This is a genomic window from Vreelandella arcis (genome assembly GCF_900103865.1).
Taxonomy (GTDB): Bacteria; Pseudomonadota; Gammaproteobacteria; order Pseudomonadales; family Halomonadaceae; genus Vreelandella; species Vreelandella arcis.
Map to the genome: position 1 here is coordinate 1 of NZ_FNII01000022.1, position 50,146 is coordinate 50,146.

The window sequence follows — 50,146 nt, forward strand, 5'->3', positions numbered from 1 at the left end:
AAAAGTAGCCGATGTAAGTCGAACCAGTAGGTATTTAACGGTGTTACAGCCTGAGTGCGGTACTGGCTGAGGTGCTATGAGAAATCCAGGCTAGGATCCCTCAGGGAGAGTGGGGTACGCCCGAAAACCTCAAAGGCCCCGTCGTATTCTTAGCATCCCAAGCCGCTGGTTACATCAACGGCCACATCCTCTGTGTCGACGGAGGCTGGATGGCATCATAATAGGGATGCGTTTGAAATATGCGCCATGATCAGCTGTGGATTGAGTTTGGAGCGCACTTCCCACTTCTCAGCCTAGCTGCCAGTTGTCTAATGTGCCCTGGTTGTTCTCATAATTAATCGTCAGCTGGCAAAATCCTCCCTGGGTTCATCAGCCCCTTGGGGTCGAAGAGTGCCTTAACGCCGCTGACCAGTTCACGCTCAATTGGTGATAAGCGCGCTAAGTAGGGCGCTTGTTTGGTGCGGCCAATGCCGTGTTCGGCACTGATGCTGCCGTGAAAATCGTCGAGCACCTCAAAAAGCCGCGCTTCCAAGTCGTGCAGGTGGGCTTTCTTATCGCTGTCCGCCATTGCAGTAGGCGGCAGAATATTGAAGTGAAGGTTGCCGTCGCCCACATGCCCGTAGGCAATAATCTCGCACTCAGGTGAAGCAGCCATCACCACCTCACTGGCTTGGGTCACGAAGTCGGGAATCGTTGAGATGGGCACCGAAATATCGGTACGCAGGTGCTCGCCGCGCTGCCGCTGGCCTTCCAGCATGCTTTCGCGGAACTGCCACAGCTGGGCGGACTGGGTGTCGCTGGACGCCAGGGCGCCATCCAGCACCAGCTCGCGCTCCATGCCATTTTCCAGCAGCTGTTCCAGCATTGAACCTAGGTCCACCGGCCCCGTTGCGGCAACCTCCATTAGTACGTACCAGGGGTAGGCGCTGTCCATCGGGTCGCGCAGCTCGGGGGTCGCTTCCATGGCCAACTCGACACAGCGGCGGGGGATCAGCTCGAAGGCGGTCAGCAAATCGCTGCACTCCCGGCGTGCCAAACCATAGAGGTCGATGACCGCCTGAACGGAGGGCAAGCCGAGCAGCGCGGTACGGCTTTGGGTTGGGCGCGGCGAGAGTTTGAGCACCGCGCCGGTGACAATGCCGAGAGTTCCTTCGCTGCCTAAAAACAGCTGCTGCAGGTCGTAACCGCGGTTGTCTTTATGCAGGGCATCAAGGCCCTCCCAGACGCGCCCGTCGGGGAGTACCACTTCTAGGCCTAACACGAGTTCGCGCATCATGCCGTAGCGCAGCACATTAAGCCCGCCTGCATTGGTGGCGATATTGCCCCCAATTTGGCAACTGCCTTGCGCCCCCAATGAGAGTGGGAAGTCGCAATCATGCTCGGCAGCCGCCAGCTTGACGTTCTCAAGGATGCAGCCAGCATCGACCGTGACGGTGAAGTTGACCGGATCGATGGCACGCACGCTATTCAAGCGCTCAAGACTGATCACCAGTTCCTGACCGTTCGCGGCGGGTAAGGCGCCTGCCACCAAGCCGCTATGACCACCCTGGGGCGTCATCGCGATCCCATGTTCGTAGCATCGCTTGGCTACTTCGGCGACTTCTGCAGTCGTTGCTGGGCGTGCCACGGCAATTGGCATGCCCAGCGTATCGCCCGCCCAATCGCTGACATAGCGTGCCATGGCGTCTGGTTCGCGAACTAAGCCACGCTCGCCGAGCAGGCTGGTTAACTCATTGAGAAAGGTAGTGGTGTCACTCATTAAGTCTCTTCCTGCCAGGCAGCACCCTCCGGGAAGCGGTGCTGCGCCTGGGATTCTGCGTGCATGGCAATACTGTAACCCGGCGCCTCGGGTACCTGGTAGCGACCTCGCTTGATGATGACCGGGTCGATAAAGTGCTCGTGAAGATGGTCCACGTACTCCAATACCCGTCCCTCGAGGCTGCCGGAGACCGCGATGTAGTCGAACAGCGAGATGTGCTGGGTGTACTCGCATAGCCCGACGCCGCCGCCGTGGGGGCAAATCGGTACGCCGAACTTGGCGGCCATCAGCGTCACTAAAATCACTTCGTTAAGCCCGCCCAAACGCGCCGCATCCAACTGGCAGTAGTCGATGGCATCCGCCTGGAAGAACTGCTTGAACATCACTTTATTGTGGCAGTGCTCGCCGGTGGCGACGCCGATAGGCGCCACGCGGTGGCGGATTTCGGCGTGGCCGAGGATGTCGTCAGGGCTGGTCGGCTCTTCGATCCACAGCGGGTCGAATTCCGCCAGTCGGCGCATTTTGGTGACGGTCTCATCGACCTCCCACACCTGGTTGGCGTCCATCATCAGCACGTTGTCCCAGCCGATCTCTTCACGCAGTAGCGCCGCGCGGTGAGCATCCTCTTCGGTGTCACCGCCGATCTTCTGCTTGAAGTGCGTCCAGCCTTCGGCCAGCGCTTCCCGCGCCAGGCTACGGACTTTCTCGTCGCTGTAGCCCAGCCAGCCTGCTGACGTGGTGTAGCCGGGGTAGCCGTCACGGCGCATCTCGGCTTCCCGATCCGCTTTGCCGGCAGACTGGCGGCGCAGCAGACAGATCGCTTCTTCCGGCGTTAGCGCATCGGTGACGAAGCGGAAGTCGAGGCAGCGCACCAGTTGCTCCGGGGTCATATCCACCAGCAGTTTCCACACTGGCTTGCCTTCGTTTTTCGCCCACATATCCCACACGGCGTTAACGATGGCGGCGGTGGCGAGGTGAATGGCGCCTTTATCAGGGCCGATCCAGCGTAGCTGGCTGTCGCCGGTGATCTCTCGCCAGAAATGGCCCATGTTGTCGGTCATCGAGGAAAGCGTGCGGCCCTCGATCAGCGGCGCCAGCGACTGGATGGCGGTGACCACGATCTCGTTGCCGCGGCCAATGGTGAAGGTGAGGCCGTGGCCTTCAGGGCTGCCGTCATTGGTGTGCAGGATGACGTAGGCGGCGGAGTAGTCCGGCGCGGCATTCATGGCATCCGAGCCGTCCAGCGAGCGCGAAGTGGGGAAGCGGATATCCTGGATCTCAACGCGGTTTATGGTTGTCATTGTGCTCTCCTGGGCAGTGTTTTGAATGGTTTAAAGGCTAGCGGCGGGCCAGATGGCGCATCAGCTCGCGAATACCGTAGATCCAGGGCGGCAATTGATCGCTTCTGCCCACCGGGTTGACCAGGGCGCCGAGCGCTGGCGTCGCAATAGTGACGCGGTCACCCAGGTGGTGGGTGAAGCCCTGACCTTCGCCGTCGCGATCCTGAATCGGCGAGAACATGGTGCCCAGAAACAGCATGAAGCCGTCCGGGTATTGGTGGTGGTCGCCGATGGTCTGGTGTACCAGGTTCAGCGGGTCGCGGCTGATCTCGCGCATATCGCTCTCCCCCTGGAGCAGGAAGTCGTCGTCCTCGCCTTCGATGCGTAGCGATACCTGGCAGCTGCGCACGCTGTCGATATTGAAGTGGTCATCGAACAGCCGGATGAAGGGACCAATGGAGCAGGAGGCGTTGTTGTCTTTTGCCTTGCCGAGGAGCAGAGCGCTACGCCCTTCCACGTCGCGCAGGTTGACGTCGTTACCCAGGGTGGCGCCGCGCACCTGGCCGCGGCTGTCCACCGCCAGGACGATTTCCGGCTCGGGGTTATTCCACTGCGAGGACGGGTGCAGACCCACCGGGGTGCCGAAGCCCACCGATGACAGCGGCTGGGCCTTGGTAAATACCTCTGCATCGGGGCCGATGCCGACCTCCATATACTGGGACCAGCCGCCGCGCGCCTGCAGGGCTTTTTTAAGCGACATCGCCTCGTCAGAGCCCGGCTTGATTTTAGAAAGATCTTTGCCGATCAGCGCCTGCAAGTCGTCGCGCAGCTCGGCCGCCTTGGCCGAATCGCCGCCTGCTTGCTCCTCGATTACCCGTTCCAGCAGGCTGACGGCAAAGGTGACGCCGCAGGCTTTAACGGCCTGCACATCGCAAGGGGCTAGCAGGTAGGGCGCTTGCGGCTCGGGCCGCTGAGAGTTCGCCAGTAGCGACTCAATGCTGCCGAGATTGGGGCCTTTTGCATTCCGCACTACCTCCAGTACATCGTCGCGCTCCAGCAGATCGGCCATGGTCGGGCCAAACTCGGTAATGTCGACCACCTGGCCGTTTTGCACGCTAACCAGTACGGGCCCGGGGTGGGTGCCCTCCAGCCATACGCGGCCAACCAGCAGCGCGTTATCCAGGTCATGGGGAAGAGCGTCATTAAGGGACAGTGGTTGCATAGGCACCTCTTTTTATAGTGAGAAGTTTTGTAGGGAGAAACGACTGGCGGTTAGTGAACCATCGCCTATCATGTTATGGATGTCGTGTTGTATGACAGGTATGCCAGTTTAGTGCTCACTTTAGCGCACCCTTCTATTGAGGGTCGATAGGTAAATCTTTCTAATCGAAGGTGGTTTCGCAGAGCTTGGGCCTTTTAAAACAAAAAAGCGTTAAGGAGAATTTCATGTTAGACGAGTGGAAAGGAAAGCGAGTGCTGATTACCGGCGCCAGCCGAGGAATCGGCGCGGCGGTCGCCAAGCAGTTGGGTGTCTTGGGCGCCCATGTGGCGGTGCACTATCACAGCAGCGAAGCACCCGCCGAAGCGGTTGCTAGCGCTATTCGCGACGCAGGCGGAGACGCTTTTACGCTTAAAGCGGACGTTAGCCATTCGAGTGAAACCCAGCAGCTTGTTGACGAGGCCGCTGAGCGCCTGGGCGGTTTAGATATGTTAATCAATAACGCCGGTGACATGTTGGGGCGGGTTGGCTTAGAAGCGATGGACGATGACCAGTACGACCGGGTAATGGATCTCAATGTGCGGTCGGTGGTCATGGCCAGTCGGGCGGCATTGCCGCATTTTCGCCGTGCCGGTGGCGGGAATATTATTCACACCACCTCGATTGCTGCACGCAATGGCGGTGGGGGTGGTGCGGGTCTATATGCCTCCGCGAAAGGCTTTGTAAGTACGGTGACGCGCAATATGGCCAAGGAGCTGGCGAGCGATAATATCCGCGTTAATGCTGTTGCGCCTGGAACGATTGCGACTGACTTTCATGAGCGCCACTCCAGCGAAGCGCATCTGGACGCTGCTCGGGCGTCGATTCCCATGGGGCGCTTGGGCACGGCGGAAGAGTGTGTCGGTGCCTATGTTTTTCTTGGCACTGACGCATTGAGTGGCTATGTCACTGGCCAGATCATTGAGGTCAACGGCGGGCAGTTAATGCCATGAGTATGTCGCAGACCGGTAAGGATTCGAATCAGTGCTATGACATTGTTATCACCATGGGCGACCCTGCCGGCATTGGCCCGGAGATTATTTGTCGCGCGTTGAATGCAATGTCTGCCGCTGAGCGTGCCACGGCCATGGTTGTCGGCGATCCGGCCATTTATCGCCGGGCGGCGGCGAGCATTGGCGCCGCCCTGGAGTTTGTGCCGTTTGAGCAGGTAACGAAGGGTGATGACTGCGTGGCCGTTGCCGTCGTGGAGGGGCCTCCGGGGGTCGAAATTCCCGATGGTCACATCAGCGCTGGTGCGGGGGATATGGCGTTTCGCTGCGTCCAGAAGGCTGTAGAGCTGGTGCAGGCGGGGCGCGTGCGGGTGATTGTCACCGCGCCGCTGAATAAGGCGGCCTTGCATGAAGCTGGTCACTACTACGATGGCCATACCGGCATGCTGGCATCGCTGACCGGTGCGCCCTCGTCGTTCATGCTGTTGGCATCGGAAACGCTTTCGACACTGCATGTCTCGACCCATGTGTCGCTACGCGAGGCGATTGACCGCGTCACTCCCGAACGCATCATCGACACCGTTGAGGCAGGGCATGCGCACCTGGTGGCGCTTGGCATGCGTGAGCCGCGTATTGCGGTGGCCGGGCTCAATCCCCACTGCGGCGAAGGCGGGATTTTCGGCGATGAAGATAGCCGCTGTATCGCCCCGGCGGTGGAGCGCTTACGCGAGCGCGGTTTCGATGTGAGCGGCCCCATCTCCGCCGACACGGTGTTTTATCGTGCCTCGCAAGGCGAGTTTGATTTGGTGATTGCCCAGTATCACGATCAGGGCCATATCCCCGTCAAGCTGATTGCTTTTGATACCACGGTGAATGTCAGCCTCGGCTTACCGTTACAGCGCACCTCGGTGGATCACGGCACTGCCTTCGATATTGCCTGGCAGGGTAAAGCCGACGCCACCAACATGGGATCAGCGATTGCTTATGCCCGGCGGTTAGCCAGTGGAACGAACCCGTGAGCGTCTGCCGAGTGGCGGTGATCGCCGACGATTTATCCGGCGCGCTGGATGCCACCGCGCCCTTTGCCTCGCGTGGGGCGGACGCCCGGGTGGTCATTGGTTTGGAGGTTTTAGCGGCGACCCTTGAGGCATGGCAAGGCCAGTGGCCGGAGGTCATCGCCGTGAATACCGAATCCCGCCATTTGCAGGCTGAGGGAGCAGCGTTACGAGTGAGCGAAGCGGCTCGGTTGTTGAAGCAAGCAGCCCCGCAGCAATGGTTTAAAAAAGTGGATTCGACGCTGCGTGGCCAAGTAGTCGCAGAGTGTCGAGCTCTGCGAGAAGCGCTTGGTACTCCTTTGCTGCTGGTGCCTGCGGTTCCGGCTCAGGGGCGAATAGTGCGCGATGCCAAAGTATGGGTGGATGGCATCCCGCTGGCTGACACCGCCTATCAACAGGATGCACGTTCGGCGCCGCTGGTCGGCCCCATCGATCGGGCATTTGCCGCCAGCGGTATGCCCCTACATCGCTATTGCCTCGGGCGGGAGGCGCCCCTTCCTCAGGAGGACTGCGTTGCCGATGCCGAGAGCGACGAAGAACTCTACGCGCTTTATGACGAAGTACTTAAAGAGTCATACAGTCGAGCCATGGCGGGCGCAGCAGGGTTGGCCACGGCTATCGCTCAGCGCTGCTTTGGGTCTTCTGGGGCTCACACACGCTCACTACACAATGTGAGCACAGTGTTATATGCCGTCGGATCCAGGAGCCCCCGCGCTGCCGAGCAGCTCCAGCAGTTGTGCCAGCGCGTGCCCGATTTGGTTGTTGTTGAAGCGTGCAGAGAGCCGTCTGCTGCCCCCTGTGCTAGGCCTGGTAATCGCCACGCTTTGAGTGCCTGTGTGGTCGTGCCTGGCACAAGTGAGACAGAGCGCACTGCGAGCCAGGTAGCTGAGGCGATGGCTGCCTCTGTGGCCGACATTATGAGTTACTGGCGGGGCGATGAGGCGTGCTTACAGTTTTTGACCGGCGGCGACATCGCCATGGCGGTGCTCTCACGGCAGGGCGTGCGATACATCACGGTTGAATCCGAGTGGTCGCCTGGGGTGGCTCTGGGGTATTTGGATGGCGATCCTCGGCGGCGGGTGATGACAAAAGCAGGGGGCTTTGGCGATCCGCAATTGCTAGTGCGCTTGCATCACCAGTTCAGACCAATCAGGCCACCAAAGGGGCGCGGTAAGAACGAATGAAAATCCTTATCTGGATCGTTGCGCGATGGCAGGCGACCAGCTAGGTTTGAATCTAGTGGTATGATACGTATACAGCTAGACGATAAGTTACGTTAATTGCCACCGCTTAAATAATAATTTGCAGCAAATTCACAATAACCAACAACAAGTCCAAAGGTTGTGAGGAGTACACGATGACCCACAAACGCCACCACCGTCCTATCCCCTACCTGCTGACGGCCACGCTTATCGCTGGCGGTCTCTCAGTGACCGGGGCCGTGCATGCCCAAGAAGAACTTAATTTTGCCCACGTCTACGAAACTTCCGAGCCCTACCACGAGTGGGCGCTGTGGGCGGCCGATGAAATCGAGGAGCGTACCGACGGGCGCTATTCGATCAATGTCCACGCGGCATCGTCACTGGGCAAGGAGTCGGACATCAACGAAGGCCTGCAGCTTGGCACGGTTGATCTAATCTATACCGGCAACCAGTTCGCCGGTCGTTTCTACGGCCCGGTGGGCATCGCCGGTGCGCCCTATATGTTCCGCGACTTCGATCATTGGCAGGCCTACGCTGACAGTGAGCTGTTCGATGAAATCGCCCAGGGCTACCAGGATGAAACCGGTAACGTGCCGTTGGCCATGAATTACTACGGACGTCGCCATGTGACCTCCAACGAACCGATCAATACGCCCGAGGACATGCAAGACCTTAAAATCCGTACGCCCAATGCGCCGATGTACATGATGTTCCCGAACGCGGTGGGTGCCAACCCCACACCGATTGCCTTCGCCGAGGTCTATTTGGCGCTACAGCAAGGTGTGGTGGATGCCCAAGAGAACCCGCTGCCGACCATCCGCGCCAAGGCGTTTCATGAGGTGCAGGACTATATCAACCTCACCGGTCACATCACCGACTCTCTGATCACCATCGCCGGTGGCCCGCTGTGGAATCGGCTCTCTGAAGAAGACCGCGAGATTTTCCGTGAGGTCTATACCGAAGCCGGTGAGCGTATCACCCAGGATATCCTGGCCTCCGAGGAAGAGCTGGTGGCCTGGTTCGAGGAGCAGGGCGTGACCGTCAACGAAGTGGATATTGAACCCTTCCGCGAGGCGACGATTCCTGCGCATAACGGCGAAGCCGCTACCTGGGATCAGGAGACTTACGATCGTCTCCAGGCCATTGGGCAGTGATGTCCCACGATCTGATCGTTCCAGGTTAGCTAGTCCCCAAGATAGCGACTTGCCTGGAGCGGACCTTTCGTCAACCAAGACTCGCCCTCCCCTTAGTCATAGGGGAGGGCGAAGGGGGAGCCTTCCGTGAGCCAAAACGATCCTGCTGACGAGATCAGCTTCGCAGGTCTCGACGATGACGCTTTCGATATTCATGACTACAGCATGGAAGATTTCCTGACGCTGGGGATCTTCTGGCTGCTGGCACTGGATGTCTTTCTACAGTTTTTCAGTCGCTATGTGCTCGGCAACTCCATCGCCTGGACCGAGGAGATGGCGCGCTACCTGTTGGTATTAGTAGGCTTTATGGGTAGCACCATGGCCGTACGCAAGGGATCCCATATCGCCGTGGAATTCTTCTATCGCTATATGTCGGGCTGGCTGGGGCGTTTCATGTCAACGCTGGTGGATTTGATCAATATCGCCTTCTTCGCCTCCATGTCCTGGATCACCTTCAAACTGGCCGACCGCACCAGTGCGATGATGGTCTCGGTGGATATCCCCAAGAGCTGGCTCTACTACCTGGTAATGATGGGCTTCATCATGATGCTGGTGAGAGGTGTTCAGGTGGCGATACGTCACTGGCGCTCGGGAACCAGTGAGCTGCTCGATACCCAATAACAACACGCCAACACGGTACTCTCTCGGAGATCACTCCCATGCCCAAGCTTCTGGCTATGCAGCGCGGTGCTGCGATGGTGCCGCCGGTGTTCGCTGCAGTGGCGATACTCGGCTGCATCGCGCTAGCCGTCACCCAGCACTATTTACTGTTCTTGTTTGCGGCACTGTTTACACTGTTGGTGATGGGCGTGCCCATCGCGATCAGCCTTGCCGGTTCCTGTCTGCTCTATGTGCTGCTGACCGGCAGGGTGCCCGATGTCGTGGTGATGCACCGCATGATCAACGGCGTCGACAGCTTCCCGCTGTTGGCCATCCCGTTTTTTATCCTCGCCGGTAACCTGATGAATAACGGCGGCATTACCTCGCGGATCTTTGATTTCGCCAAGGCCCTGATGGGCTGGATGCGTGGCGGCCTGGGTCACGTCAACGTGGGGGCCAGCATCGTCTTCTCGGGGATGTCCGGTGCGGCGGTGGCCGATGCCGGGGGGCTGGGGACTATCGAGATCAAGGCGATGAAGGACGCCGGTTACGACGAGGAGTTCTCGGTCGGTATCACCGCGGCGTCCTCGACCATTGGCCCGATCATTCCGCCGAGCCTGCCGATGGTGATATACGGCGTGATGGCATCTGTCTCAGTCGGTCAGCTGTTTGTCGCAGGGTTAGTGCCGGGTCTGCTGATGGGGCTGGTGCTGATGGCCATGATCACGATCATCTCAAGGCGGCGCGGTTACACCCGAGATGCGGTGTTCTCACTCCCAGTACTCGGCTATACCTTCAAGCGTGCCTTCCTGTCGCTTTTGACGCCGGTCATTATCGTCGGCGGCATCATGAGCGGTGCCTTCACCCCCACCGAGGCCGCCATCGCGGCGGTGGTATACGCGCTGGTGCTGGGTGTCGTGGTCTACCGTACCCTGACCTGGCGCCGCTTGCTCAAGGTCAGCATGGAAACCATCGAGACCACGGCGGTGATCCTGCTGATCGTTGCCGGCGCCTCGATATTTGCCTGGATCCTGACCAGTAACCAGGTCACTCAGCACGTGGTGACTCTGCTCGGGCCATTCGCCGACAATCCCATCGCCACGTTAATCATTATCAACCTGGTGCTAATCCTGGTGGGCTGCTTCATGGAGACTATTGCGGCGATCACCATACTGGTGCCGGTGTTGTTACCCGTGGCGATCACCGCGGGTGTCGATCCAGTTCATTTTGGCGTGATCATGGTGCTCAACCTGATGATCGGTTTGCTCACGCCGCCAGTGGGCATGGTGCTTTATGTGTTGTCGCGGGTTTCCGGCATCTCTTTCGAGAAATGCATGCGCGGCACGCTGCCGTTTTTAGTACCGCTGGTCATCGCGCTGTTGATGGTCACCTTTATCCCGGCCATCTCACTGTGGCTACCGACCCTGATCTACCGTTGATAGGAGCGATCAATTTATGGCTGACCCCCAGCAGGATTTCCGGGTTGCCCGTGAGGATTTGGAACGCTTCATGGGCGAGGCACTTGCCGCAGCTGGCGCTGACCCCGCCTCGGCAGCGGCGGCAACCCGTGCACTGGTCACCGCCTCACGGATGGGCACCGACAGCCACGGCCTACGCCTGTTGCCCCACTATTTGCAGGCACTCAAAGGCGGGCGCATTAAAGGTGCACCTAACATGCACTTTCACCAGCGCTTAGCGGCAACGGGTTTTTTAGATGCGGATGATGGGTTGGGGCATCTGGCGGGTTACACCGCCATGGAGCACGCCGTAAAGATGGCAGATGAAGTGGGCTTGGGGGCTGTCGCCGTGGGTAACTCATCGCACTTCGGGGCAGCAGGGTGTTATGCGCTGGCGGCAGCGGAGCGCGGTTACCTGGGAATGGCCTTCTGTAACTCGGATCCCTTTGTGCTGCTGCATGATGGCGCCAAGCCCTTTCACGGCACTAACCCCATCGCCTTTGCGGCACCTGTTGAGGGCGAATCGCCTTACCTGCTGGATATGGCGACCAGTTCGGTTCCTTGGAATCGCGTGCAGCAGTACGGCGCCATAGGCCGCGAGTTACCGGATCAGGTAGCCGCCGATGCCGCAGGGCAGGTAAGTCGTAACCCCTGCGATGTGGCGGCCTTATTGCCGCTGGGTGGCAGTGACTTTGGCTTTAAGGGCGCAGGGTTGGGCGGCATGGTGGAGATACTGAGTTCGACGCTATCGGGTATGCTTCACGGTTTTAAGCTGCTACCCATGGGCGGGCCGGATATGTCGACGCCCCGAGGCGTAGGGCATTTCTTTCTCGTTATGAAGCCGGATGCATTTGTGGAAGAAGGTACCTTTGCGCGCGGACTGGCCGACTATCTCGCCGACTTGCGTGCCCAGCCCGCCGCTGAGGGTGCCGAAGTGCTGGCGCCGGGTGATCGGGAGTGGCGCTGCCAAGCCAAGCGAGACGCAGAAGGCATCCCGCTGGATTCCGCCAATCAGTTAGCCTATGCCGAGATCGCTACCCAGTACCGAATAACGCCGTTATCTCAACTCGATTGAAGGCTTGGTTGAAGGATAATGGTGAGAAATGCAGTAAAATGGCGGTGAATTCCAGGTTAACCAGGGGTGACTGCCTATGAGCAGATACCGGATCGAGCGTAAAACGCTGTCCGAACAGGTCGCTGAGCAGCTCGAGGCGGAGATTCTCGAGGGGCGGCTGAGTGAAAATGATCAATTGCCTTCAGAAAGAGATTTGATGGAGCAGTTTGGTGTCGGCAGACCAGCCGTGCGTGAAGCGCTGTTTCACCTGCAGCAGCTGGGGCTAATCGCTATCAACAGTGGTACGCGCGCCAGGGTTATTCGGCCCACTGCCGAGGCGGTCATGGCGAGACTTTCCGGGGTCACCCGGCAACTGCTTTCCAAGCCCGATGGCCAACAGTACTTCCAGGAAGCGCGGGCCATGTTCGAGATATCACTGGCTCGCTATGCCGCGTGCAATGCCAGTGAAGAGGATCTAGCCAAGTTACGCGACGCTTTGGCAGATAATCGCGATGCCATCGGGGATGAAGCACGCTTCAAGCGCTCCGATAACGACTTTCATGGGGTGTTGGCAAGCATCGGGCAAAACCCGATCTTTGACGCCATCCATGTGGCGCTGTCGGAATGGCTGGACGACCGACGTGCCCAGGTGCTGCAACAGAAGGACGAGGATAAGGCGGCCACCGCCGCGCATACTGAAATCATCGAGGCCATTGAGTCGCGTGATCCGGACGCAGCCGAAGCGGCCATGCGCCGTCATTTAGACCGTCACTATGGCACCTACATGCAGCTCAAGCAGCGCCTATCACCGGCCCCCGATTAACCTGACCCACCAGGGCACCGCCAAGCGAGCTTTGAAAGCATAACACCACGGCTCGCTTAAATGCGGGTCGTGGCGTTGAAGCTGTCGTACTGGGATACTAAAGTGAAACTCCACGCTTCCAGGGAATAAAGTCGTACTGAGCAAGCTCCACCGCACGGGGCCTAAAACGCCCGGACGCCGTTTCGATGCACATCTCGAGCAAGCGGTCGGCCAGCTCGCCAATCTCTACCTCACCGCGAATGATCGGCCCGGCATCGAAGTCGATGACGTCGCTCATGCGCCTGGCAAGCGAGCTGTTGCTGGCGATTTTGAGCACCGGCGTGACCGGGTTGCCGGTCGGCGTACCCAGCCCCGTCGTGAACATGATCAGATTGGCACCGGAACCGGCCAGTGCTGTGGTCGATTCCACGTCATTGCCCGGAGAGCATAGAAGGCTCAGCCCCGCGCGTGTCTGGGGCTCGGTGTAGTCGAGTACGTCGACGACCGGGCTGTCACCGCCTTTCTTGGCCGCGCCGGCGGATTTCATGGCATCGGTAATCAGGCCGTCACGGATGTTGCCAGGCGACGGGTTCATCGAGAAATCGGCGCCCACCAGCGCCGCATGGCGCTGATAGGCCTCCATCAGTTCACTGAAACGCTGAGCCACTGCATCGTCACTGCAGCGGGCGATCAGCTCGTGTTCCACGCCACATAGTTCCGGAAACTCGCTCAGGATGCCGCTGCCGCCCAGTGCCACCAGGCGGTCGATCACTGCGCCAACCAGCGGATTGGCGGAAAGCCCGGAAAAACCGTCCGAGCCGCCGCATTCCACGCCGATGCTGAGCTTCGACAGCGGCGCGGGCGCGCGCTCGACCTGATTGGCCGTGGCCAGCCCATCGAAGATGGTGGTCAGGGATTCGCGTATCAGCGCCTGCTCGCTGAGACTTGCCTGCTGCTCGAGATAGTGCACCGGGCGCAGTCCCTTGGGGTCGCGCGCCTGAATGGCGGCCTTGATCATGTCGATCTGCGCCTTCTGGCAGCCAAGGCTCAGCACCGTCGCGCCGGCCACGTTGGGATGGCAGATATAGCCGGCAAGTAACTGGCAGAGCGCTTGCGCATCGCCATCCGTGCCGCCGCAACCGAGGGTGTGGGTCAGGAAGCGCACCCCATCGACATTGGGAAACAGTTGTTCCCGGGGCGGCGGCGAGGGCTCGCCGGCATCGCCATGCAGCAGTTCGCGGGCCAACTGCTTGTAGTCGCGGAAGGGATCCTCGCCGAGTGCATCGGCGACGCACTGTCGCAGCACTTCGATATTGCGGTTCTCACAAAACACCAACGGAACGACCAGCCAGACGTTGGCAGTGCCGACCTGCCCATCCGGGCGGTGGTAGCCATCGAAGGTGGCGCCCTGAAAATGCGCGACGTCCGGTGCCTGCCAGCTACCGCGTTTCGCCTGAGGCGTGGAGCTTGAGGTGCTGTGCTCGATGTTTTCGGTAGTGATGGCGGCACCCCGCGCGATGGGGCGGGTGGCGCGCCCCACGGTGACCCCGTACATGATCACGCTGTCGCCGGGTTCAAGGGCCGCGAGGGTGAACTTGTGCTTGTGGCGAATCGCCTCGGTGAGGGTGAGGTGCTGGCCGTTGTCGGTGACCTCGCTGCCAGCGGGCAAGTCTTTCAGGGCAACGAGAACATTATCGGCGGCATGTACACGCAGGGTGCCCAACTGGCCGCTGTCACTGGCGATGGTCTGGCTCATGACGTAGCTCCACTGGCGCCACATACCCTGATACGACGAATACACAGCAGCGCTTCTCCCTTGCGGCAGCTCGGGGGCTCGCGCTGTTCCCGGGTCATGTGGCCTGGTTCGGCACATACGATCGTTCGCATCTCAGTCTCCTGGCTCAGCGCTGCTGGTCGGCTACAACGGTCTGGTGTTGCTCACCGAGGCCTTGGATACCCAGGCGCATGCGTTGGCCGGGCTTGAGGTAGACCGGCGGTTGTTGGCCCATGCCGACCCCAGGCGGTGTGCCGGTGGAGATGACATCGCCCGGTTGCAGGCTCATGAAGCGGCTCAGGTAGCTGATCAGAAACGGAACCTGGTAGACCATGGTGCGGGTGTTGCCGTCTTGGTAGCGCTTACCATCCACCTCGAGCCACATGTCGAGCTGATGGGGGTCTGCCACCTCGTCGGGGGTAACCAGCCATGGGCCCAGAGGGCCGAAAGTATCGCAGCCTTTGCCTTTGTCCCAGGTGCCGCTGCGTTCCAGTTGGAACGCGCGCTCGGAGACATCGTTGACCACACAGAAACCGGCAACGTGCTGCATGGCATCGGCTTCGTCGATGTAGCGACCGGCTTTGCCGATCACCACGCCGAGTTCTACTTCCCAGTCAGTTTTCTCGGAATCGCGGGGAATGATCACCTCATCATTCGGGCCGCAGATGGCGCTGGTCCATTTGTTGAAGATTACCGGCTCCGGGGGAACCTGCGCGCCGGTCTCGGCGGCGTGGTCGGAGTAGTTCAGGCCAATACAGATGAACTTACCCACGCCTGCCACGCAAGGGGCGATGCGAGTGTCGGCAGGCACTTCGGGAAGGCTTGCCGCATCAAGTGCCGCCAGGCCTTCGAGGGTGCGTCGGTCAAGATACTCGCCGGCCAGATCGGTGACATGGGCCGACAGGTCGCGGATCACCCCATTGTCATCCAGCAGGCCGGGCTTTTCATGGCCGCGCGGGCCGAAGCGTAACAGTTTCATCGGTCGGTTCCTTGGTTGTCTCGTGGTTCGACGTTTATGGGATCAGATAAGCCAGCCACCATCGATGATCTGGGCGGTACCGGTGGTGTAGGCGGACTCATCGGCGGCCAGATAGGTAGCAAGAGCCGCAATTTCTTCCGGGCTGCCCAGTCGCCCCTGGGGCTGGCGGGCGATGAATTCGGCGTAGACATCGTCTTCCTTGCGCCCCTGTCGCTTGGCTTGTTCGCCGATGCGCTGGCGCAGCGAGGGCGAGTCCACCGTGCCGGGACAGATGGCGTTGCAGCGGATTCCCTGCCCGATATAGTCGGCGGCCACCGACTTGGTTAGGCCGAGTACCGCGGCTTTAGTGGTGCCGTAGGCGCAGCGGTTGGGTACGCCTTTGAGGCTCGATGCCACCGAGGCCATGTTGATGATGCTGCCGCCGCCATTGTCGAGCATGGCCGGCAGCAAGGCGCGAGTTATCCGCATCATCGCCATCACATTGAGTGATAACGATAACTCCCAATCGTCATCGCTGCCGTCCAGCAGCGAGCCGTTAGCCACGTAGCCAGCGCAGTTGAAGAGGATGTCGACGGCACCTAGTTCGGCGGCCAGCGCCTCGATGGCGGCAGCGTCCAGGACATCGAGCCGGCGTTTGGTAATGCCGGGGATATCGGCCAGTTCGTCGAGAGTTTGGGTATTGATATCGGTGGCAATGACCCGCGCGCCTTCTGCGGCGAAGCGCAGTGCTGTGGCCCTGCCAATACCCTGGCCTGCGGCGGTGATCAGTGCCGTCTTGTTGTTGAGTCGCATGGCGGTTCCCGGTGCTATTGTTATTGATCCGGTGATGATCGCTTGTCGGTCTGTTGCAATAGCCACTGTGTGATGGCGGTCGTCGCATTGATGACGATAAGTCATATGGTATGACAGGATGCTAGGATGATGTTTATCCAAGTATGGCCTAGTTACTGGTTGTTGCCAATATTTTGGGATGCATCATGAAATGCAAAAGGGACGGCCGAAGCCGTCCCTGAAAGTGCTCTTGAGTATTGCCTTTTAATAGAAAATTGAGCTGTAGAAAAGCGAACAGTTGAGCGCTGTTTATTCCGTCATAGACGATTCAGCAATCTGTTGGAATTCTGCCACCAGATCTTCGCCAATGCGCGGGGCCCACTCGTCATAAACTGGCTGTACGGCCTCCTGGAAGGCGGCAATCTGTTCGTCACTAAGACGAGTGATTTTCATGCCGCGCTCTTCAAGTTGATTACGCGACCAGTCGTCGTATTCGCTCGAGAGCTGGATTTCGTAATCGGCTGCTTGTAGTGCTGCTTCCTGTATAAGCTCTTGATATTCAGGGTCTAGGGTGTCCCAGGTGCGCTCGGAAATCATCTTGATAAAGGGCGTATAAACGTGACGGGTCTCGGAGCCGTACTCCTGAACCTCATAAAAATTGGAGGTCAAAATAGTGCTCCAGGGGTTTTCCTGGCCGTCGACAACGCCCTGTTCCATGGCGGAGAACAGCTCGCCAAACGCCATGGGCGTGGGGTTAGCGCCCAATGCCTCCCAAATGGCTAGGTGCACCGGGTTTTCCATCGTACGAATGGTCAGGCCGCGAACGTCTAAGCCCGCCACGTCTTCTGGCGAGGAGACTTCCCGGGCGCTATTGGAGAGCTGCCGAAAGCCGTTCTCAGAAAATGCCAAGGCTTTGATGCCGCTACCATCGAACGCGTCAAGCATTTCCTGGGCGGCATCGCTACGCATAGCCTCAACGGCAGCTTCCCGGGTAGGCAGCAAGAAGGGCAGGTCAAAAACAGCCAGTTCCTCCACATAGCTAGTGGCAGGGGACGATGAAGGGTAGGTCATATCCAGCGTGCCGGTCTGCAGCATCTCCATCATCTGCACGTCGTCACCGAGTTGGCTGTTGGGGAAGACATTAACGGTGATGCGCCCTTCACTGCGCTGGTCAAGAATATCCGCAAAGTACTGGCTAGAGATGTACTGAGGCGAGCTTTCGGCCAAGCCAAGCCCCATGCGTAAGGTGACACTGCCGTGGTCGCCGACTGTGTCACCCTCAATCTCTGGCGGGTCGGATAAATCGGGCGTTTGCGCGTAGGCGATGCCCGAGCTGAGCAGTGTGGCACCGGTCATTAACAGGGTGCGTTTCCAAAGATGATGCATAGTCGTCACTCTCCTGGCGTGCTGCAGGCCGCTTTGCTAAGAGCATCTTCCAAGCGAGCTACAGCGTGGTTGCTATTGTTGTTGTATGTAAGCGGCGCTCACGCAGAGGGTGCGAACGCCACAGCCCTTAGCTGAATGTCTACCGATTTGCTGATATGTTCAACATATACTTTTGTATGTATCGACGCCATAGTAAAGACAGCGTACCGTCATGGTATCCCTCCCCTACATTTTAGGGAGTTTACTGAATCGATGATGTTGGTAGGGCCGTTTTCGTGTCTTACGCATGCCTACTAACTTTTATATTTACTTTAGGCGTGGAGCGGAACCATGGTCAATTCTCAGCGAATAACTTCTGAACAGTTGCGTTCACGTTACTGGTTCGATAACCCCGATCACCCCGGTACCACAGCGCTGTGCATTGAGCGCTACCTTAATTACGGTATCACGCTGGATGAGCTGACCAGCGGCAAGCCGATTATCGGTATTTGCCAATCGGGTTCGGATTTAACCCCGTGCAATCGCCATCACATTGACCTGGTAAAACGGGTCAAAGATGGTATCCGCGCGGCGGGCGGGGTGCCGTTTGAGTTCCCCATGCACCCGATTCACGAGAACGTTCGGCGTCCCACCGCCGCGCTGGATCGTAACCTGGCTTACTTGGGGCTGGTGGAAGTGCTGCACGGCTATCCGTTAGACGGGGTGGTTCTGACCACTGGCTGTGATAAAACCACCCCGGCTGCGCTGATGGCCGCGGCAACGGTGAATATTCCGGCCATTGTGCTCTCCGGTGGTCCGATGCTCAACGGCTGGCGCGGCGCCGAGCGGGTGGGCTCGGGCACGATTATTTGGGAGCTACGCAAGCGCCTGGCGGCGGGCGATATCGACTACGCAGAGTTTCTTTCCCGTGCCAGCGATTCAGCGCCCTCAATTGGCCACTGCAATACCATGGGCACCGCTTCCACCATGAACTCCATGGCCGAAGTGTTGGGCATGAGCCTGCCGGGTTCAGCGGTGATTCCCGCGCCCTATAAAGAGCGCGCGATGGTGTCCTACGACACCGGCACGCGGATTGTCGATATGGTCTGGGAGGATCTGCGCCCGCTGGATATTCTGACCCGCGAAGCGTTTGAAAACGCCATTGTGGCGTGCTCGGCCTTGGGTGGTTCCTCCAATGCGCCGGTGCATATCAATGGGATTGCTCGCCATGCGGGTATTACGCTGGATAACGATGATTGGCAACGCCTGGGTCATGAAATCCCACTGTTGGCCAACGTCATGCCCGCCGGTGCTTTCCTGTGCGAAGAGTTCTACCGCGCCGGGGGCGTGCCCGCGATCCTCCATGAGCTACAAACGGCGGGTAAGCTGCACGGCAGTGCGCTGACGGTCAATGGCCGCTCGCTGGGCGATAATGTACAGGGCCGTGAAACCCAAGACCCCGATGTGATTTGTCGCTATAACGACTCGTTGGTGGATCATGCGGGCTTCCTCAACCTCAAGGGCAACCTGTTCGACTCGGCGCTGATGAAAACCAGCGTGATCTCCCGGGATTTCCGCGAGCGCTTCCTGAATGACCCCAGCGACCCGGACGCCTTTGAAGGCAAGGTAGTGGTTTTTGATGGCTCCGAGGATTACCACGCCCGTATTGACGACCCGGCTCTGAACATCGATGCGCACACCATTCTGGTGATGCGCGGGGCCGGACCGGTAGGCCACCCCGGCGGTGCCGAAGTGGTCAATATGCAGCCGCCGGAGGCGCTGATCAAACAGGGTATCGAATCGCTGCCCTGCCTGGGCGATGGCCGCCAGTCGGGCACGTCGGGCTCGCCGTCGATTCTCAACGCCTCCCCGGAAGCCGCCACGGGCGGTGGCTTGGCGTTGCTGGAAAGCGGCGACCGGCTAAGGGTCGACCTAAAGCGCTGCAAAGTGCAGCTACTCATTGACGCCAGCGAATTGGAAGCGCGCCGCGAGCGTTTGGCCCAACAGGGTGGCTACCGCTACCCCGGCCATCAGACCCCCTGGCAGGAGATCCAGCGCAGTATGGTCGAACCACTGGATCGCGGCATGACGCTTATCCCAGCAGCCCAGTATCGCGATGTGGCCCGCCAGCATCCGCCCAGGGATAATCATTAAAGGGATAAGCATTAAGATGAGCCGTTTGAGTACCTTGTCGCATCGCCAGCAAGGCCTGTTATTGACGGGTGGCGGCGCGATAATAATGGCACCCGATGCCTTGCTGATTAAGGTGGCCGATCTGCCCGATGCGGAAATTCTGATGTGGCGTGGCTTTCTTTCGGGATTAGGTTTTCTACTGATTGCCCTGCTGCGCTATGGCCGTGGCACCCTGGCGGCTTATCGTCGTTGCGGCTGGACGGGCATCGCCGTGGCGCTGCTATTTAGCCTGACCACCTGTGGTTTCGTGCTGGGCAATCAGTACACCAAAGCGGGCAACGTGTTGATGATACTGGCAAGTTCGCCGCTTATCGCTGCCGTGCTCTCCTGGGTCATTCTCAAGGAGCGTTTACCCAGGCGCACTTGGCTGGCGATTTGTCTTTGCATGCTCGGCATCGCAATGATTGCGCTCGACGACGCAGGCGCAGGTTCCTGGGTGGGTAACGCTTTCGCTTTAATGGCGGCGACGACTCTGGCGATTAATTTTACCCTCTGCCGTACGCGCCCAGGTGTCGATATGAGCCCAATGCTGGTGTTCAACGGCATTGTCGTCGGCAGCATCGCTGGGCTGTTTTGGCTTGCGGGAAGCGAGCCGACCCTGCCAGCAACGAACCAACTCGCCGTGGTCATCCTCCTGTGCCTGATCATTGTGCCTTGTGGGGTCACGTTGCTGCAGCGTGGACCGCTGTATCTGCCCTCTGCCGAAGTGGGCTTGTTACTCCTGCTGGAAGTGGTAGTGGGCACGCTGTTGGCCTGGTGGATTCTAGGCGAACAACCTGCCCCGGTGGCCATGGTCGGTGGCGTTCTAGTGCTGGGCACACTGAGTGCTAAAGGCCTTTATGAACGGCGTCTGGAACTGAGGCAGCGGGCAGTGCTTGAAGCTGCGCTGCCGGTAACAGTAGACCGGTCAAGTACGTTATGATGAGCAGGAATCGAAACAGGGTCTTATCGCAGTGACGTCATCTCCCAGTAAACCAATAGCGCGCCCCAATATCGCCGAACATCTCGCTGAGGAAATCTTCAGCGGGCGCTATCATCCCGGGGATTTTGTACCTCGTGAAATGGATTTATGCGAACGCTTTGCGATTAATCGCTCGGCGGTGCGTAGCGATCTGCGTCAGTTGGTTGATGCCGGTATTATTGAGCGAATTTCCGGCCATGGCTCCAAGGTGCGTGAGTACTCGGAGTGGCATATTCTCGACGCCCAGGTGACCGATTGGTTAACCCGCTACGCCGCGCCCAATCCCGAAATTCAGCGCGAAATCCTTGCCTTCCGACTGGATGTGGAGCCCTATGTGGCGATGACCGCCGCCAAGCGGGCTAAGGCGCGTGATTTGGTTGCCATCGAAGAGGCCTTTGAAGGACTGGGGCAGAATTTACGTAATGCCACCTGCGAAGAGGAGCGGCGGCTGCATAGCGAGTGCGATGTCGCCTTTCACGAGGCGATCTTCAAAGCGACCCATAATATCGTCTGGGCGCAGCTATCGCATATTCTGCGCCCTTCTATCTTTATGCTGGTCTCCATGTCCAACGAGAACGCGCCGGATCCTGAAGAGAGCTTGGAGCGCCACCGTCGGCTGATGGAGAGTATTCGGTTGCGCCGCCCCCGGGAGGCGTTTTTAGCCTCCCAAGCCGTATTGGCCGGCACCGCCGCAGCGCTGGGGCTTGAGCACAGCACCAGCTCGTTGGGCCGTAGTGTCGAGCTGCCCCACACCGCCCCTGAACCCATATTCAATGGTAAATAACAAAGGCAAGCGTATGTCTGACTTCAACCTCGGTTTGGTGGGCGTTGGCAAAATCGTCCGCGACCAGCACCTCCCGGCAATCGCCGCCACCCCGAACTGCCAGCTTATCGCTACGGCAGATCCCTACGCCTCACTGCCGGATCTACCCGCCTATCAAGACCTGGAAGCGATGCTCGACGCCCACCCTGAAATTACCACCGTCTCAATCTGCACGCCGACGCACCTGCGCTATTCCCAGGCGCGGGCAGCGCTGATGCGTGGCAAGCACGTGCTGCTTGAAAAGCCACCGGGGGCGACGTTAAGCGAAGTGGAGGACTTGATTGCCTGCGCCGAGAAGCAGGGCGTTAGCCTGTTTGCCGCCTGGCACTCGCGGTTTGCCCCCGGCGTGGCGAATGCCCAGCAGTGGCTCGCGGAACGGAAGGTTCAGCGGGTTGAAATCGTGTGGAAGGAGGACGTGCGGGTATGGCATCCGGGGCAGGCATGGATCTGGGAGCCCGGTGGGATGGGCGTTTTCGACCCGGGTATTAACGCGCTGTCGATTGCCACGGCGATCTTGCCCCAGCCGTTCTTTCTGCAACAGGCGCGGTTGCTGGTGCCGAGTAATGCGCAAACACCGATTGCCGCTGAGTTATCCTTTACCGACCCAGAGGGTGCGGCGATTGAGGCCGATTTTGACTTTCGTCAGAGCGGCCCGCCCACCTGGGATATGCATATCGACAGTGATGGCAGCCGTTTGAGTCTCACCCAGGGCGGCTGTCGTCTGATGATCGACGATGAACTTATCATCGACGCTGAAGAACGCGAGTATCAAGGTTTATATGCGCGCTTTGCCGAGCTAATCGCCAACGGGCGCAGCGAGGTAGATGTGGCCCCGCTGCGCCAGGTCGCCGATGCGTTTCTATACGGTCATCGTGAAACCACCGACGCCTTTATCGAGTAACGCTGGTTTATTCACGCTTGCCATCGACCAGGCGTGATACGCCAAAGGGGTTACCGTCACGGAGTGCCTCGGGCAGTAGTCCTTCCGGCAGCGCCTGGTAGCACACCGGGCGCAGGAAGCGGAAAATCGCTGCGCTGCCCACCGAAGTCGTGCGCGAATCCGAGGTCGCCGGGTAGGGCCCGCCATGCACCATGGCGTGGCAGACTTCCACCCCGGTGGGCCAGCCGTTGGCGAGAATCCGCCCCGCCTTGCGCTCCAGGGTTGGCAGGAGCTGGCGAGCGGCCTCCAAGTCACCGTCATCCATGTGTAGCGTAATGGTTAGCTGGCCTTCGAGCTGAGCCGCAACGCGCGCCACTTCCTGGGCGTCGGTACAGGCGATCACCAGCGAGGTCGCACCGAATACCTCCTCCTGGAGAGCGGGTTCGCTGAGAAATGCCTCGGCCTGGGTGACAAACAGCCCCGCTTGGCAAGGGTGAGCCGTGTCGCCGGCCTGACCGCGCGCCACTTCGGTGACCTTGGCGTGGTTGGCTAGTCGACCGACCCCTTGCTGGTAGGCATCATGAATGCCCGGCGTCAGCATGGTCTGGGCCGCGCTGCCCTTGACCCCTTCACCGGCTGCCTCAACAAAGGCATCCAGTTCTGGCCCTTGAACTGCAATCACCAGCCCTGGGTTGGTGCAGAACTGACCGGCCCCCATGTTGAGCGAGCCGACAAACCCTTCGGCGATGGCTTTGCCGCGTGCCTTAAGCGCTTCTGGCAGCAGAAACACCGGGTTGATGGAGCTCATCTCGGCATAGACGGGGATTGGCTGCGGCCGTGCTTGGGCGGTGGCCATTAGTGCCGTGCCGCCGCTGCGTGAACCTGTGAAACCCACTGCCTGAATGCGCGGGTCGGCGACTAGCGCCTGGCCAATCTCTTTGCCCGAACCAAACAGCAGTGAAAAGACGCCTTCAGGCAGATTGCACTTGGCAACGGCGCGCTGAATGGCGCGACCCACCAGCTCAGAGGTGCCGGGGTGGGCGGAGTGGCCTTTGACCACCACCGGGCAGCCAGCGGCCAGCGCCGAGGCAGTGTCGCCACCGGCAACGCTAAAGGCGAGCGGGAAGTTGCTGGCGCCAAACACCGCTACCGGGCCCAGGCCGATATGCCGCTGGCGAAGGTCAACACGCGGCATCGGTTCGCGATCAGGCATTGCCGGATCAATGCGTACATCCAGCCACTCGCCGGCCCGGACTACGTTGGCGAACAAGCGTAGTTGGCCGCAGGTACGCCCACGCTCGCCCTGCAGGCGGGCTTCGGGCAGGCCGGTTTCGGCGACGCCACGCTCGGTTAGCTCATCGCCAATCGCATCGATCTCGTTGGCGATGGTTTCGAGGAACACGGCCCGATCTTCGAGCGAGGTTTCGCGGTAGATACCGTAAGCCGCCTCGGCGAGTTCACAGGCACGCTCGACCTCGGCCTTGCCGCCGCCAGCGTAGGTTGGTTGCAGCGTTTCGCCGGTGGCGGGGTTAACCGCCTTAATATCAGCTTGTTGGCCACTAATGGCCTGCTGCCCGATAAGTAGTTTGCCTTCCAAAGTCATAAAACCTCCTGCTGGGGTTAGAGCGATTGAATAGTGATAGCCGGTGCGTCTGCTTCTACCCGGAGCGGGTTACGCAGGGCCCGGCCGAACTCGCTGATACGGATCTCAAAGCGATCGCCTTCGCGAACTTTAATGCCGTCAGCGAAGCTCAGCGTTGCGGTACCGAAAAAGTGCACATGGACATCGCCGGGTCGGCGGAAGCCAGCGTATTTAAAGTGGTGGTACTCCAGGTTGGCCAGGCTGTGGGCCATGTTGGCCTCGCCGGTGAGAAAGGGCTTTTCCCACAGTGTTTCGCCACCGCGCTGGATACGGCTGGTACCTTCTAAATGCGCCGGCAGTTCGCCGATCAACAGCTCAGGCCCAAAGCTGCAGGCGCGTAGCTTGGAGTGGGCCAGCCACAGATAATTGAAGCGCTCGGTGACGTGATCAGAAAACTCGTTGCCGAGGGCGTAACCGACACGCCAGGGTTGGCCATCGTCGCCAATCACGTAGAGGCCCGCCAGCTCCGGCTCCTCGCCCGCATCTTCGGCGAAAGCGGGGGAGGGAATCTCAGCCTCCGGTGCGACGACGCATTGACCATCGCCCTTATAGAACCACTCAGGCTGTGAGCCTAGTTGGCCTGCGTCGGGTTTGCCACCTTCCACCCCCAGCTTGAACATCCGCATGGAGTCGGTCATGTCCTCCTCCGCGGCCTGGGCTTTGGCGTGCATCGCCGAGCGGGTATCGGCGCTGCCCAGGTGGGTGAGGCCGGTGCCGGTCACCAAACAGTGCGCCGGGTCAGTATGCGTCAGCGGTGGCAGCAAGCGCTTGTCGTCGACCAGCTCCTGATAATCAAGGCGCGTGTCGGTCAACGCTTCCGTCAGCATGTCGCTGAGTGGCTTACCGGCGCTAATCGCCCGGTTGGCCAGAGTGTAGGTATCGCAGTCGAGCAGTCTGACCTGCTGTTCGCTCTCGACCAGGGCGGCGCGAACCTGGCCCTGATGGTCACACTGAATCAGTCGCATGGCGGTCTCCTCATGCTGGGTGGCGGTTATCATAGTGGCCAAATGGCCAGTTGCGGCCACTTCAATAGCGCCGCGAGTACGCACAGCTGAATGGCCATAAAGGGCAATACGGACAGGTAAATATCCTTCAGGCTGATATCCGGCGGTGCCACGCTTTTAAGGTAGAAGGCGGCAGGCCCGAAGGGGGGGGACAGGAAGGACACCTGCATATTCACGGCGAACAGAATGCCGAACCAGATCGGGTCGAAACCAAGCTGAATAATAATGGGCAGAAAGATCGGCAGGGCCAACATGGCGATCCCGATCCAGTCGAGGAATAGCCCGAGTACCAACATGATCGCCATCATCACTAGGATGATCACAATTGGCGCTACATCGAGCCCCAGGATCAAGCTTGATACAAAGCGGTTGCCGCCCATCAGGTTGTAGACGCCCACCAGGGCGGCGGCACCGATGCCGATCCAGATGATCATCCCGCAGGTGTTCATGGTCTGCCCCAAGCTATGGTGCAGCATGCCTGGAGTGAATTCGCCGCGAACAATGGTGGCAAGCAGCACGCCAAAGACACCCATGGCCGCCGCTTCGGTGACCGAGGCGATACCGCCGTAGATGGTGCCCAGTACTAAAAAGGCAATCAGCCCTGGTAGAACAATGGCTTTAACCGCGTCCAGCTTAGTGGCGAAGGGATTGTCTTGGGTGTTTTTATCTAACGGTGGGCCCAGCGAGGGGTTCTTCAGACAGCGCACAAGTACATAGGCGATGTAGGAACCCATCAGGATTACCGCCGGGGTAACGGCAGCTGCGAACAGGTCGGCAATCGATACGCTGGCAATCAGGCCGTAGATAATCAGCACAATCGACGGCGGCATCATGGTGCCCAGGGCGCCACCGGCACACACCACGCCAATGGAAAGACGCTTGTCGTAGCCCAACCTGAGCATTTGCGGCAGCGCCAGGATGCCTAGTAACACGATCTCCCCACCGATAATGCCCGAGAGGGCGGCCAGGAAGAAGGCCACGACAATGGTCTGCACCGCGACGCCGCCCGGTAAGCGCCCGGCGAAAACGCGCATGGCATTGAACAAATCTTTGGCGATGCCGGATCGATCCAGGAGCGATGCCATCAACACGAACATGGGCACTGCCACTAGCGAATACTCGGTGATAAACCCATAGACGCGGCTGGTGACCAGTGGCAGTGCCGCCTCGCCGAACCAGCCGAAGGTGAACGCCATTGCGACCAAGCCAGTAATGAACGCCAGCGGCAAACCGGTGACCAGCAGCGCGAAGATAGCTCCCACCATGAGGATGGTGGCGGTTGAAATATCCATCAGCGCGACTCCTCACTTGCGACACGTGGCTTAGCCCGGATCGATTGCCATAAATGCAGCAAGGCCTGCAGGGCCATTAACATCAGGGCGAACATAATCATGCCCTTGACCATGGCCGGAAAGGGCGGATTCCAGGAAGTGCCGGAACGCTCCAGCGACCACTCGCCGAGTGGGTTATGCGATGCTCCCCAGAACATGTGAAAGGCGGCGTAGCTCATCGTCAGGCAGAAAATTAGCGTGAGCAGGTCGTTAAAGCGATCCATCCAGCACTTCAGTCTTGGCCCGGCGCTGTCATAGAGCACCTTGACGCGGATATGGCTATTGCGCGCCATGGCCGCTGGGCCGCCAAGCGCAAAGATAACCGCGATCAGAAACACCACGGTTTCGTGTACCCAGGAGGTCGGGCTATTGAAGCCATAGCGCATGAATACCTCGACGACGCTGATACCCATCGCGACCAGCACCAACCAGGAAACAGCGCGACCGCCCCGTACAATAAGGCGATCCAGGGCGTTACGTTCGAAGGTTACTTCTTCCTCCGCTTTAGGGATCTCGGGAAGATCATGGATGGTCGGAGAACGGTATTGTTTATCAGGCGTTTTTTGAGACATGGCGCGACTCTACGCGCATCGCTCGGGATGTTTTCCCGAGCGATGCGTTGGTTAGGTTAATGAAGCAGAGTTGAGAGCATAGAGTTAGAGCAGATTGCGCGAGCGCAAAAAGGCGGTCGCCGAGTCATAGATCTTCTGGGTCATCTCATTCTCGCTCGCCCACTCTTTCCACTCTTGCTCTGCCGCCGTGCGGAATTTCTGGCGCTCTTCTGCAGGCAGGTTGAAGGGGTGAACATCAGGGTCTTCCTGAAGCCGCTGCAGGGTCTCGATATCCTGCTCCTTGAGACGGGCAATCAGGTCATAAGCCATACCGTCGAAGGCGGTATTTAACGTTGTTTGTAGGTCTTCGGGCAGGCCGTCCCAGATGTCCTTGTTGATCGACACGGCAATCATCGGCATGGAGTGAAAGCCTGGGTACAGCGGGTAAGGAGCGAAGGCGTGCAGGCCCATGGCGTCGTTATTCGAGAGCACCGTGGAGTCCGCAGCGTCGATCACACCCTTTTCCAGCCCGGTATAAACCTCAGAGCCTGGCAGATTGACGGGCGTGGCACCGATGCGCTCGAAAATGTTGTACACCATGCCTTGGGGGGCGCGGATCTTAAGTCCTTCAAAGTCTTCAATAGATTCGATGGGCACCGTGGAGGGAACCGATTCCAGCGGGAAGGTGGCTGAGCTGATCAAATGCGCGCCGTAGGGCTCGACCAGTTCGTTGTAGAGCTCTTCACCGCCGCCGTACTTCATATACTCCAAGAAGTCGTAGGGGTTTTGCCAAGCGCCGACAAGGTTGCCGAGCATGCCGAAAGCAGGATCCTGACCGGAAAAGTAGCTGGGGTCGGTCATGTGGCCCTGCAGAATGCCGGAACTAACGGCGGTTAGCGTCTCGGTAGGACCAACGACGGAATTGATCGGCATCACTTCGATCTCGACCCGTCCGTCGGTCATTTTAGTGATCTTATCGGCCCACTCTTGCTTGATTTTAAAGCTGGGCTCGCCAGAGGTTTCGGACGCCTGAAACTTCCATTCGTACTCGGCCGCCTGGGCCGCAGAGAGACCCAGCAGCAGCACTGGGGCGGTGAGCAGAGCGCTGTATTTCGATTTGAGCATGGCACTATTCCTCAAAATTGTTGTTGTGAAGAAACGTTGTGGTGAAAACATTCTATGACCCATGTGGGACTCTCAATGTTGAACATTAAGAGCAATTGTTCAACATATACTTTTGTATGGTCGACTATGAGATTCGGGTAGTTTAGTGTCTTGCGCATTCGACATATACCGCTAGGTCGTCAGCTGCCAGCTAACTAAAACAAGGAGTTAACCTCATGGGCCAACGTCAAAATCCGCTGCGCAGTGCCGAATGGTTCGGCACGGCAGATAAAAACGGCTTTATGTACCGCAGTTGGATGAAAAATCAGGGTATCCCCGACCATGAGTTTCAGGGCAAGCCGATTATCGGGATCTGCAATACCTGGTCGGAACTGTCCCCCTGCAATGCCCACTTTCGTAAGCTAGCAGATCACGTGAAACAGGGCGTATTAGAAGCCGGCGGCTACCCGGTGGAATTCCCAGTGTTCTCCAACGGCGAATCCAACCTGCGCCCCACGGCGATGTTTACCCGCAACCTGGCCAGCATGGACGTTGAGGAAGCGATTCGCGGCAACCCCATCGATGCGGTAGTGTTGCTGGTGGGCTGCGACAAAACCACTCCAGCGCTGCTGATGGGCGCAGCGAGCTGCGATATCCCCACCATCGTGGTCACCGGCGGGCCGATGCTCAACGGCAAGCACAAAGGTAAGGATATCGGCTCCGGCACCGTGGTCTGGAAGCTCTCCGAGCAGGTCAAAGCCGGCGAAATTTCGCTACACGACTTTATGGCCGCCGAGGCGGGCATGTCGCGCTCGGCGGGTACCTGCAACACCATGGGCACTGCCTCCACCATGGCCTGCATGGCCGAATCGCTGGGCACGTCGCTTCCCCACAACGCGGCGATTCCGGCGGTAGACTCGCGGCGTTACGTGCTCGCCCATCTCTCCGGCAACCGGATTGTCGAGATGGTCGACGAAGACCTGCGGCTGTCTAAAATCCTTACTAGAGAAGCCTTCGACAACGCCATCCGCACCAACGCGGCGATTGGCGGCTCCACCAACGCGGTGATTCACCTCAAGGCGATTGCCGGGCGTATCGGTGTGGATCTCACCTTGGACGATTGGAGCCGTGTCGGGCGTGGCACCCCCACGGTGGTCGACCTGCAGCCTTCCGGGCGCTTTCTGATGGAAGAGTTCTACTACGCGGGGGGCTTACCCGCCGTGCTCAAGCGCCTGGGCGAGGCCGACCGCCTACCCTTCAAGGACGCGCTCACCGTCAACGGCAAAACGCTGTGGGAAAACGTCCAGGACGCCCCGCTGTATAACGATGAGGTCATCCGCCCGCTGGATAACCCGCTTACTGCGGATGGCGGTATCTGCGTGGTGCGCGGCAACCTGGCCCCCAACGGCGCGGTGCTCAAGCCCTCCGCCGCAACCGCCGAGCTGATGCAGCATCGCGGTCGCGCAGTAGTGTTTGAGGATTTTGACGATTACAAAGCGCGCATCAACGACCCGGACCTGGACGTGGAAGCCAACGACATTCTGGTCATGAAGCACTGCGGCCCCCGCGGGTATCACGGCATGGCCGAGGTGGGCAATATGGGCCTGCCGCCCAAGATCCTCGCCCAAGGCATTACCGATATGGTGCGCATCTCCGACGCCCGCATGAGCGGTACCGCCTACGGCACCGTGGTACTGCACGTAGCGCCCGAAGCCGCCGCCGGTGGCCCGCTAGCCGCCGTTCGAAATGGCGACTGGATCGAACTCGACTGCGACAGCGGCCGACTGCATCTAGATATCAGCGATGAAGCGCTGGCCGCGCGCCTGGCCGAAAGCGACCCCACCGCCGCTTCAACGCTCATCGCCAGCCAGGGCGGGTACCGCCAGCTGTATATCGAGCGGGTTCTGCAAGCGGACGAAGGCTGCGACTTCGACTTTCTGGTCGGCTGCCGGGGTTCCGATGTGCCGCGTCACTCGCACTGATTAACTGTAAAGGAGTCGCGATGGCCGCCAGACTGGCCGACAAGCATATTCTAGTGACCGGGGCAGCCACCGGCATTGGTCGTGCCATTGCCGAAGCCTGTGTACGCGAAGGTGCCACGGTCGCCTTGCTGGATCGGGATGGTGATGACGTCGAACGGCTGGCGGAAGAGCTGCGTGGCGAAGGCCACAACGCCCAGGCCCTGATCGCCGATATTGCCGACCGCGCTGCGGTGGACGCCGCCGTGGCGCGGGTGCAGGAGATTAACGGGTCGCTGACGACGCTGGTCAATAACGCCGGGATGAATGTCTTCCATGAGCCGCTCGCCATGCCGGATGAGGCCTGGCGGCGCTGCCTCGCGGTCGATCTGGAAGGCGCCTGGTACTGTAGCCGCGCGGTGTTGCCGGATATGCTGGCGCAGGGTGGCGGTGCCATTATTAACATTGCCTCCACCCACAGCTTCTCGATTATTCCCGGCTGCTTTCCCTACCCGGTGGCCAAGCACGGCTTGATTGGTCTAACTCGATCACTCGGTATTGAATACGCCCCACGTGGCGTGCGGGTAAATGCCATCGCGCCGGGTTATATCGCCACCCCAGCGGTAGAGGCGCATTGGCAAACCTTCGATGACCCCGCCGCAGCGAAGGCCCGCATCGAAACCTTGCTGCCTCCAGGGCGGTTGGGGCAACCCGAGGAAGTGGCGATGACGGTGGTTTTTCTGGCCTCGGATGAGGCGCCCTTTATCAACGCAAGCTGCTTAACGATTGATGGTGGGCGCAGCGTGGTTTATCACGACTGACGATTGTTATGCCCGTTGAGTGTTTGCAAGGAGGGGGTGGATATGGTGAGAAGGGAGTTTAGAGGCTATTCATAAGTTTAAAGGTTAGTACTCGGTTTTTCTTCAGAGAGTTCAATCTCTTGAGTAGATTTTCTTGGCAAAAAAATACCCTTTATACAATCTGGATTAATGATGGCAAGTTGAATATGGTTTTCAGAGAAAAATCTTGCGCCATCGTACAGTGGATCGCCTTCGATAAAAGCGGCCCTAACAGAATCAAAGGGTTCGCCCTGTTCCTTGGCCAATGCACATGCATAACGAATCACAGCACAATCAAGCTCACGGGCTTTAAAATCAAAATCTGTTTTTCCAAATGATCTATTCTCAGGCAGTGGTGTACCTTCTGCCTCTAAATCATCTTTTAGCTGCTGATAAGCTTCTTTAAGAAAATCATTATATTTTTGGTCAAGCAAATCCAGGCAGTTGCCGAGCTCAATTACTGCGCCCAGTACAAAGGGATCTTTAACATTAGAAGCAGCCCGCTGGCTATCTTGAAGGGCATACTGATGCGCTCTTTCAAGATTATTTTCCCAAAAGTAAACGCCATTGCCCAGCCAATCATACTTATTATTACTGTGTTTGAATTCAGATTTTTGGTTCAGGATACTGATGGCAATATCGTTATCTAACCCATGAAAACCATAGACAATTGTCGGTTTTGATGAATACATTAGGTCTTAACGTGTGCCGTATGGTTGCCTTTAGACTTAGATGGACTGAAAAAACGCTTATCAAGACGTCCTTGTGAATCAAGGATGTGCGCATCTTTAAGCAATTTCATTCTTTGCTCATGAGTGCGGTTCTGCCCAGCTGCCTTAACTTTTTGTGTCAATTGATGAATAGACATAAAATACTCCTTTGTACATTTTTATGCTAATCGACCTTTTGGCTACAGGCAAGTAGCCGATCCGGACTTAGCCTGGCTATCTAACAGCGTCTCGCCATCGGTGGCATTTAGCGCCATGGCAATGCCCCCCATGCAGGTCATGTCGCGATCCCAGGCGCAGCTCTCGATGCGGGTGGTGCCCCTCAGCTCGGCCACCAGGGCGTCATCAATGGCAGCGTGCATAGCCGCCTGCATGGCGTCAAAGCCACGTACGCCCGAGCCGGTAATCAGCACTAAATCGGGGTTAAACAGTGCCAGCACATTGGCGATGCCGACACCCAGCGCCCGGCCCGCCTGGGCATAGATACGCTGAGCCACTGGGTCGCCTTGCATGGCCAGTTGGGTCAACGCCTGCATTTGCTGCGCGGAGGGGTGCGCGCTATCGCCGGTAGGCAAATCTAACAAGTCACTAGCCTCTCGATAGAGCGCGTAGTCGCTGGCGTAGGCTTCGATACAGCCCCGGCGCCCGCAGGCGCACAGGGCGCCATCGGGTTGGTATTTGCTATGCCCAAACTCGGCCGCTGAGCCATTGGCGCCGAGATAGGGCACTCCGTTAATCAGCACCGACATGCCGATGCCGTAGCCCAGCATAATGACTACCAAATTGTTGCAATCCGCATAGGCGGGCTGCGCCGCCAGTACGCTGGCGATACAGTTGGCATCGTTTTCCAGCAGTACGCTGCAGTGAAAACGTTCTGCTAAACGTGGCGCTATCGGTGCGTTACGAAAGCTTAAAGCGGGGGACCAGATAATCGTACCGCTTTGCGACGATACCACCCCCTGCACTGCCAAACAGATGCCCGCTAAACGTTGAAACCCCCTTAGTTGTTGAGTGCAAACAGCGCTGATCTTGTCTTCCAGCAGAGCTTCCAAGTCGGCAGCGCTTAACGTCAAGGTGGAGATCGCGTGATGCTCGCTATGGCGGATTTGGCCCGCGAAGTCGCCCACCACCAGTTGGATCTCATTGATCGAGAGCTTGATGCACACCACGCAGGCAGCTTGTGGGTCGAGTTCAATCAGGGTTTTTGGTCGACCACGCCCGTTGGCGCGGGGTGTTTCGGGCGGACGTTCATTGATCAAACCTTGCTGGAGTAGCTCGGCGCTGATCGAGGTGACGGTAGCAGAACTAATGCCATTGAGGGCACCCAGGTCGATGCGTGCAGCCGGCCCTTGGTCACGTAATGTGCGGATCACCGCCAGAGTATTATCAAGGCGGCTGGTGTCAATGGATGGAAGGGCCATGATTTTGCCGGTTGTTGTATTTAGACCCTCATCGTGGGGCCTTTACCCGATCGCCAAAATGCGACCTAAGTTTTATACGCAGGTATTTATTTTAGTGCCTAAAGTAAATAAAGCATCATCCTTAAACAATCGCTGTTGATAAGCCCCAACACAATAACAATAGACATAATTCAGGTGGCCCCATGCTGTTATCAGCGCGCAAGCTCTGCCGCTCGTTTGGTGCAAACCAAGTGTTATTCGACGTTGATCTCGACCTGCAGGCGGGTGAAGTACACGCCCTGCTGGGCGAGAACGGCGCTGGCAAATCGACCTTGGTAAAAATCCTGGCCGGTTATCTTCCCCCGACGTCGGGTGAGGTGTTGGTGGACGGCAGCCAACGACACTACCGCTCCAGCGGTGAGGCGGAGGCCGACGGCGTGGTAATGATCCACCAGGAACTGGCGCTAGCGGAACAGCTCAGCGTGGAGGAGAACATCTTCCTGGGCCGCGAACTACGCCGCGGGATGTTTCTGGATCGGCGAGCCATGCGGGAACAAAGCCGGGCGACGCTTGAGGAGCTTGAAACCGACGTTGACCCGCGCGCCCGAGTGAAAGATTTAAGTACCTCCGATCAGCAGATGGTCGAGATTGCTAAGGCCATCACCCGCGACGTGCGCGTGCTGATTATGGATGAGCCCACCGCGACCCTGACCGAAAACGAAGTAAAGGTGCTGTTTGCACTGATCAACCGCCTGCGCCAGCGGGACGTGGCGATTGTGTATATCTCCCACAAGCTGCGTGAAATTGAGCAGATTGCCGACCGCGTGACGGTGCTGCGCGACGGCTATTTGGTGGATAGCGGCCCCATGGCCGGGCGCAGCAAAGAAGAGTTGGCACGGCTGATGGTGGGCCGTGAAATTCACGAGATGTACCCTCCGCGTACGCAACTGGCGGCGGATGCGCCGGTGGTGCTGGAAGCGCGAGATATAGTGGTACCCGGCGCCGTTAAGCAAGCCAGCTTTACCCTGCGCCGGGGCGAAGTATTAGGGTTTGGCGGAATTGTTGGCGCTGGGCGCACCGCGCTAATTGAAGCGGTGCTTGGGCTGCGCGGCAAAAGCGCCGGACAAGTGCTGCGCAACGGTCAGCCGGTGGTGTTGCGCAATCTGCGCGATGCGGTGCATCAGCGCATTGCCTATCTCACCGAGGATCGTAAAGGCAAAGGCTTGGTGCTCAATATGGATCTGCGCTCCAACGTTACGTTGCTCAATTTACGTGCTCACTGCCACCCGCTTATTGATCGCCGTCTTGAAGAGCAAGCCTTCCAGCAAGCTATCCAGCGCTTTGATATTCGCCTGCGCACGGCAGTGCGCACCGCTGCTGAACTCTCCGGCGGTAACCAGCAGAAGCTACTGCTCGCCAAGGTGATGTCCATCGACCCTGAAGTCGTGATTATCAACGAACCGACCCGGGGCATCGATGTGGGAACCAAGCACCAGATCTATCACTTTATCCATGAATTAACCGAGGCGGGCTGCTCGGTGATATTGATCTCTTCAGAAATGGGTGAGTTGATCGGCCTGTCCCACCGGGTGGCGGTAATGTGCGCCGGGGTACTGACCGGGGTGCTCGAAGATGAGCAAATTAATGAACAAGAAATCATGCAGTACGCATCCGGCATTAAGGGAGTAGGGGCAGATGAGCAGCGTTATGGCTAATAACAAAACGGCTGATAAACAAATCGCTAAGCAAAAAGGCTTCGCCATTGACCTGAAAACCTGGGGACCTTTTGTGGCGCTGGTGGTCTTGGCGCTGTTGGGCGTGCTGATCAATCCGGCTTTTTTGGGGCTGGATAATCTCTCCAACATGCTCACCCGCAGTGCCTTTATCGGCATTATCGCTATCGGCGCTACCTTCGTAATTACCGCGGGCGGGCTGGATCTTTCGGTAGGGTCGATGGCCGCCTTTATTGCCGGGGTCATGATTATCCTGATGAACAGCCTGGTGGAGCAGTTTGGCGCGGGGCTAACTACCGTGCTGTTCGGTGTGGGCGCCTCGTTGTTGCTAGGGCTGTGCGCGGGCTTTATCAATGGTGTAGTTACCACCAAAGGCAAAATCGAAGCCTTTATCGTCACCCTTGGCACTATGGGTATCTATCGTTCACTGGTCACTTACCTCGCTGATGGCGGCACCCTAACTCTTGACTGGGCGGTGCGCGATATCTATCGCCCGGTGTACTACGCCAGCTTCCTGGGTATCACCATTCCGGTCTGGGTGTTTCTGGCGGTCGCGATCATTGGCTACATTCTGCTCAACTACACCCGCTTCGGGCGCTACTGCTTTGCCATCGGCTCTAATGAAAAAGTCGCCGAATACAGCGCCATTCACGTGGATCGCATCAAAACCATGACCTACATGCTGCAAGGCGTGTGCGTGGCCTTGGCGACGATTATTTATGTGCCGCGACTGGGTTCTGCATCTGGCGCTACCGGGGTGCTCTGGGAGCTAGAGGCGATTGCTGCAGTGATCATTGGTGGCACCATGCTAAAGGGCGGGCATGGGCGCATCTGGGGCACGGTGGTGGGCGCCATCATGCTCACCATGATTGGCAATATTCTCAATTTGACCGACGCCATTTCCAACTACCTCAACGGCACAGTACAAGGTGCCATCATCATCGTGGCGGTCTACCTGCAGCGTGCATCATGGAGGAAAACAGGGCCTTAAGGCCAAATGAAACCAGCTCAACATCCACCCACTGCAACTTTAAACTCGCTCGCAAGATAACAAGTACAAACACGAAAGGAGCATCATCATGCCAAGCATCAAAACAGTAGTGGCGACGTTGGCCACCACGACAGCAATAGGGCTTTCCAGCGCCGTCGTTGCCCAGGAATATACCATCGGCGTTTCTATCCCCGCCGCCACCCATGGCTGGACGGGGGGCGTCAACTACCACGCCGAAGAGGCTAAAGAGCGCCTTGAAGCCCTCTACCCTGACATCGAAATCACTATCTCCACGGCGGGCACGCCCGGCGAACAGGCCAATGATCTGGAGGATTTGGTATCGCTGCGCAATATCGATGCGCTGGTGGTGCTGCCCTTTGAGTCGGGCCCGCTAACCGATCCGGTACGCCGGGTTAAAGAGTCGGGTGTGTTCGTGACCGTGGTGGATAGAGGTTTAACTGAAGAGGGCATCGAAGATCTCTACGTGGCGGGCAACAACCATGAGTTAGGCCGCGTTTCCGGCGAGTACATCCGCGAGCGTCTTGATGGCGAAGGCGACATTGTGGTGCTGCGCGGTATTCCTACCGTGATTGACGATGAGCGGGTGGAAGGTTTCCAGGAAGCGATCGAAGGTTCCGACGTCAATATTCTCGATATGCAGCACGCCAACTGGAATCGTGACGATGGCTTTGAAGTCATGCAGGACTACCTGTCGCGCTTCGATAACATCGACGCCGTCTGGGCCCAGGATGACGATATCGCCCTCGGCGTCATTGAAGCCGTGCGTCAGGCGGATCGTGAAGACGAGCTGTTTATCGTCGGCGGCGCGGGCATGAAGGACATTATCAAGCGAGTCATGGAAGGCGACGAACTGGTGCCGGTGGATGTGCTCTATCCGCCCGCCATGATCGCTACGGCCATGGATCTTACCGTGCAGCACTTTGTCTCCAATGGCCCGGTGTTGGGTAAGTACATTCTGGGTTCGCCGCTGATCACCGAAGAGAACGCCGAGCAGTACTACTTCCCCGACTCGCCGTTCTGATCACCGTCTGACCAAAAGGCGCGGGTGAAACCACCCGCGCTCCTCTACTCACGTCATTTAGATTTCACTGAGAGAGTCCTATGAAAACCATCCAAGGGCCAGCGCTCTTTCTCGCCCAGTTCGCCGGTGACGAAGCCCCCTTTAATAGTCTCGACAGCATTGCCGCTTGGGCGGCGGGGCTGGGTTATCAGGGCGTGCAGATTCCCAGTTGGGATGCGCGCATGATCGATTTAAAGCGTGCCGCCGAAAGTCGCACCTACTGTGATGAGATCAAAGGCACCCTGGCTGAACACGGTCTGGCGCTCACCGAACTCTCCACCCACCTTCAGGGCCAGTTGGTCGCCGTGCATCCCGTTTACGACGAGATGTTCGACGGCTTCGCGGTGCCCGAGGTGCGCGGTAATCCCAAGGCGCGCCAGGCCTGGGCGGTTGATCAACTCAAGCTGGCCGCCAAGGCATCGCAAAACCTCGGCCTCACCGATCACGGCACCTTCTCCGGGTCGCTGGCGTGGCCGTTCATCTATCCCTGGCCCCAGCGTCCGGCGGGCTTGGTCGAAACCGCTTTTGACGAACTGGCGAATCGCTGGCGGCCGATTCTGGATGCGTTTGACGAAGCGGGCGTGAACCTCTGCTACGAGATTCATCCCGGCGAAGACCTGCACGACGGCATTACCTTTGAGATGTTCCTTGAGCGGGTCGGCAACCATCCGCGCTGCCACATCCTTTACGATCCCAGCCACCTGATACTGCAGCAGCTCGATTACCTGGGCTTTTTGGATGTGTATCGCGACCATATTCAGATGTTTCACGTTAAAGACGCCGAGTTTAATCCCAGCCCTAAGCAGGGCGTTTACTCAGGCTATCAGTCGTGGACGGAGCGCGCGGGCCGCTTCCGCTCCCTGGGCGATGGCCAAATCGACTTCAAGTCGATCTTCTCGTGGATGGCGGCCAACGACTACCACGGTTGGGCGGTGCTGGAGTGGGAGTGCTGCTTGAAGCACCCGGAAGTCGGCGCCCGTGAAGGCGCGACCTTTATCCGCGACCACATTATCGAGGTCACCGAGCGGGCGTTTGACGACTTCGCCGACGGTGGCTCCGACGAAGCCGCCAATAGACGCATTCTGGGTCTCAGCTAATTGCACAAAGGGGAGCAAAACGACATGAGCAATCAACACGACGCACCGCGTCGGCTTCGCCTGGGCATGGTCGGCGGCGGCCAGGGTGCGTTTATTGGCGGGGTACACCGCATCGCCGCACGGCTGGATGACCACTACGAGCTGGTCGCCGGGGCTTTTGCCTCTGACCCCGAGCGCAGTCGGGCTGCCGCCGCGGAGCTCCACGTTGACGACGATCGCGCCTACCCCGACTACCAAACCATGGTTGAGGCGGAGCGCAAGCGCTCGGATGCTATCGACGTGGTCGCCATTGTGACCCCCAACCATGTCCACTTCGACGTAGCGCGCACCTTTCTTGAAGCGGGTTTCCACGTGATCTGCGATAAGCCGATGACCATCACCCTGGAAGAGGCCGAAACCCTTGCCGAACTGGTGGAAAGGACGGGGCTGTTCTTCGGCTTGACCCATAACTACTCCGGCTACTCGCTGGTACGCCAAGCCCGGGACATGGTGGCCAACGGCGAGCTGGGCGAGCTTCGTGTCGTGCAGGTGGAGTACCCGCAAGACTGGCTTTCCACCCGTCTGGAAGACAGTGGTGTGAAGCAGGCCGAGTGGCGCACCGACCCCAAGCGCAGCGGCCCAGCGGGCTGTTTGGGCGATATCGGCACCCACGCTTATCACCTTGCGCGCTATGTGACCGGCCTGGAGCTCGAATCCCTCGCCGCCGATATGCACACCTTTGTCGAAGGACGAGCACTGGATGACAACGTGAATATGCTGCTGCGTTTCAAGGGCGGCGCACGGGGTATGCTGTGGTCGAGCCAGGTAGCGCCGGGCAATGAAAACGGCCTTCAGCTACGCGTTTATGGCAGCAAAGGTGGCCTTGAGTGGCGCCAGGAAACGCCCAACCAGCTAGTGCATTCACCGCAGGGAGAACCCCCGCGGATCTTGACCCGCAACGGCCCTGGCCTGGGCGAAGCCGCCATGGCGGCTGCACGAATCCCACCGGGGCATCCGGAAGGTTATCTCGAAGCCTTTGCCCAGCTCTACAGCGATTTCGCCTTGCAAATCCACGCCCATCAACGAGGTGAACGCGCCGATGCGCTGGCGCTGCAAACCCCGGGGGTAGCCGACGGTGTCGATGGCCTTACGTTTATTACCCGCGCGCTGGCCTCGTCCGCCGCCGGTGGGCAGTGGGTAGATATGTGAAGACGGTCGTCTGAGATAACAACAACATCAAGAGAGAGCCGCTATGAACCAGCACTCAGCGCGCTATGGGAGCCTTGAGCAGAAGGTGGTCTTTATTACCGGTGGCGGCAGCGGCATTGGTGCTTCGCTTACCCGTGCCTTTCATCAACAGGGCGCACGGGTGGTGTTTGTCGATATCAACGACGAAGCCAGCGAGGCGTTGGTCGCCGAACTGAGTGCCGAACCCGGTGAACCGCCGCTTTACCACCACTGCGATATTCGCGACGTGGCAAGCCTACAGCAGGTTATCGCCGAGACCGGCCAGAACATCGGGCCGATTCACACTCTTGTGAACAATGCCGCCAGCGATGATCGACACGCCTGGCGGGATGTGGATGTTGCCTATTGGGATGAGCGTATGTCGCTCAACCTACGGCCGATGTTCTTTGCTGCCCAGGCGGCGGCTGAACAAATGATCCGGGCGGGCGGCGGCTCGATCATTAACTTTGGCTCGGTCAGCGTGCAGATGGCGCTGGGCGGCCTGCCTGCCTACGTCACCGCCAAAGCCGCAGCACACGGCTTGACCCGCAGCCTGGCCCGCGACCTGGGTGAGCATAATATCCGCGTCAATACCCTGGTGCCCGGCGCAGTGATGACCGAACGCCAGCTCGAAAAATGGATTGGCCCCGATGACGAAGCTGCCATTCAACAGCGCCAGTGCCTCAAGCTTCGCCTTGAACCCCAGCATATCGCTCCTACGGTGCTGTTTTTAGCCAGCAACGAAAGTCAGGCTATCACTGGTCAGGAGTTGGCGGTGGACGCGGGCTGGGGGTAGGGGGCAAGCCTGCTATGGTGTAACGCATCGATTTGCGTGATGATTTGACCATTGCGCCCCACAAGGATGTCTCGATGCCCCTGAAATGGATGCCCCTAAAATGGAACGAAGCGCCCCAACTGCCCAGAGCAGATGGCCGCATAGAGGCGATCGATTTAGCCCGCGGTATCGCCATCGGCTTGATGATTGTCAGCCATTCGGTCAGTGGCTTGGTGGGCATTCGCAACGTGCCCGACTGGGGTATGGTGCCGATTCATTTTCTCACCAAGTTTTCCTCGTCGCTGTTTATCCTCGTGTTTGGTGTCGCGTTAGCGGTGGCGTTTCTTTCCCATGTGTACCGTGAGGACTGGCCTAAGCGCCGCCTGAAACTGTGGCTACGCGCCGTTGAAGTATGGTTTTGGTATAAAGCCCTGCTGATCATCGAGATGCTACCTTTCTACACGCCCAGCGAAATCGTCGATGCGCTGCTCTACGGGCGCTTTGGTATCTGGGTGGAAATACTTGGGTTTTACGCCATCGCGCTGCTATGGGTGCCGTTAATTTTGCCGCTATGGGCACGCGCGCCGCTGTGGAGCCGGCTGGCGGTTATTGTTGGGCTTACCTCGCTTACGGCGTGGCTACAAGGACTGTCGTTTGGCGGTAACGATATCCTCAAAGCACTGCTGGTGGACCATGAAGACCATTATGCCTGGGGTCAGATCAGCCGTGCGCCACTTGTTCTGCTCGGGTTGTTATTGGGTGAAGCCTTATTGCGATGCTCCAGCGATCCGGCGCTGAAACGTCGCCTTACCCTCACGCTACTAGGGCTGGGGGCGCTGATGGTGGGTGGTTTTTATGCCTCGGCGTTGGTCGGGGGTGATGTTTACGCCGCCATGCTGGCGGTGGCCAATAACGAGGGTAAACATCCGCCGGGGCTCGCCTTTATGCTATTTAGCCTGGGCGGCGCGCTGGTGTTGTTTGCCCTCGCGCTTGCTGGCGGCACCAAAGCAGCCAAGGCCTTAATGCCGCTGACGATTGTCGGCTCTGACGCGCTCAAAGCGTTTATCTTCCATATCGTGATGATTTTTCTGGTGCTGCGTTTTCTGTGGCAAGGCGAGGGGATGTATACCTATCCACAGGCACTCGGCGTTGGCGGCTTGTTGATACTTGGCGCTGCCCTATGGATTTGGGGAACTCGTTGGATGGCGAAACATCGTTAAAACGATTAATAACGTCTGGAGCTTACGATTTGCGACACTGGATTCAATATGGGTTGGTTGCAGTAGCGCTGCTATTAGCGCTCCCTGCTCACGCCGATTGGTATTATGAAGTCGACAAACGAAGCGCCTGGCAAAGCGACCTCAACGCTCGCCTGGAGAAATTAGAGGCGCGCTTCGCGGGCGATATTGGCGTCTATGTGCAGAACCTGGCTAGCGGTGAAGCCTACGCTTGGCAGGCTGACCAGCCCTGGTATCTCGCTTCGCTGATTAAAGTGCCGGTGGCGGCAGAGGTGCTGGGCCAGCGCGTTGCCACGGCTGAGCGCCTGACGTTGACACAAAGCGATTATGTCGATGGCGCCGGGCCGACCAATTGGCACGATCCCGGCACGCCTATTTCCGTGGGGTATTTGCTCGAACACATGATCACTGTGAGCGATAATACTGCCACGGATATGCTGATTGATCGCGTCGGCCTGGATAATGTTAACCAGCGTGCTAAGGCCATGGTGGCGGCTAACGGGGGCAACCCTGACAACCTGGGGCCGATCTCCAAACTAGTGGACGTGCGACAGGGTGTTTATGTCGAATTACACCCCGGCGCGCGCTTGCTGGGCGGTATGGATTTTATCGCCCTGCGCCAATCCCCAGTGAGCCAGCGCCCCGGCGCCCTGGCAGCGCGGCTAAAGGTGTCTCCCCAAGCGCTCGATCAGCCCGATTACCATCGTGCCTTCGACGCCTACCACGCCAGTGGCGAAAACGTGGGCACCCTGCGTGCGTTTGGTGATCTGCTGGCGACCCTATACCGAGGAACGATGCCCGACCTGCAAGGCCCACCAGGGAATACGGTGCTTTCTCTGATGGCCGATACAAGCTCCGGTGAGCAGCGGCTAAAGCAAGGCCTGGGCGATGAAGTCCGCTTTGCGCATAAAACCGGTACACAAGACCGCCGCAGCTGCGATGCCGGGATAGCGGAGCGCGCCGATATGCCCAACACCGCCTGGGCGGTGGTTGTGTGTACCCAGGGGCCGGTAGCCGTCAGCGCCCACGAACGTGCCCTGGCGGGCGTGGGCGAAGCCCTTCGCTATAGCGGTGCAATCGGCAAGCCGTGATAAACTATTGCCCTTTTTAAAGTTTAACCTCGATTCATAAACCCTAGAACCTAAATACAGTCAGGAGCACCCTATGACACGCGCCAGCGCCCGCCACATTTTGGTCAGTAGTGAAGAACAGTGCCTAGCACTCAAAGAAGAGATCGAAAACGGCAGTGACTTTGCCGAAGTCGCCAAGCAGCACTCTAGCTGCCCCTCCAGCCGTCAAGGCGGCGATCTTGGCAGCTTTGGCCCCGGCCAAATGGTGCCAGAGTTCGATAAGGTCGTCTTCAGCGGTGAAGTGGGCCAAGTACACGGCCCGGTGAAAACCCAGTTTGGCTACCATCTGCTGGAAATTACCGAACGCACTTAATTCTGCCTAAAAGGCCGTCAAGCACCGCGACCATGGTGTTGAAACTATTGCGTCGCGGTGTGAGGAGTACGCCTTGAACGATCCGATTATTACCATTAACGGCCTGAATAAAACCTACAAAGGTGGCTTTCAGGCGTTATCCCATGTGGACTTAACTATCCAGCGCGGCGAAATTTTTGCCTTGCTGGGCCCTAACGGCGCGGGTAAAACCACGCTGATTAGCGTGGTGTGCGGCTTGGTTACGCCCAGCGAAGGCGAGGTGTTGGTGGATGGCTACGATAACGTAACCGACTACCGCCAAGCCCGTGAACGCATTGGCCTGGTGCCCCAGGAGTTAACTAACGAGGCCTTTGAAACGGTATGGAACACGGTCAGCTTCAGCCGAGGGCTGTTTGGCAAGGCGCCTGACCCCGCGCATATCGAAAGCGTGCTCAAATCGCTGGCGCTATGGGAAAAACGCGATAATCGCTTGATTACCCTGTCGGGCGGCATGAAACGCCGCGTGCTGATCGCCAAAGCGCTCTCCCATGAGCCGCGCATTTTGTTTTTGGATGAGCCCACGGCGGGTGTCGATGTCGAGCTGCGCCGGGAAATGTGGCAGGTGGTGCGCGAGCTGCGCGATAACGGCGTAACGATCATCCTGACCACGCACTATATCGAAGAAGCCGAGGAGATGGCCGACCGCATCGGCGTGATTAACAACGGCGAAATTGTGCTGGTCGAAGATAAGCAAGCACTGATGCGCAAGTTGGGCAGCAAGCAGCTGACGCTCTATCTCAACGAGCCGCTGGAAGCGCTGCCGGCCTCGCTTGACCACCCAGAGCTCAGTTTGTCCGCCGAGGGCTATGAGCTGATCTACACCTACGACGGCCATCAGGAAGAAGATGGGCATGGTATCCCGACGTTGCTCACCGCCCTTGAACGTGAAGGCATTACCTTCAAAGACCTACATACCCGGCAAAGCTCGCTCGAGGATATTTTTGTCGACTTGGTGAGGGCCTAATATGAATCTATACCCCGTTCGCGCCATTTATATGGCCGAAATGGCGCGCACCCGCCGCACGTTGCTGCAAAGCATTGTGTCGCCGGTGATTTCCACGTCGTTGTATTTTGTGGTGTTTGGCGCGGCGATTGGCTCGCGGATCAGCGAAGTGAACGGCGTCAGCTACGGTGCTTTTATCGTGCCGGGGCTGATTATGCTGATGCTGCTCACCCAAAGCGTGTCGAATGCTTCGTTTGGGATTTTCTTTCCCAAGTTTTCCGGCAGCATTTATGAACTGCTATCAGCGCCAATTTCGCACCTGGAGATTGTGCTGGGCTATGTAGGGGCGGCGGCGTCCAAGTCGATTCTGCTGGGGCTGATCATTCTCGCCACCTCCGGTTTTTTTGTACCGCTGGAAGTGGCGCATCCGCTGTGGATGCTGACCTTTCTGGTGCTCACCGCGGTTACCTTCAGCCTGCTCGGCTTTATTATTGGCATCTGGGCGGAAGGCTTTGACCGGCTGCAGCTGGTGCCGCTGCTGGTAATTACCCCGCTGACGTTCTTGGGCGGCAGTTTTTACTCCATCGACATGCTGCCGCCGTTTTGGCAGGGCGTCACGCTGCTCAACCCAGTGGTGTACTTGGTCAGCGGCTTCCGCTGGAGCTTTTACGGTATTAGCGACGTTAGCCTGGGCGCCAGCGTCGCCATGATCGGCCTGTTCCTCGCCGCCTGTTTAGCCACCATTGGCTGGATTTTCCGTACCGGTTATCGTCTCAAACCCTAATAAGGGAGCGTCGAAAGTTTTATGCCCCTACTGCATAGTATGGTTCACCGCTTAGACCCCACGTTGGATGGGGAGCGCCTTACGCTGACCACTGCCCCCGCCGAGGCCGACAGCACCGAGCCGGTAATGGAAAGCCTGGTTAGCGCGCTTAACGACACCTACAACACCAAGCCCAAAGGTTGGGGCCGGTTTGCCGAGGAAGGTGAAAACGCCGGGCCGCTGTCGGTTTGGCTGCGCGACTATCTAGCCGATGAGCAGAGCTTTGCCGAGCTTTCCGGCGCGCTGGCCGAACGGCTCGCCAAGCAACTGCAAGAACAGCTGTCAGTGAGTGGTTACTTAGTCATCAGCCACCAGCGTCAGGGTGATACCGATACCTTGCTGATGGCGCTGGTTCACCAGCGCGAAGGGATTGGCATTAACGATACGCACCAAGCCGTGCCCGCCGCCCAGCTTAATACCCGCCAGCTTACCCTGGCGGCGCGGGTTAACCTCACTCAATGGCAAAGCGACGCGCCTGACGCCCAATATGTCTCGTTTCTGAAAGACCGCGGCGGCAAAAAGCTGGCCGAAGGGCTGGCTCAACTATTGGGCATGGAAGAGGGTGTCGATGCCCCCACAGAAACCCGCACGCTGCTAAAAGCCTTTAGTGACTACGTCGAAAAAGAAGACTTTGACGACGAGGCCAGCCGCGAGAAAACTGACAATTTGGTGGATTACGCCAACGATCAGTTGCGCCGGGGGGAACCCATGACGCTGGAGGCACTCTCAGAGCTGGTCGACGAGCAGCAGCCCAAAGCTTTTTACGAGCACATTCGCCAAGCGGATTACGGCCTAGCGCCGGAAATTCCCCCCGACAAGCGCACTTTGAATCAATTTCGCCGCTTTACCGGGCGCGCTGGCGGCGTCTCGATCAGCTTTGACTCGCACCTGCTCGGCTCAAGTATTGAGTACGACGCTGCCCAGGATCGCCTGATTATCAAGCAGGTGCCCAAGCAGCTAAAAGATCAGTTAACTCGCGATTCGTAAGTTAGGACTCACACCCGACATCAGGAGAGCCGTCATGCTGGAGGCGATTAGCCAATTTTTTCAGCGCACGCTTTCGCAACCCGAACAGCGCGACAACCAAACCCTCACGCTTGAGCTGGCCTCAGCGGCGTTGCTGGTTGAAATCGCCCGCGCCGACCACGAAACCAGCGACACCGAGCTCGCCGCTCTACGCAGCATGCTGTTGCAGCGCTACCAACTGAGCGAAAACGACGTTGACGAGCTGATGGCGCTGGCGCGGGATGAAGTGGAAGATGCGGTCGACCACTACCAATTCGTTAGCCTGATCAAAGAGCACTACGGCTACGAGCAACGCTGCGAACTGGTCGCGTTGATGTGGCAGCTGGCCTGGGCCGATGGCAACGTGGATGCTTTAGAAGAGCACCGTATTCGTCGCCTGGCCGACTTGCTGCACGTCAGTCACAGCGATTTTATTCGCACCAAGCTGCTATCCGAGGAGCGTTTTACCCCTAATGAGTGATCGCAACGACGGCTCAACATTAATGGATCTAATTGCGTTGATGGAACGCATGGAGCAGGACGCTCAGCGAGTCAGCGTTAACAATGTCGTTCACGCCATAGGGCGGCGCTCGTTCGGCCCTCTGCTGTTGGTGGCAGGGCTTATCACCCTGGCACCGATTATCGGCGATATTCCCGGCATGCCGACCCTGATGGCCACGCTGGTGCTGTTGGTCTCGGTGCAGCTATTGGCCGGGCGGGAAACCTTCTGGTTACCCCAATGGTTGCTCAAGCGTTCTATCTCACAGCCTAAGTTTGATAAAGGCCTACGCTTGATGAAAAAGCCCGCCCGTTGGATTGATGGGCTGTTACGGGTGCGCTTGCCGTGGCTAACCGGCTATATAGGCATCCGCGTAACGGCGGTGGTGTGCCTGTTGATTGCTCTGGCCATGCCGCCGATGGAATTTGTCCCTTTTTCGGCCAATGGCGCCGGATTGGCGCTGTCGCTGCTGGGCCTAGGTCTGGTCGCGCGGGATGGTCTTATGTTGCTATTGGGGTTTGTGCTGTTCGGCGCCACTTGCACGCTCATCCTCGTCGGCCTGCTTTAAAATTTGCGCTTACAAGGAATCAACGATGACCGATACGCCACCGACACCCCCTAAGCCGCCTGCCTCCCAAGGCCGTTGGGAGCGTCGTATAGAAACCGCGCTATGGAACTCGCGGTTTTTGGTCATGCTGGCCGTGGTGCCTAGCCTGCTGGGCTCGGTGATGCTGTTCCTGGTGGGTACTGTGGATATCGCCAAGGTCGTATTACGCACGCTGCACTACTACTTCGTGGATAGCAGCGTCGATATCCACGAAAGCCTGGTGCCCGATATCATCATCGCCGTGGATATTTATCTTATTGCCATTGTATTGATGATTTTCGGGCTGGGAATCTACCGGCTGTTCGTATCGCGTATCGATCAGGCAGAAGAGCGCTATCCCCACCACCCGTTCAACGTCGCCTCGTTAGACCAGCTCAAGGATAAAATCGCCCGGGTGGTGATATTAGCGGTGATTATCGAATTCTTCCGCGCGGTGGTGGATATTCGCTTTGCCACCCCCCTCGAGGCAATTTATCTGGCGCTTTCGGTGCTGGCGCTGGCCGCCGCGCTTTATCTGATGAGCCTTGGCCACAAAAAAGAATAGCCCTTGCGGGCGTCATGAGCGTTAGGTTGCATCGTGAGTGAGCAATGCCGCCACCATTGCATTCAGCCGTTCCTGAAACTCCCCGCCGGGCGAGGGCGGGCTGGGGTCAGCAGTTATCACAATGGTTAAGGCGCGCTCGGGGATGACAAACAGCGCTTGGCCGCCGTACCCCCGCCCGTAGTAAGTATCTTCACCGCCCAATTGGGTGATAAACCAGCCATAGCCGTATCCGTCGCCGGTCCAGCGCGAGGTTCCCCGTGGCGTCCACGAGCGCTCGACCCAGTCTTCCGGCAGCACGCGCTGGCCATTGCCGGTGTTATCAGAGACGAGGCCATCGTTGCGATACAGCTCGCCAACTTCCACCAGCGCCCGCGGCGAAAGCTGCATCTCGTTGCCGCCAAAATAAACCCCCTGAGGGTCGCGCAGCCACGGTTGAATCGCAATATCAAGCGGCTCGCCCAGCAAGCGCTTGACCAAGGCATGGGTCGACTCGCCGCTCGCGTAGGTCAGCGCAGCAGAAAGCAGATGGCTTGAACCGGTGGAATACAGCATGCGGCCACCCGGTCGGTCGACGAAGGGCCGCGTTAGGGCGTCTTCCACCCAGTTGGGGCTGGCCACCCAGGCACCATAGTTTTGCCCCGAGGTACGCTCAAGCCCCGCTTGTAATGATAGCAAATGCCCCACGGTAATATCGGCAACCTCAGGGGCCGCTGCCGGTGGCACGCGATCACCGAGTAACGACACTAAGGATTGCTCGGTGGAATCGATAATACCCGCCTCAATGGCGGCACCCACCAGTGCCGCTAGCACGGTTTTGGAAAGCGACTTGATATTCGCTGGCGCATCAACGCCAGGCCCGCCCTGGTGGTGTTCATAAATCACCTCGCCCTGATGCGCCACCACGATGCTGTGCAGGTGCGAATAGCCTCGAGCGCTCTCACTGAGGGTATGCAGCGCTCTAGCGCTAGGGGCGTCAGAGGTTTCTTGGGCAAGTACGGGGGAGGAGAACGGGGTGGCGGCTAAAAAGCTCATACAGACGGCGGAAAATAGCGAGCGCATAGCGATCCCTCAGCAGATAGGAATCTCTTTGAGCTTATGGCCGGGTAAGGGTTCCAGTCGCTAGTGTCAGGGAGGAATACAAATGACTTTTTATAGCCGATACCTGAGCGTCGCCACGTGTAAGCTACGCAAAGCGCGGCAAGGGCTGCTAGGCTTTAGTCGCGAATAGGCAATTGCCTATCCACCGCCAATACGCAAGGAGTGCTGTTATGAGAAATATTATCTATATCATAGGACTGATAGTGGTCGTGCTGTTTATTCTTTCGATGCTCGGCCTACGCTAAAAACGCTGATTAACCGACGTCATTGTTACTTAGGCGCAGTCCGCTGCGCCTTCGCCAAACATATCAAACATCAACTCGCGCCCCAGCGGCGTTAGCACAAACCGCCCTTGCTCGTTGCGGGTAGCCGCGTGGCTGGTCTCTAATACCTGCTGGCAGGTGGCCCAGGCAGGGGCGTTTTGGGTCAGCGACTGTAATTCTTTACGGCTGAGGCCGCGCTGGGCTGAGGTGATGCTCTCTAGCACATGGCCGTTGTCGTAAAGCAGTTCGGCCACAACGGCCAAGCAATGACGTAGGCTGCGCTGAACGTGGCTGGCGGTGGACATATCGGTGGGCATTCTCTTCTCCAAATACGTTAGTTCGGCAGGAATGAGGTTTAATGCCTGTGTTGCACTGCATTATAGACTAATGTCGATACTAGACCAACGTCTATATCAGGTTTTCCTTCAATGGCCCGTCATCAAATCTCAAGCGACGTGATAAGCTCGCCCTTATATTCGCCACCCCGTATTGATGAGTGAGTTAACACGGCATGCATATTAGTGTTTTTGGAACCGGTTACGTTGGATTAGTCGCAGGCGCCTGCTTGGCCGATGTCGGCCATCAAGTCACCTGTATGGACGTTAACGCCGAGCGCATCGCCCAGCTTAACGCCGGTGAAGTCCCTATTTTCGAGCCGGGGCTAAGCACCATCGTCGCGCATAACGTAGATGCAGGCCGCCTGAGCTTTACCACCAACGCCGAGCAAGCGGTTCAAGAAGGCGAGTTGCTATTTATCGCGGTGGGCACGCCGCCGGATGAAGACGGCAGTGCCGATCTTCGCTATGTGCTGGATGTCGCAAGAACCATCGGCGAGCACATGAACGATTACAAGCTGGTGATCGACAAATCCACCGTGCCGGTGGGCACCGCCGAAAAAGTCCACGCCGCCATGGCGGAAACGCTGGCCGCGCGCGGCGCTGATATCCCCTTTGATGTGTGCTCCAACCCGGAATTCATGAAAGAAGGCGCAGCCATTGAGGACTTTACCCGTGGCGCGCGCATTGTCGTCGGTACCGACAGCGAGCACGTCAAAGCACGTATGCATGAGTGCTATGCGCCGTATAACCGTAATCATGACAAGCTGATGTTCATGAGCGTCCGCGCCGCGGAACTGACCAAATACGCCGCCAATGCCATGCTGGCCACCAAAATCAGCTTTATGAATGAAATGGCCAATTTAGCCGAACGTCTGGATGTAGATATCGAAGACGTGCGCCGCGGCATCGGCAGCGACCCGCGCATTGGTTACCACTTTATTTACCCCGGTTGTGGCTATGGCGGCTCGTGTTTCCCCAAGGATGTGCAGGCGCTTGAGCGCACCGCCCGCCAGCTTGGCTACACGCCCGCGTTGTTAAGCGCGGTGGAAACCGTGAACCAACAGCAAAAACTAACGCTATTCACAAAACTGCAAACAACGCTGGGTAATTTAGAAGGCAAAACGATTGCGGTATGGGGGTTAGCGTTCAAGCCTAATACCGACGATATGCGCGAAGCGCCCAGCCGCACGCTAATGGAAGCGTTATGGCAAGCGGGCGCCAAGGTGCAGGCGTTCGACCCGGAAGCCATGGCTGAATGCCGCCGCCTTTACGGCGAGCGCGACGACCTGATGCTCGCCGGCGACCGCATTCAAGCGGTAAAAGGCGCAGATGCCCTGGTGATTTGCACCGAATGGAAAGAATTTCGCAGCGTCGATCTTAGCTGGCTCGCCAGCCAGCTCAAAGACCGTGTGGTGGTAGATGGGCGCAACCTGTTCGCTCCTAAGGCTGTGTGGGAAGCGGGGCTCACATACCTCGGGGTAGGGCGCTAACGTGCATTTCCACCCCCCCC

Annotated in this window: 48 protein-coding genes; 31 read left to right on the top strand and 17 right to left on the bottom strand. The window is 58.4% G+C overall.

Annotated features, from left to right (window positions below; all coding sequences use genetic code 11):
* Nucleotides 1–95 precede the first annotated feature (95 nt).
* Nucleotides 96–221, top strand: a complete 126-nt coding sequence (locus tag BLR97_RS18060) for an SDR family oxidoreductase (RefSeq protein WP_422821939.1) — start codon at nucleotides 96–98, stop codon at nucleotides 219–221.
* A gap of 113 nt (nucleotides 222–334) precedes the next feature.
* Here BLR97_RS18060 and BLR97_RS18065 read toward each other — a convergent pair whose 3' ends face one another.
* Genes BLR97_RS18065 through BLR97_RS18075 form a run of 3 tightly spaced genes read right to left on the bottom strand, consistent with a single transcriptional unit; the run spans nucleotide 335 to nucleotide 4,261 of the window.
* Nucleotides 335–1,759, bottom strand: coding sequence for an FAD-binding oxidoreductase (locus BLR97_RS18065; RefSeq protein ID WP_089708092.1), 1,425 nt, complete (start codon nucleotides 1,757–1,759; stop codon nucleotides 335–337).
* Nucleotides 1,759–3,060: an L-fuconate dehydratase gene (locus BLR97_RS18070; RefSeq protein WP_089708094.1), complete on the bottom strand. Its 1,302-nt coding sequence runs from the start codon at nucleotides 3,058–3,060 to the stop codon at nucleotides 1,759–1,761. Before BLR97_RS18070 ends, BLR97_RS18065 begins: the two co-directional genes overlap by 1 nt.
* 37 nt (nucleotides 3,061–3,097) lie before the next feature.
* Entirely contained in the window at nucleotides 3,098–4,261 is a 1,164-nt protein-coding gene (locus tag BLR97_RS18075) for a fumarylacetoacetate hydrolase family protein (protein WP_089708096.1), read from the bottom strand.
* A 224-nt stretch (nucleotides 4,262–4,485) separates the two neighbouring features.
* Here BLR97_RS18075 and BLR97_RS18080 point away from each other — a divergent pair, with 224 nt between their 5' ends.
* The 8 genes from BLR97_RS18080 to nanR all read left to right on the top strand — a co-directional run bounded on the left by BLR97_RS18080 (nucleotide 4,486) and on the right by nanR (nucleotide 12,631).
* Entirely contained in the window at nucleotides 4,486–5,250 is a 765-nt protein-coding gene (locus tag BLR97_RS18080; RefSeq protein WP_089708098.1) for an SDR family NAD(P)-dependent oxidoreductase, read from the top strand.
* A complete protein-coding gene (pdxA, locus tag BLR97_RS18085) occupies nucleotides 5,247–6,266 on the top strand; it encodes a 4-hydroxythreonine-4-phosphate dehydrogenase PdxA (protein WP_244511388.1) in 1,020 nt (339 codons plus the stop codon). The genes BLR97_RS18080 and pdxA overlap by 4 nt, the downstream gene beginning before the upstream one ends.
* Complete coding sequence (locus BLR97_RS18090; protein WP_089708102.1) at nucleotides 6,263–7,486, top strand: four-carbon acid sugar kinase family protein; 1,224 nt, start codon at nucleotides 6,263–6,265, stop codon at nucleotides 7,484–7,486. The genes pdxA and BLR97_RS18090 overlap by 4 nt, the downstream gene beginning before the upstream one ends.
* Nucleotides 7,487–7,659: 173 nt before the next feature.
* Nucleotides 7,660–8,658, top strand: a complete 999-nt coding sequence (locus tag BLR97_RS18095; protein WP_089708104.1) for a sialic acid TRAP transporter substrate-binding protein SiaP — start codon at nucleotides 7,660–7,662, stop codon at nucleotides 8,656–8,658.
* A 126-nt stretch (nucleotides 8,659–8,784) separates the two neighbouring features.
* Complete coding sequence (locus BLR97_RS18100; RefSeq protein WP_089708106.1) at nucleotides 8,785–9,318, top strand: TRAP transporter small permease; 534 nt, start codon at nucleotides 8,785–8,787, stop codon at nucleotides 9,316–9,318.
* A 38-nt stretch (nucleotides 9,319–9,356) separates the two neighbouring features.
* Nucleotides 9,357–10,736 (top strand): TRAP transporter large permease, encoded by a 1,380-nt coding sequence (locus BLR97_RS18105; RefSeq protein ID WP_089708108.1) that lies wholly within the window; start codon nucleotides 9,357–9,359, stop codon nucleotides 10,734–10,736.
* Between the two features lie 16 nt (nucleotides 10,737–10,752).
* Nucleotides 10,753–11,829: an Ldh family oxidoreductase gene (locus BLR97_RS18110; protein WP_089708110.1), complete on the top strand. Its 1,077-nt coding sequence runs from the start codon at nucleotides 10,753–10,755 to the stop codon at nucleotides 11,827–11,829.
* Between the two features lie 76 nt (nucleotides 11,830–11,905).
* On the top strand, nucleotides 11,906–12,631 hold the full coding sequence (gene nanR / locus BLR97_RS18115; protein WP_089708111.1) for a transcriptional regulator NanR: 726 nt from the start codon (nucleotides 11,906–11,908) through the stop codon (nucleotides 12,629–12,631).
* Between the two features lie 97 nt (nucleotides 12,632–12,728).
* Here nanR and BLR97_RS18120 read toward each other — a convergent pair whose 3' ends face one another.
* The 4 genes from BLR97_RS18120 to BLR97_RS18135 form a co-directional block, all read right to left on the bottom strand.
* Nucleotides 12,729–14,366, bottom strand: a complete 1,638-nt coding sequence (locus BLR97_RS18120) for a UxaA family hydrolase (RefSeq protein WP_089708113.1) — start codon at nucleotides 14,364–14,366, stop codon at nucleotides 12,729–12,731.
* Nucleotides 14,367–14,511: 145 nt separating this feature from the next.
* Nucleotides 14,512–15,363, bottom strand: coding sequence for a fumarylacetoacetate hydrolase family protein (locus BLR97_RS18125; protein ID WP_089708115.1), 852 nt, complete (start codon nucleotides 15,361–15,363; stop codon nucleotides 14,512–14,514).
* A 42-nt stretch (nucleotides 15,364–15,405) separates the two neighbouring features.
* Nucleotides 15,406–16,155, bottom strand: coding sequence for an SDR family oxidoreductase (locus BLR97_RS18130; RefSeq protein WP_089708116.1), 750 nt, complete (start codon nucleotides 16,153–16,155; stop codon nucleotides 15,406–15,408).
* Between the two features lie 288 nt (nucleotides 16,156–16,443).
* On the bottom strand, nucleotides 16,444–17,520 hold the full coding sequence (locus BLR97_RS18135) for a TRAP transporter substrate-binding protein (protein WP_089708118.1): 1,077 nt from the start codon (nucleotides 17,518–17,520) through the stop codon (nucleotides 16,444–16,446).
* A gap of 330 nt (nucleotides 17,521–17,850) precedes the next feature.
* On the opposite strand from BLR97_RS18135, the gene BLR97_RS18140 reads away from it, so the two are divergent.
* Genes BLR97_RS18140 through BLR97_RS18155 form a run of 4 tightly spaced genes read left to right on the top strand, consistent with a single transcriptional unit; the run spans nucleotide 17,851 to nucleotide 22,377 of the window.
* On the top strand, nucleotides 17,851–19,653 hold the full coding sequence (locus BLR97_RS18140; protein ID WP_089708120.1) for an IlvD/Edd family dehydratase: 1,803 nt from the start codon (nucleotides 17,851–17,853) through the stop codon (nucleotides 19,651–19,653).
* 16 nt (nucleotides 19,654–19,669) lie between these two features.
* The gene (locus tag BLR97_RS18145) at nucleotides 19,670–20,614 is read left to right on the top strand and encodes a DMT family transporter (RefSeq protein WP_089708122.1); all 945 of its coding nucleotides are present in this window, start codon (nucleotides 19,670–19,672) and stop codon (nucleotides 20,612–20,614) included.
* Between the two features lie 31 nt (nucleotides 20,615–20,645).
* Nucleotides 20,646–21,437 (top strand): FadR/GntR family transcriptional regulator, encoded by a 792-nt coding sequence (locus tag BLR97_RS18150; protein ID WP_089708123.1) that lies wholly within the window; start codon nucleotides 20,646–20,648, stop codon nucleotides 21,435–21,437.
* Between the two features lie 13 nt (nucleotides 21,438–21,450).
* Nucleotides 21,451–22,377: a Gfo/Idh/MocA family protein gene (locus BLR97_RS18155; protein ID WP_089708125.1), complete on the top strand. Its 927-nt coding sequence runs from the start codon at nucleotides 21,451–21,453 to the stop codon at nucleotides 22,375–22,377.
* A gap of 7 nt (nucleotides 22,378–22,384) precedes the next feature.
* On the opposite strand, the gene BLR97_RS18160 is transcribed toward BLR97_RS18155, so the two are convergent.
* The 5 genes from BLR97_RS18160 to BLR97_RS18180 form a co-directional block, all read right to left on the bottom strand.
* Nucleotides 22,385–23,959 carry an aldehyde dehydrogenase (NADP(+)) gene (locus BLR97_RS18160; RefSeq protein ID WP_089708128.1) on the bottom strand — a complete coding sequence of 525 codons (1,575 nt, stop codon included), beginning with the start codon at nucleotides 23,957–23,959 and terminating at the stop codon, nucleotides 22,385–22,387.
* Between the two features lie 17 nt (nucleotides 23,960–23,976).
* Nucleotides 23,977–24,963: an AraD1 family protein gene (gene araD1, locus BLR97_RS18165; protein ID WP_089708130.1), complete on the bottom strand. Its 987-nt coding sequence runs from the start codon at nucleotides 24,961–24,963 to the stop codon at nucleotides 23,977–23,979.
* Between the two features lie 29 nt (nucleotides 24,964–24,992).
* Complete coding sequence (locus tag BLR97_RS18170) at nucleotides 24,993–26,294, bottom strand: TRAP transporter large permease (protein WP_089708132.1); 1,302 nt, start codon at nucleotides 26,292–26,294, stop codon at nucleotides 24,993–24,995.
* Nucleotides 26,294–26,905 carry a TRAP transporter small permease subunit gene (locus BLR97_RS18175; RefSeq protein WP_089708135.1) on the bottom strand — a complete coding sequence of 204 codons (612 nt, stop codon included), beginning with the start codon at nucleotides 26,903–26,905 and terminating at the stop codon, nucleotides 26,294–26,296. The genes BLR97_RS18170 and BLR97_RS18175 overlap by 1 nt, the downstream gene beginning before the upstream one ends.
* 84 nt (nucleotides 26,906–26,989) lie before the next feature.
* The gene (locus BLR97_RS18180; protein ID WP_089708137.1) at nucleotides 26,990–28,009 is read right to left on the bottom strand and encodes a TRAP transporter substrate-binding protein; all 1,020 of its coding nucleotides are present in this window, start codon (nucleotides 28,007–28,009) and stop codon (nucleotides 26,990–26,992) included.
* 215 nt (nucleotides 28,010–28,224) lie between these two features.
* On the opposite strand from BLR97_RS18180, the gene BLR97_RS18185 reads away from it, so the two are divergent.
* Both BLR97_RS18185 and BLR97_RS18190 read left to right on the top strand, forming a co-directional pair.
* The gene (locus BLR97_RS18185) at nucleotides 28,225–29,970 is read left to right on the top strand and encodes an IlvD/Edd family dehydratase (protein ID WP_089708138.1); all 1,746 of its coding nucleotides are present in this window, start codon (nucleotides 28,225–28,227) and stop codon (nucleotides 29,968–29,970) included.
* A 20-nt stretch (nucleotides 29,971–29,990) separates the two neighbouring features.
* Nucleotides 29,991–30,767, top strand: a complete 777-nt coding sequence (locus tag BLR97_RS18190) for an SDR family oxidoreductase (protein WP_089708140.1) — start codon at nucleotides 29,991–29,993, stop codon at nucleotides 30,765–30,767.
* Nucleotides 30,768–30,844: 77 nt separating this feature from the next.
* Here BLR97_RS18190 and BLR97_RS18195 read toward each other — a convergent pair whose 3' ends face one another.
* The 3 genes from BLR97_RS18195 to BLR97_RS18200 are packed head-to-tail and all read right to left on the bottom strand — an operon-like array spanning nucleotide 30,845 to nucleotide 32,934.
* Nucleotides 30,845–31,477 carry a hypothetical protein gene (locus BLR97_RS18195; protein WP_089708142.1) on the bottom strand — a complete coding sequence of 211 codons (633 nt, stop codon included), beginning with the start codon at nucleotides 31,475–31,477 and terminating at the stop codon, nucleotides 30,845–30,847.
* Complete coding sequence (locus BLR97_RS19755) at nucleotides 31,477–31,653, bottom strand: hypothetical protein (protein WP_022521938.1); 177 nt, start codon at nucleotides 31,651–31,653, stop codon at nucleotides 31,477–31,479. Before BLR97_RS19755 ends, BLR97_RS18195 begins: the two co-directional genes overlap by 1 nt.
* A 42-nt stretch (nucleotides 31,654–31,695) precedes the next feature.
* Nucleotides 31,696–32,934 (bottom strand): ROK family transcriptional regulator, encoded by a 1,239-nt coding sequence (locus BLR97_RS18200; protein ID WP_089708144.1) that lies wholly within the window; start codon nucleotides 32,932–32,934, stop codon nucleotides 31,696–31,698.
* Between the two features lie 182 nt (nucleotides 32,935–33,116).
* Here BLR97_RS18200 and BLR97_RS18205 point away from each other — a divergent pair, with 182 nt between their 5' ends.
* From BLR97_RS18205 to BLR97_RS18275, 15 genes are all read left to right on the top strand, one after another.
* Nucleotides 33,117–34,628 carry a sugar ABC transporter ATP-binding protein gene (locus BLR97_RS18205; RefSeq protein WP_089708146.1) on the top strand — a complete coding sequence of 504 codons (1,512 nt, stop codon included), beginning with the start codon at nucleotides 33,117–33,119 and terminating at the stop codon, nucleotides 34,626–34,628.
* Nucleotides 34,621–35,637 carry an ABC transporter permease gene (locus tag BLR97_RS18210; RefSeq protein ID WP_089708179.1) on the top strand — a complete coding sequence of 339 codons (1,017 nt, stop codon included), beginning with the start codon at nucleotides 34,621–34,623 and terminating at the stop codon, nucleotides 35,635–35,637. Before BLR97_RS18205 ends, BLR97_RS18210 begins: the two co-directional genes overlap by 8 nt.
* A gap of 88 nt (nucleotides 35,638–35,725) precedes the next feature.
* Complete coding sequence (locus tag BLR97_RS18215) at nucleotides 35,726–36,679, top strand: ABC transporter substrate-binding protein (protein ID WP_089708148.1); 954 nt, start codon at nucleotides 35,726–35,728, stop codon at nucleotides 36,677–36,679.
* An 80-nt stretch (nucleotides 36,680–36,759) separates the two neighbouring features.
* A complete protein-coding gene (locus tag BLR97_RS18220; protein WP_089708150.1) occupies nucleotides 36,760–37,815 on the top strand; it encodes a sugar phosphate isomerase/epimerase family protein in 1,056 nt (351 codons plus the stop codon).
* A 24-nt stretch (nucleotides 37,816–37,839) separates the two neighbouring features.
* The gene (locus BLR97_RS18225) at nucleotides 37,840–39,003 is read left to right on the top strand and encodes a Gfo/Idh/MocA family protein (protein ID WP_089708152.1); all 1,164 of its coding nucleotides are present in this window, start codon (nucleotides 37,840–37,842) and stop codon (nucleotides 39,001–39,003) included.
* Nucleotides 39,004–39,046: 43 nt separating this feature from the next.
* On the top strand, nucleotides 39,047–39,817 hold the full coding sequence (locus BLR97_RS18230; RefSeq protein ID WP_089708154.1) for an SDR family NAD(P)-dependent oxidoreductase: 771 nt from the start codon (nucleotides 39,047–39,049) through the stop codon (nucleotides 39,815–39,817).
* A 74-nt stretch (nucleotides 39,818–39,891) separates the two neighbouring features.
* Entirely contained in the window at nucleotides 39,892–41,016 is a 1,125-nt protein-coding gene (locus BLR97_RS18235) for a heparan-alpha-glucosaminide N-acetyltransferase domain-containing protein (protein WP_089708156.1), read from the top strand.
* A 29-nt stretch (nucleotides 41,017–41,045) separates the two neighbouring features.
* A complete protein-coding gene (locus BLR97_RS18240; RefSeq protein WP_244511391.1) occupies nucleotides 41,046–42,125 on the top strand; it encodes a serine hydrolase in 1,080 nt (359 codons plus the stop codon).
* A 73-nt stretch (nucleotides 42,126–42,198) separates the two neighbouring features.
* Nucleotides 42,199–42,477 (top strand): peptidylprolyl isomerase, encoded by a 279-nt coding sequence (locus BLR97_RS18245; RefSeq protein WP_089708159.1) that lies wholly within the window; start codon nucleotides 42,199–42,201, stop codon nucleotides 42,475–42,477.
* A 73-nt stretch (nucleotides 42,478–42,550) separates the two neighbouring features.
* Nucleotides 42,551–43,480 (top strand): ABC transporter ATP-binding protein, encoded by a 930-nt coding sequence (locus BLR97_RS18250; RefSeq protein ID WP_089708160.1) that lies wholly within the window; start codon nucleotides 42,551–42,553, stop codon nucleotides 43,478–43,480.
* Nucleotide 43,481: 1 nt separating this feature from the next.
* Entirely contained in the window at nucleotides 43,482–44,243 is a 762-nt protein-coding gene (locus BLR97_RS18255) for an ABC transporter permease (RefSeq protein ID WP_089708162.1), read from the top strand.
* A gap of 21 nt (nucleotides 44,244–44,264) precedes the next feature.
* Nucleotides 44,265–45,269, top strand: coding sequence for a nucleoid-associated protein (locus BLR97_RS18260; protein WP_089708164.1), 1,005 nt, complete (start codon nucleotides 44,265–44,267; stop codon nucleotides 45,267–45,269).
* A gap of 34 nt (nucleotides 45,270–45,303) precedes the next feature.
* Nucleotides 45,304–45,768 carry a tellurite resistance TerB family protein gene (locus tag BLR97_RS18265; RefSeq protein WP_089708166.1) on the top strand — a complete coding sequence of 155 codons (465 nt, stop codon included), beginning with the start codon at nucleotides 45,304–45,306 and terminating at the stop codon, nucleotides 45,766–45,768.
* Nucleotides 45,761–46,354, top strand: a complete 594-nt coding sequence (locus tag BLR97_RS18270) for an exopolysaccharide biosynthesis protein (protein ID WP_089708168.1) — start codon at nucleotides 45,761–45,763, stop codon at nucleotides 46,352–46,354. The genes BLR97_RS18265 and BLR97_RS18270 overlap by 8 nt, the downstream gene beginning before the upstream one ends.
* 25 nt (nucleotides 46,355–46,379) lie before the next feature.
* The gene (locus tag BLR97_RS18275) at nucleotides 46,380–46,937 is read left to right on the top strand and encodes a YqhA family protein (RefSeq protein ID WP_089708170.1); all 558 of its coding nucleotides are present in this window, start codon (nucleotides 46,380–46,382) and stop codon (nucleotides 46,935–46,937) included.
* A 21-nt stretch (nucleotides 46,938–46,958) separates the two neighbouring features.
* Here the strand turns inward: BLR97_RS18275 and BLR97_RS18280 are convergent, their stop codons facing one another.
* The gene (locus BLR97_RS18280) at nucleotides 46,959–47,996 is read right to left on the bottom strand and encodes a serine hydrolase domain-containing protein (protein ID WP_089708172.1); all 1,038 of its coding nucleotides are present in this window, start codon (nucleotides 47,994–47,996) and stop codon (nucleotides 46,959–46,961) included.
* A 313-nt stretch (nucleotides 47,997–48,309) separates the two neighbouring features.
* Nucleotides 48,310–48,615 carry a hypothetical protein gene (locus tag BLR97_RS18285; RefSeq protein WP_089708174.1) on the bottom strand — a complete coding sequence of 102 codons (306 nt, stop codon included), beginning with the start codon at nucleotides 48,613–48,615 and terminating at the stop codon, nucleotides 48,310–48,312.
* A gap of 194 nt (nucleotides 48,616–48,809) precedes the next feature.
* On the opposite strand from BLR97_RS18285, the gene BLR97_RS18290 reads away from it, so the two are divergent.
* Nucleotides 48,810–50,126 (top strand): UDP-glucose dehydrogenase family protein, encoded by a 1,317-nt coding sequence (locus BLR97_RS18290; RefSeq protein ID WP_089708177.1) that lies wholly within the window; start codon nucleotides 48,810–48,812, stop codon nucleotides 50,124–50,126.
* The last annotated feature ends 20 nt before the right edge of the window (nucleotides 50,127–50,146 follow it).

What these genes read in the sequence shown, in the direction of transcription:
- BLR97_RS18065 (WP_089708092.1), bottom strand. Translation starts at nt 1,759, where the DNA reads ATGAGTGACACCACTACCTTTCTCAATGAGTTAACCAGCCTGCTCGGC.
- BLR97_RS18070 (WP_089708094.1), bottom strand. Translation starts at nt 3,060, where the DNA reads ATGACAACCATAAACCGCGTTGAGATCCAGGATATCCGCTTCCCCACT.
- BLR97_RS18075 (WP_089708096.1), bottom strand. Translation starts at nt 4,261, where the DNA reads ATGCAACCACTGTCCCTTAATGACGCTCTTCCCCATGACCTGGATAAC.
- BLR97_RS18080 (WP_089708098.1), top strand. Translation starts at nt 4,486, where the DNA reads ATGTTAGACGAGTGGAAAGGAAAGCGAGTGCTGATTACCGGCGCCAGC.
- pdxA (WP_244511388.1), top strand. Translation starts at nt 5,247, where the DNA reads ATGAGTATGTCGCAGACCGGTAAGGATTCGAATCAGTGCTATGACATT.
- BLR97_RS18095 (WP_089708104.1), top strand. Translation starts at nt 7,660, where the DNA reads ATGACCCACAAACGCCACCACCGTCCTATCCCCTACCTGCTGACGGCC.
- BLR97_RS18105 (WP_089708108.1), top strand. Translation starts at nt 9,357, where the DNA reads ATGCCCAAGCTTCTGGCTATGCAGCGCGGTGCTGCGATGGTGCCGCCG.
- BLR97_RS18110 (WP_089708110.1), top strand. Translation starts at nt 10,753, where the DNA reads ATGGCTGACCCCCAGCAGGATTTCCGGGTTGCCCGTGAGGATTTGGAA.
- nanR (WP_089708111.1), top strand. Translation starts at nt 11,906, where the DNA reads ATGAGCAGATACCGGATCGAGCGTAAAACGCTGTCCGAACAGGTCGCT.
- BLR97_RS18120 (WP_089708113.1), bottom strand. Translation starts at nt 14,366, where the DNA reads ATGAGCCAGACCATCGCCAGTGACAGCGGCCAGTTGGGCACCCTGCGT.
- BLR97_RS18125 (WP_089708115.1), bottom strand. Translation starts at nt 15,363, where the DNA reads ATGAAACTGTTACGCTTCGGCCCGCGCGGCCATGAAAAGCCCGGCCTG.
- BLR97_RS18130 (WP_089708116.1), bottom strand. Translation starts at nt 16,155, where the DNA reads ATGCGACTCAACAACAAGACGGCACTGATCACCGCCGCAGGCCAGGGT.
- BLR97_RS18135 (WP_089708118.1), bottom strand. Translation starts at nt 17,520, where the DNA reads ATGCATCATCTTTGGAAACGCACCCTGTTAATGACCGGTGCCACACTG.
- BLR97_RS18140 (WP_089708120.1), top strand. Translation starts at nt 17,851, where the DNA reads ATGGTCAATTCTCAGCGAATAACTTCTGAACAGTTGCGTTCACGTTAC.
- BLR97_RS18145 (WP_089708122.1), top strand. Translation starts at nt 19,670, where the DNA reads ATGAGCCGTTTGAGTACCTTGTCGCATCGCCAGCAAGGCCTGTTATTG.
- BLR97_RS18155 (WP_089708125.1), top strand. Translation starts at nt 21,451, where the DNA reads ATGTCTGACTTCAACCTCGGTTTGGTGGGCGTTGGCAAAATCGTCCGC.
- BLR97_RS18160 (WP_089708128.1), bottom strand. Translation starts at nt 23,959, where the DNA reads ATGACTTTGGAAGGCAAACTACTTATCGGGCAGCAGGCCATTAGTGGC.
- araD1 (WP_089708130.1), bottom strand. Translation starts at nt 24,963, where the DNA reads ATGCGACTGATTCAGTGTGACCATCAGGGCCAGGTTCGCGCCGCCCTG.
- BLR97_RS18170 (WP_089708132.1), bottom strand. Translation starts at nt 26,294, where the DNA reads ATGGATATTTCAACCGCCACCATCCTCATGGTGGGAGCTATCTTCGCG.
- BLR97_RS18175 (WP_089708135.1), bottom strand. Translation starts at nt 26,905, where the DNA reads ATGTCTCAAAAAACGCCTGATAAACAATACCGTTCTCCGACCATCCAT.
- BLR97_RS18180 (WP_089708137.1), bottom strand. Translation starts at nt 28,009, where the DNA reads ATGCTCAAATCGAAATACAGCGCTCTGCTCACCGCCCCAGTGCTGCTG.
- BLR97_RS18185 (WP_089708138.1), top strand. Translation starts at nt 28,225, where the DNA reads ATGGGCCAACGTCAAAATCCGCTGCGCAGTGCCGAATGGTTCGGCACG.
- BLR97_RS18190 (WP_089708140.1), top strand. Translation starts at nt 29,991, where the DNA reads ATGGCCGCCAGACTGGCCGACAAGCATATTCTAGTGACCGGGGCAGCC.
- BLR97_RS18195 (WP_089708142.1), bottom strand. Translation starts at nt 31,477, where the DNA reads ATGTATTCATCAAAACCGACAATTGTCTATGGTTTTCATGGGTTAGAT.
- BLR97_RS19755 (WP_022521938.1), bottom strand. Translation starts at nt 31,653, where the DNA reads ATGTCTATTCATCAATTGACACAAAAAGTTAAGGCAGCTGGGCAGAAC.
- BLR97_RS18200 (WP_089708144.1), bottom strand. Translation starts at nt 32,934, where the DNA reads ATGGCCCTTCCATCCATTGACACCAGCCGCCTTGATAATACTCTGGCG.
- BLR97_RS18205 (WP_089708146.1), top strand. Translation starts at nt 33,117, where the DNA reads ATGCTGTTATCAGCGCGCAAGCTCTGCCGCTCGTTTGGTGCAAACCAA.
- BLR97_RS18210 (WP_089708179.1), top strand. Translation starts at nt 34,621, where the DNA reads ATGGCTAATAACAAAACGGCTGATAAACAAATCGCTAAGCAAAAAGGC.
- BLR97_RS18215 (WP_089708148.1), top strand. Translation starts at nt 35,726, where the DNA reads ATGCCAAGCATCAAAACAGTAGTGGCGACGTTGGCCACCACGACAGCA.
- BLR97_RS18220 (WP_089708150.1), top strand. Translation starts at nt 36,760, where the DNA reads ATGAAAACCATCCAAGGGCCAGCGCTCTTTCTCGCCCAGTTCGCCGGT.
- BLR97_RS18225 (WP_089708152.1), top strand. Translation starts at nt 37,840, where the DNA reads ATGAGCAATCAACACGACGCACCGCGTCGGCTTCGCCTGGGCATGGTC.
- BLR97_RS18230 (WP_089708154.1), top strand. Translation starts at nt 39,047, where the DNA reads ATGAACCAGCACTCAGCGCGCTATGGGAGCCTTGAGCAGAAGGTGGTC.
- BLR97_RS18235 (WP_089708156.1), top strand. Translation starts at nt 39,892, where the DNA reads ATGCCCCTGAAATGGATGCCCCTAAAATGGAACGAAGCGCCCCAACTG.
- BLR97_RS18245 (WP_089708159.1), top strand. Translation starts at nt 42,199, where the DNA reads ATGACACGCGCCAGCGCCCGCCACATTTTGGTCAGTAGTGAAGAACAG.
- BLR97_RS18255 (WP_089708162.1), top strand. Translation starts at nt 43,482, where the DNA reads ATGAATCTATACCCCGTTCGCGCCATTTATATGGCCGAAATGGCGCGC.
- BLR97_RS18260 (WP_089708164.1), top strand. Translation starts at nt 44,265, where the DNA reads ATGCCCCTACTGCATAGTATGGTTCACCGCTTAGACCCCACGTTGGAT.
- BLR97_RS18265 (WP_089708166.1), top strand. Translation starts at nt 45,304, where the DNA reads ATGCTGGAGGCGATTAGCCAATTTTTTCAGCGCACGCTTTCGCAACCC.
- BLR97_RS18270 (WP_089708168.1), top strand. Translation starts at nt 45,761, where the DNA reads ATGAGTGATCGCAACGACGGCTCAACATTAATGGATCTAATTGCGTTG.
- BLR97_RS18275 (WP_089708170.1), top strand. Translation starts at nt 46,380, where the DNA reads ATGACCGATACGCCACCGACACCCCCTAAGCCGCCTGCCTCCCAAGGC.
- BLR97_RS18280 (WP_089708172.1), bottom strand. Translation starts at nt 47,996, where the DNA reads ATGCGCTCGCTATTTTCCGCCGTCTGTATGAGCTTTTTAGCCGCCACC.
- BLR97_RS18285 (WP_089708174.1), bottom strand. Translation starts at nt 48,615, where the DNA reads ATGCCCACCGATATGTCCACCGCCAGCCACGTTCAGCGCAGCCTACGT.
- BLR97_RS18290 (WP_089708177.1), top strand. Translation starts at nt 48,810, where the DNA reads ATGCATATTAGTGTTTTTGGAACCGGTTACGTTGGATTAGTCGCAGGC.